Source organism: Bacillus sp. CH30_1T (genome assembly GCF_008364765.1).
Taxonomy (GTDB): Bacteria; Bacillota; Bacilli; order Bacillales; family Bacillaceae_B; genus Rossellomorea.
Genome location: NZ_VTUY01000008.1, coordinates 230,686 through 282,838, shown reverse-complemented (window position 1 = coordinate 282,838; position 52,153 = coordinate 230,686). Strand labels below are relative to the sequence as shown.

Here is a 52,153-nt window from a genome sequence, read left to right as displayed (position 1 = left end):
TCGAATTACAAAACGTGGTTCAAGTAGATTAAGGCATGCCTTATATATGGCTGTTCGTTCTGGTATTCGTGACTGTCGCAAACAAAAAACAACAGATGAAATCATCCCTAGAAACAAGAGATTGAGAGCGTTTTACGATAAGAAGCGTGAGGAAGGCAAACTTTATAAAGTCGCCGTCATTGCTTGCGTAAATAAGCTCTTACATTGGATCTATGCCATATTAAAAAACAGAACCACTTTCCAAGATATAGCCTAATTAAGATTTCCAGCTAAATAAGAAAAAACCTTCCAAACTTATGACAGTGGAAGGTTATTTGGCATGCGTATATTCAGTATAACACGAGTTAATTTAAGTTTTTATTGAAAGATGTTGACAAACTATTAGCTGGTTTAATGGAAGAAGGGGATTGTTGGACATTCTTAGCTTGCAGTCAGCTAGAATGTCCTCTGTTTTGTCGTTAATGGGAATTTTATGGGTAACAGAATACTAATTAAAAACGCCAATACCCTTTCTATAACAAGGATTCCTGGCGTTCTTCATTTAATTAGTTAGTTGCGTTTATTACTATTTCACGCAAACATATCATTCTCCGAAAATCCTACTATTTATCTTTCGATTATCCTCTTCTGTCTTATTTTTACTTTTCCCTATTCCAAATTTAAATATGTACAATTGTTGTTAGTCTTTTGCAGCAGAATATTAAGTAAAGGAGTTAGATGAGCAATCTTGTTTACGAATCAGTTATTTCTGATGATGGAGAGCTGCAAGACCACATCAACATGTTTCTTCATAACAGGAATGCTGCCCAATAATTGAAGCGGGTCAATAGCCGGATCAATTAGCAGATCTTCAGTTATTGCACCCGTTGAATTAAAAATTTCATTGCTAATAATGAATATATTAAGAAGTGCTTTTGAGTACGGGTTCTTCTGCAAAATACTCGGATTTACTTGGCAGAAGAACCAACCTTATTTGCCAAATACTTATTACAAGCATTAATGTAGAGGCAGCTATAATACTGTACCTAACTGGAATAATATCACCTGTAAAACCAATCAATAATATGAAGATTACCTGAAGAAAACTTTGAAAAATACCATATATGCTAGAAATCCTTCCCATCATTTTAATTGGAACATTATTCTGGTAAAAAGTCATAAACCCGATGCCAGAGAATGAGTTGAAAAAACCTAAAACCATAAAGCCTATGGCTACTGACCAAAATGAAAATGAAAAAGCATAGACCAGGTAGCCCACTGAAACCATAAAATAACCAGAAGATATTAGGGCTCTTATTGACAACTTTTTAGCTATCATCGAAACAATAGTTGCTCCTAAGATAGAACCCACCCCTGTTAAACTTATAAGAAGTCCATATTCTGTCTCAGATAAATTTAATACCTTTTGAGTAAATACGACCTCTTGAGCATCCATTCCAAGTGCAACTATCATAAAAAATTGAGCTAAGAAGTACACTTTTACTATGAAAAGATTACTTTGACTAAATTTAAATACTTCTTTCCAATCACTTTTCAATATTTCCAAACTAATCTTGCGTACTGTTACATCCACTTCAGTATTCACATTTGGTAATAAATACACCATTATAGCTGAAACAATAAAAGAAAAGGCATTAATCCATATTGATATATTTACAGTGGTAATGAGTAGGAGTGCCCCAGAAATAGCTGGACCGATTAAAAAGGCACTAGAAGTAATTAAACTCCTGAAAGAGTTAAACTGTTTTCGTCCTTTCTCTGGAACAACATTCGTAATATAAGTAAGTGCTGCTGGTTCAAAGAAAGCTTTTGAAACAGATAAAAAGAATAGACATACATATATAAGCCAAATAGAGCCGAAGAAAGGAATGGTTGCTACTAAGATTGCACGAATGATGTCTGTTCCAATCATTATTCGTCGAATATTCAAACGGTCAATAATACTCCCAGACCAAAATTTCGTTAACATCGAAGCGATAGGTCCTATGATCCATAACCCAGCTACTGCGGCAGCAGAGCCCGTTAGTTTTAATACTAAAACATTGATAGCAACAAGATAAATAAAATCACCTAAGGTTGATATGCCTAATCCAAATAGTAATAAATATGAATTCTTTTTTTGTGAGAAGCCTGGTTGATTAATATTAACACCCCATCAAATGAATTCTAATATATACTTTTTCTATAAAAATTGGGAATTACCTGTAAATATTAATACTTGTCACAAACCATTCATAACTAAAAAAGAACCCTAAGCTAAAGGGTTTCCTTGTTCAATTGACCTGCCATGTTGAATAAATGATAGGGAATATATTTTCCCATCTAAATTTACTATACCTAGAAATGAAGGTGGAAAAATATCTATGAGTAATTCATTGTGAATTGTTGTTATATAAAGAGAAAAAACAAATCATTAAAATTGTAGACTTCCTAAAGCTGGATCATATCTGCAATTTGGTAACCAAGGTTTGTAATCTCAAATATTTCACCCTTATGTCCTCTTTCAGTAATTAGTTCCTCGGTGGCTAATTCTTCTAATGCTTCTTCCCATTTTGCAACCTCTCGTCTATCCTGAGAAGATATCAAATTCTTGCCGTTTGTTTGTAGATCTGTACCTCCCATATGCCTTATAAATAGTATATTTCCATGTTCGTCTAGACTTGTTTCTTTGAGAAGTACCCTGGCAGTATCAGATAAAGTTGGTATCGACGTTTTTGATTCTAATACTTCGCTTTCAAATGTATTAGCATCTTGGAATAAAGGATGTTCATTCAGTTTTAATTGTAAATGGTGATAAAACTTTTGCTTGAAGTCTGAGTGACTATCATATTCCTCATATAAACCTCTACTTTGACAAGACTCCTTAAATTGTTTTAATTTTGCAATCTGATCTAAGTCAACTGTATCTATCGCAACCGGTTGACTTGAAAAATACAACATAGCTGGCTTTTCAAATTCTAAATGTTTTTCAATCTCTTCAACTGTACCACTTGAGTATTTATTTGTCGGTGTTCCTAAGCGGGTCCAAAACACACCAATTAATAAATCGCATTTGTTTGCAACTTGATAATTAATAATTTCTTGTGGACTCGTTCCCATTTCTGGAGAAGAATGTGTTTCCCAGCCAACAGGAAGTAAAACAATATTACGCGAATAGGAGTGAATTGCATTCCATTCATAAATTACATCCCGTACAATTGATCGTTCAGATGCTACATCACCTGGAGAGGCTATCATCACATTGAAAACTTTAGCATTATAACTCACCTATCTGTCCCCTTCCTTGCACTTATACTCAAAATTTTTCTAATATACACATTTTAGCATATACTTCCATATTTGTTTCTCCTTATTATTTCTTGATATGGATGCCAATGTTCCATTAAATGGCCCAATAATTGAAGAAGGGCAATACCGGATCAATAAGCTGATCTTCAGTTTTTTCCAGGTTAACTTAATAACTTCTGAACATTATTCGAAATATAATTCTTTAACATTAGTAGTTCTTCACTCTCAAATTTATAAGCATCACTTTGACTTGTATAACAAACGATCACTTTATTAACAGTGATAGTCAACTCTTTTGGTAATGTTAATAAACCCCAGATACCTGCTTCTTGCTTTGAAGAAATTACTCCTTCTTTTAGATACCAAAACACTCTAATCAAATTTAGTGTACAATAAACTGGGTCCTCTTCAATGCGATCTAAACAATCCTTAAAGTCACCGACTATTGACGATATATAATCTGACCTTGGAACTAAAGGGAAAACCTCAGCAATAGGTTTGCCACCCACACAAATCCCCCTATTTTTTAATATAGTTATATGTGCTGCTAAATCCGGATCAGCGTTAACATTTCCATTTAAGAATTCGTATGTACCCCTAAAAAAATCATTTTCATACCGTTCTCTCCAGTACTCACTATAATGGAAATCAAATGGACAAGGGTGTTGCCAGTCTTTTAATTGTTCCTTATTCATAAAACTAATTTCGACTGGGTATGGGGAATTGGAACAATTCAAAAAGAACTTTGCTAATTTCCTTTTAGTTTCAACTGCAATAGACTTATTGGTGGCGGCCAATAAATCAATATCGCTAATGTTCGGGTTAAATCCCCCCATTGCTATAGAACCGTGAATATAGAATCCAACCAGGTCATCATTTAAAATTTTTGTAATTTCTTTTTGAATACTTAAAATAAAATTTATAACTTCAGTTGGGCACGTTTGCCAATTAAAGCTCATTTAATATTCTCCTTTTTCTTTCTACCGTTAACCTTACCCATTATTTGAAGGTGGTCAATAGCCAGTTATCAATCAGCTGGTCTTCAGTTATTGCCCCTTATATGGAATAAGAGTTACATAATTTCTTATTAATTGAAAATTGGTTTTAAATAGTCTGCTTGACCTCTTATTAGTTCAACTTCTTCATCAGATGATATCCAAAAAAATTGAAAGTTAAGTCCTTTTTCTTCTCCTCCACCTGTTGGATTGTGTTCCCATTCATCAGCAAATTCATTACAAATTATCTTATAAAAATACCTATTATGTATTGCACCATCATCATTTTCCCAATAGTCTTCTGATATCAAATTATTCACTTCAAAGCTTTGGATTCCAGTTTCCTCTTTAATTTCTCTAATTACTGCGTTATACGTGTCTTCATCCTCTTTAACTGTACCTTTAGGAATTTGGATACCTGCCTCAGAGATATCTTTGTGCCGAAATACCAATACTTGTGTTTTTTCATCTCTTACTCTTGTGACATATCCATAAGCTTTTTTTTATTGGTTTCATAAATACACTCTCCAATGTTAATTTCCTTCTCCATTTTAATAAATAGATATAAATTACTTAACACGTTAACCTCCCTCTATAAAGAAAGAGATAACTCTTGATTTCTCGCTTATTCTCAGTATTTCTATGAGATTAAAATATCTAAGACATTTGAAGTATGGATGGATGTTGAAAGTAAGGGTAATTTTGGGCATAAAGAGAAAAAGAAAGCTAGCCTACCTAGCCACCTCAATCAAAGTGGTTAGCTAGCAAAAGTATGGTACCACTGGTGGATCTCCACATTTCTCATGGAGGTCAACCTTCCTAATTCTCACAGAGTCTATGCTCCAAAATTCCTTCGTCCAGCCTTTCCATGAGGTGGATGTCAGTCATGCTGCCGGCAAACTAATCTTACATTAGCGCCCCGGATAATGGCGGATTAACACATTTGTTTAAACCATCCAGTTTCTTTTGGGAAGTCTTTTCTTGTTAGTTTTATCCCACCAATAAATTGCCTGTATGATGTGATAGTTCCATCGTTTGATACCACATATATCCGTTCAATACTTTGGCTTCTGCACCATTCAAGAAAACTTTCTGCAAATACATAAACTCTTGTTCAGGTATAGTATTTATTCCAGAGGACCAAAGCTCTTCTGGCAATCCTTCATCAATAGTGAATGTCGGATAATCTTCTTTAATCACTTTCTTGTTTAAAATCCTATCACAAGTAAGTGTTTTCCATTCTAGATTCTGTGGAAACATTCTAGGTGAAACTAGAGGGCTGACTATTTTTTTGCACTTTATGTCTTTGCTTCAAATACAAGCAGTCTGTAAAGTCCTTTAAATAGGACTTATAACCACTATATAACTTTCAGATAATGGAAATTGAGTTCGTAGTGATTTTGCTTGATAAACACCATCATTAGTCAAGGCAGGGTCTGTAAGTTGTAAATTTGCTGGTACATCTAAGGTGTGTTCGCCTTGCCCGTGTCTAATGAATATTAGCTCCACAGCGTCTCCCCCCTTTACTTCTTACTCCAGAATAACTGTCCAACTCTTGAATAAAGAAAAAGCTGAAGAATGTTGATCTTCAGCTCTCGCGCCCGTTTATTGAAGATATCACTTTTTCATCTTGACAGGAAAAGCCCACTAAATTGGTCTACTTCATTTATTAATAAGTGCCAAAGCCTACTCTTCCCTTAACTTCACCTGACTCTCTACTGATGATGTCCCCGAGATATGTTCCTCCCACCATATTATAAAACATCACACTTCCTGGGCCATCAATATTTTTAAACGACGTGCAATTTCCTGTTGCGGCACTACATAAACGTACGGAAACTTTGCCCACGTAGTTATGTTGGTAGTTTTGTATTTCAAATCGTACGTTTCCTCCACTGCGAACCCATACTTTTCCATCCCACTTTCCGTCCCCCGTGGCAAATTTATAATATCCGTAAAAATCTGCAGATGCTTCATTTTCAAATGCTGTAAACCCGAAAAGAAAAACGACGGAAAAGATCATAACAAACATGAATTTCTTCATCATTCGTTCCATCCCCTTTCATTATCTGAATATTAACATAATAAAAGGAATATGGTAAAGGGGGGAGTGAGTCGATTACAGGATCTATACATCATTGATATTTCAACATCTAAAAAAGCCAAAGGTCTAACAAAAAATGTAGTGTTTTGTTCAAAACCTCTTATACGATTAAATGACCCTATTCATGAAAATGTCCAATATATGTATTACATTTCGAAAAACTTATCTCTCTCCACTTTACAAACTCTAAGGGCAATTTTTTTATACCATTCAGTTTTGCCTCTGCATTGGGCAACTTGATGTGCTGAATTTCTCTTCCATTTCTTTATCGCATCTAGAGATTCCCAGTATGACACTGTAATTCCCAACCACTCATCACGAGCACTTTCGACACCTAAGAAACCTTCCTGTTGAGCAGCTAACTCTGCCATTTTGTCTGCCATTTTCCCATTAACCTCCGTCACCTTCAGTTCGTTGTAAAGCAAATATCACTGCATAATACGGAGGTTTAGGTGTTTCAACTCCACTCATATTTTAGTTCCCCCAAAAATTTTTAATAGAGTATAATTCTAACTTCTTTATCCTTCTCAACAGTTCCTGCTGATGTTCAACAATATGAACCTTTCCATGCAGAAAGACACAATTCCTTATTCCAGAATTGCGCCCTTTAGATTAAAATGCTCACTTACAGTATTTAATATTGTTTGTCAAAATACTTGGTCCTAATTTTTCACTTTTTGAATTAGAAAGCCTAATTTGAACTTCAACATTTTTCATTTTTGACGTGATTAAATCAAATCTTCCAGCCCAAGTTGGACTATACTCTTCGGGAGTAGGATACAGCCTAAAACGCCAACTTATTTCATCTGGAATAAACGCAAAACCTTCATAACTATCGAAATTGCCATAAGAAGATGGTTCTGGCAGATGGACAGCAAGAATACTTACATTCGTTCGAGCGAAACTAGGTGGATTAAGTTGTACTTTATATATCAGCGCTGATCCCTTAGCATTTTTTAGATTTTTATCGACTGGCTCTAAGACCATACTACAAGGCATATTAATTGCATTTGTCTGATCAGGGTACATAACAAAAATTGAGATAAGGAATATAACCAAAACAAATCGTCTCATGATTCACCTCATACAATAATTTTTAGTTAGTATCCCCAACAATTTGCCCGGTAATATTTATTATTTTGTTTAATTAACCTACTTCTTCATTTCATTTAAAAAGCCATTCTCCTTCTTGAAGAATAGCGCCCGAAAACGGAAGATCGTTCTATAATATCTGTGCCAGATAAACAGAAAAGCACCCAGCTCAATAAGAACCAATTAAGAATCACTTGGTTGCTTATTTCTTTTTTAATGATATTACTACTTTTTTATTCTTGGAAATCTTGACGATCTAACCTCATGAAAAAAACAGGTCCTGGTTCTTCTGGGATATCTGGGACCATTTTAATAATCTGAAACCCAACTTTTTCATAGGCTCGTATAGCTATACTATTGTTAACCTCTGGATTAATAATACATCTGTCTACACTTTCATTGGAAAAAACAAACTGACTTAGAAAACGCGACAGAATTTTAGTACCAAGTCCTTTATTTCTATACTCCTCTTCTCCTATAAATAAGTCTAAACTGGCTGAATTAGTAAGATCAACGTACTTTTCAAATTCTGGATAATCACTCCAATTGAATGTTTGTATATAACCAATAGGAGTATCATTATAAAGAATTAGATAAGGATCAGTTGGCTCAACCCTATTGATATAATCAGAAAACTCTTTGGTTAACTTTTCATAAGGTTCTTTTTTGTTGTAAGCCCAAAAACGGTTAACAAAACGGTCATTTCTAATCCAGTCATACATAAGTGGTAAATCTTGTAATATAAGCCTTCGAAACTTAATCATGTTTGGATCCAATTTCATATTTCCCCCTTTGAACAGATTAATGTGACGATTAGTAATAACTCTAATAACCTTTCAATATATGTCTATTTTATATAAAACCTTGTTAAACGTTCTTGCTTTTAGCCTAATAATATTATTTCAAATTTCAATTTTATTTCAGGTTCTTATTCCATAATCTGGCCCGCTTATGGAATAAAGACCTTCTCTAAACAGTAATATGGTTTCACCTCAAAAACTAATTCTTTAAACTTTGAAAAACCTAATTTAGACCAATGCCTTATACCTTTTTCCTTCTATTTATGAACTGACTTACCTTCTCATTTAATTGAATGTTCTAAATAACCATACAGAATATTTACCACTCTCAGAAAAAAGTTTCAAAAACAGGTTGGGAAAACTCAGGGCTTTCCTCCTATTTAAAATTGAGTTTAAGCACTCCATTGGAGGAAAATTTTCCTCATTCGTCTTTAATTTACGAATTCTTTTCTATAATTTACATTTACCTTTCTGTTACCCAGAATATTCACCCTATTCTGTAAATAATGAAATTTTGTTACAATTTTATTTGGTAAGAATTTCTACATAGTTTTTCAACTATATGACTCTTGTCAATTGAACTCTGACTAAGGAGGGGAGTTTTCTACAGGGAGATATAGAAGTATTTCTGGCGGTTGGTAGACAAAATGGGAGAGGATGTTGTAAATGAAAGTAGGAAAGATTCTAGGAACTGTAGTGATGAGTGCTCTTTTGGTCAGCCCGACTTACAACAGTACGGTTGATGCCACTGAAAAAGCAGAAAAAGTCCGTGTTCTAATTTCATCCACCAATGACAAAGCAGCAAACAGCGCTAAGCAAAATTACGGTGTTCGCTGGAACTTTGACGAGAACGGCTTTTCTACCGAAGTAACGAAAGGGCAATACAAAGCTCTGCAAAAGAATAAAAACGTCTCTGTCAAACTTGTTGATGAAGTATCTTTGAATGCTAAACCTGGTTCAAATGCAACAGCTACACCAAGTGATCAGACACCATGGGGAATTGAAGCTATGTATGAAGACGCCAATGTAAACGTCACAACTGGTGGAAGCGGAGTGAGAGTGGCAGTCCTTGATACCGGAGCCAATACCAATCACTCTGATCTTGCTAATAACGTTGAGCAATGTAATGATTTCTCCCAGCGGAAAGCAAGCCTCGTTACAAACTTCTGTGAAGATAAGAACGGCCATGGCACACATGTAGCAGGAACAGTCCTTGCTGATGGTGGTGCGGGAGATGGAATCTATGGTGTAGCACCGGATGCCAAACTATGGGCCTACAAAGTATTGAATGACCGTGGATCCGGCTACTCTGATGACATTGCAGCCGCTATCCGTTACGCTGCTGATGAAGCTGATCGCTTAAATGTCAATACGGTCATTTCCATGTCACTAGGATCCAGTTCAGAAAGCTCCCTGATTACAGACGCTGTAAACTATGCCTATAATAAAGGTGTACTTGTCGTGGCAGCAGCAGGTAATTCCGGCCCAAGTGCGAATACGATAGGATATCCTGGAGCAGTGGAAAATGCGGTTGCAGTGGCAGCACTTGAAGATGTACAGGAAAATGGAACATACCGCGTAGCTGACTTTTCTTCCCGCGGAAACCCCGACACTGATGGCGACTATGTAATCGGTGTGCGTGATGTTGAAGTGTCTGCACCAGGACGTGCAATTGAATCAACCTGGTACGATGGTACGTACCACACCATCAGTGGTACATCGATGGCAACTCCGCACGTATCTGGACTGGCTGCAAAAATTTGGGCGGATAACCCTGCTCTGTCTGCAGCCCAACTTCGTACAGAAATTCAAAACCGTGCTACAAATAATGATATCCTTGGCGGCTCTGGTGCAGCAGCGGGAGATGACTATGCTTCCGGTTTCGGATTCCCGACTGTAAACCCTTAAAGGCCCCTATCTAGTATACGTATCAAGACCTAAATAAAAAGGATAAATGGATATAAGGCCATAACACATTTCAAATATGTTATGGCCTTTTTTCTTGTTGTCTTGTACCGAAAATACGGATTTACGAGGAAGATGATTTATACAAGGATATTAAACTGTATTTTTCATTCGTAAACACCCTTTTATTATGGGTAAATATTCTATTATTGCCCCCGACAATGTAACAAGATAAAACTTATTTCTCTTTCTTCCTTATTAACATAAGTATCTGGAAACGAGCTGGTTATTCTTCTTCTTCAAAATAGTTATTTTCCTGTTTAATTTGATCTATTCTTTTTTTTCCCCATTCATACATCATCTCAACGATTGGTAATAACGTCATCCCTAGTTCAGTCATGGAATATTCGACTTTCGGAGGAACTTCTGGAAACACTTCTCTATGAACAATTCCATCTTCTGTCAGTTCACGTAATTGGTTTGTTAATATCTTATGAGATATTTTTGGAAAAAGTCTTTGAAGTTCGCTGAAGCGATGTGGACCTTCTATACCTAGGTGCCACAAAATAACAACTTTCCATTTCCCACTAATAATTGATAAGGTAAGTTCTTTTTCACAATGATAATCATTATTTAATATTCTCTCTCTAATCTCTTCTCTTAATATATCTGACATGGGGTCAGCTCCTTTTCTTATTTAGGTAACCTTTTGGTAACCTCCGCACAAAAAAGTGCATTCTTCACAATGTAGAAAACCATCGGTAGAATGAAGATAGTTCTTAACTACAAATCTTTTTCTATTTTAGGAGGCAAAACATTAATGAGTAAAAAAGCTTTATTAATTATACCACCAGAACGATTTAACGAAGATGAATTATTTCAACCTAAAGAAGCATTAGAAAATGCGGGGATCGAAGTAACCATTGCAAGCACCAAAACAGGCGAAATTACAGGTGACTATCAAGGTAAGACAAGCGCTGAAGTAATCTTCTCTGAGGTAACAACCACTGATTATGCTGCTATTGCTGTCATTGGAGGATCTGGTACGATCGATCATTTATGGGGAAATCGAGAATTACTAAGCTACTTGAAACAAGCTCATGAACAAAATGTTCTTGTAACAGGAATTTGTGCCGGAGCTGTAACTGTAGTTAAAACAGGTTTACTTACGGGCCGAAAAGCTACATGCTACCCCCTTGACGTACAAAAGAACGAATTAAAAGCTCATAACGTAGAATACGTTGAACAACATGTCGTATCGCATGATGATATTATTACAGGCGATGGACCAGATGGTGCGAAAGAATTTGGAAAGAGCCTGGTTGTAGCAATAAGTTAGTTCTTAAATTTAAATGTAAAAAAACTTGTTTAAATATGAAGCCCTTCGGAACTGATTCCGGATGGCTTCTATTCAAAATCTGATATATCAACGATTTTCTTTTAGAGTACCATGGTTGCTTTATAAAAGAAGTGGTATAGAACCTCTTACTCAATTAAATGTCCCGTTAACGGAACAAAGAAAAAGCTGGAGATCAGCTGCCCTTCAGCTTTAGCCCCGATTAGCGCACGATTGCGGAAGACAAAAAAACCTTATCTAATGAATTGTTATTTCACAAATCTAATATGTTTCTTTAGTTCATTCAGAAATCACTTTAAACATTCCTGTCATATTAGGTGAGTAATTTTTGAAATCATATTTTTCGTAAAACTCACCGTTTCCTTTTGAAGCAAACAAACCTACAAATGCCTTATCTGGTGCATTTTCATCAAGATATCTCATTTAAGCCTTCATAATTTCTTTACCAATACCTTTTCCTTGATAATCGGGGTGAACTACTATGTCTTGAATATAGAAATAAATAGCACCGTCCCCTACAATTCTTCCCATTCCTATGATGCTATGATTATCTTTAACAATAACAGAAAATACAGAATTCCATATTGAAGTTACTGCAGCATCAAACGTTACTCCATAAAACTGCTCCTTTAACTTAATACCAATTATTTCAAATTAAAGCAGCTTACTCAAGAAAAACTTTAAATACAAAAGAAGCACAGCCTGCTCAGGACAAGCCGCGGTCCTTTGAAAAAGAAAAGTAATTGCACTTTATTCTTGGTACTGCTTAGCAAATAAATCTGTTATTTTCTCATCTTACTTATTCAACAATTGCGCTTGGTTTGCTGAATAGTGGAAAATAAGATAGAGCTTAAAAGAACTTGACCATTCAGTATATAGATCCTTATGTAATGCTGTCGTTTTTAATATAATTTGGCGTAGTTAGCAAGTGTTATGTCGCCATTCGCTAGTTACAAAGCACCGTTGGAGAGTTACTATTAAACTGTACTATTATCAAAGAAGGACACGCTTAAACTACTAATGAAAATAGATAAAGGAGGCCCATATGTATGACGTTCTATACCTCTGATCGTATAAAAATCCCTGCAGGATTTTGGACAGGATTACGTCAATTGGGAATAGTCGCCAACGAGGTAGTTCGAAAAGCACAATTGCCAATCTCCATTGTTTCTGATCCATTTGTCACCACAGCCCAATATTTTGCGATCTGGCAGGCTTTTTCCGAACTCATTGATGACACCTCCAAAGGAATCATCAAGCTCGCGACATCCTTTGAAACAGATCATTTCCCTCCGACTGTCTTAGCAACTTACCACGCTCGTGACTACCGTGATGCTTTAAAGCGAATGGCCAAGTACAAACAACTTTGCCCACCTGAAAGCTTACATATCACCGAGGAAGGTGAACACTGTACAATTGAAATAAAAACATTTCATAGTGAACAACCCGGTCTGTCCATATTATTTGGCATTACTTTGGCATTTCTTCTCGAACTGGGGCGCCGGGGCACAGGTCAACCTTTGACAGCAAAGTTAGTAGAATTTTCTACCCATTCAATTGGCGACATGCAGATACTTGAAGATTACTTCGGCTGCCAAATTCAGATCGGTACAAATTGTAACAGGTTGACTATACATCGAGCAGATCTGGATCGTCCCTTTGTCTCGTATAATGGAGAATTGCTAGAGATACTGACTCCGGTACTGGAACAGTCGTTGAATGAGCAGCCACGCAGCCCTTCAATTAGCGAGACGGTCAAGTGGATCATGAAACGTAGCTTATCAGGAGGTCGCCCTGACATTCAGACTATTGCGAGCGAGTTAGGGATAAGTGATCGAACCTTGCAACGGCGGCTTACTGAAGAAGGCACAAGCTTCAAGCATTTGTTAGTAAAAGTTCGACATGAGGAGGCAAGAGAATACCTGGCAGACCCGTCGTTGGATATTAAAGAGGTTGCCTTTTTGATTGGATATGAAGACCAAAACTCATTCTACCGCGCCTTTCACATATGGGAAGGTGCTACCCCTTTACAATGGCGTACTGAACATCTCGGTGCAAACTTGATAAATTGACTAGTTTACTTTTCGACACTGTATTATCAGCAGGATAACTTAATAAGAACTACAAAAGAAAAGGAATATCTTTCAATCTAAAAGGAGCAATGTATTATGGATATGGACTTAAAAAATAAAACAGCTTTAGTCACTGGTTCAACAAGAGGGATCGGTAAAGCAATTGCCATTGAACTTGCAAAAGAAGGTGTTAATGTACTAATTAATGGACGAAATTACGAAGAGGTAGAACGAACTGTAAATGAAATTAAGCTAGAGTTCCCTGATATCTTCCCTCAAAATGCTACTGCCGATATTGTAGATAATCAACAAAGGGAAGCATTATTTAAAAAACATCCCCAAATTGATATTTTAGTTAACAATATGGGGATTTATGAAATTATGAAGTATGAGGACGTTGACGATGAAGTATGGGAAAAGTATATCCGTACTAATGTTCTTGCAGCAAATGGACTATCCAAATTTTACTTACCTAAAATGATAAAAAATAATTTTGGCCGAATTATCTTTATTGCGAGTGAAGAAGCAGTTATGCCATCGGGACAAATGCCTCAATATTGTATAACAAAATCAATGCTATTATCATTGTCAAAAAGCCTATCTAAATTAACAATAGGTAAAGAAGTTACAATCAATACCATCTTGCCAGGACCAACGCTTTCTGAAAATGTGCATCATATAATCGAGGGGATGTATCCAAATGAAGATATGACTTTTTCAGCAAAAGAGAAAGAATTTATGACTAAAAATCTACCTCAGTCTGAGATTCAACGATTTATCAAGCCAGCTGAAATAGGTAGATTAACTACCTTTATATGTAGCCCTTATGCTTCCGCTTTTAAAGGTTCTCCGATTCGTATGGATGGAGGCATGGTACCGACTATTTTCTAGCATTTTTTCCCTTACTCACCTCTCAAGGTGAGTAAGAATTCTTTCAAAAAACAAATCCTCGTTAAACAATCAACAATCTGGTCTGATTGTTGAAAACTTATTTCCGAGATAAATAAAATCTCTATTAAGGTGCATTATTTGTTGTTACATAGTAAGATTCTACTCTGTAATAAAGAGTTGTTACATTAAATGGCCCGTTTGTTGAATAAAATGAGTGCTTAGCTTTTGAACAGCTAATGTCATTATTTTGTCGTTAATTGAAATTTCCAGGTGCCATTTGTAAGAACAAAAAAAGCCAAGGATTCATTTATAACATGGATCCTTGGAGCTTTTCATTAATTTAGTTACGTATTAGAACCTTAATAATTCATTGCTGCCAGCTACAAGAATATTAAGTATAGGCGTACACGAGTAAGACCGTCACCTGAGTAATAAGCAAACAATTTCCTCATCCACCAATTCTTTGATGACACTGCTAATATGATGCTTTGGAATAAATTAAGTCATCTGGAAGTCCCCCTTAAAGGCGAACGAGGTTTGTACCGCCATCCAGGATTATGAAGATTGGAAACCGAAAACGATCCGCACGCTGCTTGACCAGCTAACCCATAAACAAGTCATCGCTGCCAACAAAGATAAGTGTATTTACACGTTCACACCACTCTACTCTGAGCACGAGTGCCAATGCGCTGAAACCAGATCCTTAATCGACCGTATATACTGAGGTATCACTAAATCCCTTCTCGTCCAATTTATCGAAGACGAAACCCTGACCAAAGAAGAACTCACAGAACTCACAGAACTCAAAAAAATGCTCGACAAAAAAATCGATTAGAAGCAAGGTGCCGGTTCTTGTGCTTCCATGGGGAGCATAGGAACTGGCCCCTTTTCCTCATAAAGGCGCCACCTTCAAGTAAAGTGTAGCTAGTTACAGAACTTATTTATTGCATAGGACTACACACCATTTGGGAATATAATCCATATACTACAACGTAAATATAATTATTTTTTATCTGCATTTCTACCCACCTTAGGTGAAAAATTGATAAAATAAAAAAACCTTTGGAGGAAATCAGCTAGGGCCTCCCAGAGCCGTAACTTATTGAAAGGAAGGATCTCCAAAGGTCTAGTATAATTATATTTTGTGTTTTCGAAAAAATACTACTTATGTCACTATCCCTTTATTTATTTTAGTTATATATTACTATATTACGGAATTGTTTTATGAAGGGGTATTTGAACTATACATTATCCCCTTATCGCGCCTTTTAACGGAATACCGGATTAGCTGCGGTTATTAACTTCCAAGGATTCTCTTGCCATCTGTTCATACTGTTCCAAGCCTGAGATGATTGCAAACTCAGCAATAGCAACAGGTTATGCCGCACTAAGCTCTATGATGTGCTTTTTCATGGCAGGCCAATAAAGCCCTCCTGCCTGGCGATAATATCTACTCAGTTTTTCTAAAGCTGCTTCCCCAAAAGCACTGACTGGAGAACAAAGTCATTTGATACATATGTTACTTTGGCTTAGGTCCAGTCAATAAAACCGGTTACGTTCGCCTCTTTGATTGATCTGATCTTCAGCTCTTGCCCTCGTTGAAGAGTGCCGAGGTTGAGTTATTCATATTCTTTATATTTTCCCCATTCTCATTAACCACAGAAAATTCTACCTTAATCTGATCTATTCCTATCAGGATATAGGAATTTTTTTCGTCCGTCTCCGTACTTTCTTCTTCAACAGTTATCGATATGCTGTTATTGGAAACATCTGCTTCTTTAAATTCCAGAGTCTGGTCACTTGTACCTATTGAAACAACCACCATTTCCTTACCTTCTGATATAATAAAGACTCTGAACCCTCGAAAATCTGTGTATTCATTTTGTAGTTCCTCTACATAGTTCTTTACACTTCCCACTTCATCTAATCTATCTTTCTCCAACACCCACGTATTACTACTACCGCTAGTTTAAGTGATAAAATTCACAACTTAACAAAATTAAATCACCCATCGTAGGGACAAATAAGACGCTTCTTATTCATAGAAAAGCGCCCGATTTTGGTAAATGTTAATAGATATTATTTTGTTTTTTTGACTTAATAATAATAAAAGATGGTCTACGCTTTTCATTTATTAATTCCGGCATTTTCTCTATTCCTGTCAAAGTTGATTCTGGTTCGATCATCTTATCCAGCGAAAACCCGTGTTCAATCAAAGTATTTACTAAGGTAGAAATGGTTCTATGATAAATAACCACACTATATTCACCAAACCAGTCGTGTTCTCTGAATCCTTCTTCTTGATAATTATCTAATGCCCAGTGTAATTTATGACCATCTTCAGTTTTTATCCAGTGATCGCTTCCCTTTCGAGCTGTTGCTATCGGATGTACCGTTGAAAAGATAAATTCCCCGCTGTTATTTAACAGACTATTAATTTTTTGAATCAATGCCGGGTAATCTTCAATGTAATGTATAGAGAGAGAACTTATGATTAGATCGAATTTTTGATTGGTTAGTCCCAAATCCTCCATAGGTAGACACATAAATTCTATGTTATCATCTTGGTATAACTTTTTAGCCCGTTCAATCATATTCTTTGAGATGTCTACACCTATTACGTTTTTCGCACCGTTTTCTTTACAATACTTTGAAAAATGACCATCACCGCAACCCAAGTCTAATACTGATTTTCCTTTCAAACACGGAATTAATGATTTGATTGCTGGCTGTTCTATGAAGTCATTAGCGGTGATTTCACTTTCACGTAAGGTTGTGTAGATTTTGAAAAAATTTGGATTGTCGTAAATATTTTGTTTCACTTATCTCCCTCCTTGGTTAATGATGCCATAGTTGTATTTTTCAACAATATGGCCCACTTGTGGAACAAGTTAAAAATTTTTCTTATTCAACTAACCTGCCCTTTCGTATTATAAGCTCAACCAGATTTATTGTTTTTCTGGTTGACCTATAGTTGAAAAAAAACTCCGAAGACCAGGTGCTCGATCTTCAGCAAACGCCACCGTTACTTGAATAAGAAGATTGCATTACCATTATTCCAGTAATGTATTTCTTAACTCAACAATTCCTAGTAGTAATCCACCTTTTATGTATCATTCTTTTTATCTTTTAAGTTCTTCCTTGTAACATTTATGTAAGCAAGGAAGAAAATAAGAATACCTATACCTATAATAATTCCTACTGTAAATAAAAATTCCAAGTTATTTCACCCCTTATAACGCCAAGTTAACCCATAAATTCTATATCAAAACTTTAATATCTTGTTTAATCTTATTTCGTTATCCTGCCCTTCAACTTAATACCAATTATTTCAAAAACATTTAATCTTACAATGATTTTATTCCGCAAAAAAAGCGCGATGTTAAATAATCGCGCCCTTTACTTGAATAACTCCTACACTTAGTTTGAGGGGCATAAGAAGTTCCCTTTTTATGTTTAGAAGTTAGCGATTTACAAGTTGTCAATGCTTGCCACCAACGTGTAGTACCCACCTTCTGCTCCTTCAATTAAATGTTTAATTTTGTTTAGGTGTTCCGAGAAGTCAGTTTTTTCTAACCAACTTTTATGAAATTCAATACTCTCAAAGGTAGTTATCATAATTGCTTTGTTACTATCTACAGAACGATGCCAACGACTACTAATCCAACCAGGAACACCATTATCCTTAAAGTTAAGTAATTCTTCAGCTTGGATATTGACCAATTCATCTAGTTTGCCTAGTTTCGCAGTAAATACATTAATCCACACTATTGAATTATTAGATTTCATTTAAATAACCTCCTTGAATTAAATTGTTTTTAAAAAGTCTCAATTTATTAATTTGATATCCTCAGTTTATTAATTAAATGTACTTGTTACTTCGGGCAAACGCTGTAACTTTTTTCATTCTAAAGAATGAAATATGCATTGTTCTACAATACATAAGCTTGATAATCATTATTCAATTATTGTGGCCCTTTAACTGAATAACCATCAAAAAAACATCGCCTCATTTCATTCTGAAAGGGGCGATATCTCCTACTGTTCCTCTGAACAGCATATTGCTAACTTCAATACATCATATAACCGGCTCATCATAGGGAGCTTTCGGCATCCGGTGGAAATCGTAGGCTGCCAACTCTTCCACTTTTGTGAAATATGCGTGTAAGCAATTAGCCATCATTAAAATCATGAGGGCATTTTTTTAGCTGACTGAGGATGGTCCCCATTTTACTTTTCGGATAGAGAGGAAACCGCTCATGCTTTACTGCCAAAGAAAAAAGGAGATGCAAATCCACTACAAACAGATTTACTCCCCTTATTCTCCTTACTCATTTTCAACTTAGCAAACTCCCTCTCATCCAAGCCCGATCCCGAAAAGGTCCGATCGGTATTTGAATCAAGGTTGTTTGGCCCTCTGAATCTAGTTCGTAAATTCCATCCGTCAACACCGTATCAAACCCAAGCAGCGGGTGTCCGCCAAACCCGTCGGCAGACGAAGCCAAAAGCAAGCGCTGTACAAGCATTCCGGCTTCCATTTGCATGATCCTGTAGCCTCTGTATCCCAAGGTGTCTTGATAGTAATCTTTGTTGCCAATAATATGAAGGCACAACGGTACTTGAAGCAAATTGACATTATCCAGGGACAGACCTGATTGAAGCTGAAGACGATAATCTCCTGTGCTGATTTCCCGTAATGAATGGCGGCAACTGTCATATGCGTATGCACCATTCGGTACGCCTTCCACATTATAGAAACAGCCAAAAATCGAAACACCGGATTCATTGGCGTAAGGAACTTCGTCGATGTCACTTCGAAAAGAGTAGGACTGAGTGGCTTTTTTCAATATAGTCGAAAGCCTCTGCTGACTGACCTTCCCCATGACAAAATCCATTTCGGGGGAATAACGGTTATTGCAAATCTCAACAAAATCATAGGTAAAGGGCTCCATCTCCGGCAAATGGATTTCGTTTCCTCCGGTTCTAAAAGCCGGTTGTTTTCCGAGTTTCTGAAAATCGCCTGTTGAATCAATTTTAGAAGCTTCATTCGCTGCCAGTAACATAGGAAACTCTCTAATTCTTTCAGACTTTTCGTAGAGTTCCACAGAAATAGCAGGTATCTCCCGGCATATTTCGTCAGCGGTGAAAGTCCGTTCCTTTCCCCTTCCGTTTCCAACCCAATTGGTTACAGCAACCGAAAGTGGGATGACGGTATAGACGCTTTCCTCTTCCTCGGTCAGTCCAAGTAAACGATTGATCACTGAGTCCAGAAATTGAACATACACCCCTGACTCGAATCCAAACCGTTTGGACGTCTCCAACAGCTGCCCCATCAGAACCCCGGCATCCAACCCCTGCAGCCGATAGGAAAAGTTATTGTATTTAAAGAAGTTTTTCCAAAATCTTGTGGAAACAAAGGCTGTGCCAAAACACTTTGAGATCTCGCAACGATTGCCGAGTGCCCGTTCTAAGTACGAATCGACATTTCCTTCCCGGAGTAAGACGAGGCGATGGTGGGCGACATCATAATGGTAGATTCCATCGGGCAAATCATCCAACTTTAAATAGATATATAGTTCATTCGGATAAAGCGCCCCTCCTGATGGAGCAAACCGCCGATAGGAGTGGATGGGGTAAGACTCCTGATACTGAGAGTCATCAGGATCCACTGACTGGCTTACCCCGGTGATGCCATAGACATACCAGAGAAAATGCCCGATTCTTTCTAAATTGGGTTCTGACGGCGGCTGGCTCTCGGTAAGTGACACCGGCACTTCTAGAGACAATGGCACAACCCGCAGCCCCCGGTAAAGCTTATAGGGAAGAGGGGCATCCTCCCAGTCCACTTCCCAGTTTGGCTGATTGGCCCGATTGATATTAAATTGCAGATTGTGTAAAAATTCTTCCAGACTCATCCTCCTTACCTCCTAGTACCTTAAGGAAACGGATGCGGTTTTTGATTGAGCTGCTCATATGTCAATGGACGGTCGGCATATCCCAGTTCCGCCGGGACGTTAAGGACTCTTTCCAATCCTGTCAGACGGGTGAGATGATGCCCGAATGTCATGGGAAGCATGCCGGGAATCAAGACTTTCACGCAGTATAGTCCGTTCTGTTCCAGTTCAGGGGCGGTTTGATCAACGACAATGACATCTAGGTTCCGGTTTCGGAAACTTTCAAGAATATCCTTCAGGTCATCCGTAAGATCACTGTGATCAGACCTCCAGTTGAATTCCTCCTGGAAACTTCGGAAAGGCCGGCTGTCATCCTGTAAAAACGTGAAACGTTCCTCGGCCTGGGGCAGTCCATACAGCATTCCGTGATCATCCATCTGCCCTACGAGAGAATCATCGTCAAGCATTTTTTCATAATTCTCCTTGTTCTTCTCCAATTTTTCATCCAGATTCAGCATCATCCCGGCGAGCTCCTGTATCGCGCTTTTTGCCGCTCTTACAGGATCCAGATGGGCACCTGCCGCGAGGATCAGATTCAATCCTTTATCCTTCCTGTTCTTGGCCATCGCAAAGACGCTTGGAATTCCGTGCTCCATGGTAGAGTTATATAAATATAGATCATACCCAGCGACCGCCCGCATCCGTTCTATCATTAACTGCAGCTCCTCGTCCTCTGATGTAAGAGGATCAAGACGCGGCAGGTTGAGCTCGGCATACCAGGTCAAAAGGAACGAATCCCGTTCGACTACCTCCATGATTCCGTAAAAAATCGCTTCCTCCCTGCTTCCTCCAAGTGCACAGCCATTGGACGTTTCATAAACAAAACCGGCTGAGCTGCAGCCCAGACTGTAATAGGCAAGGAGCTCAGGGACGAGAATCGGCCGCTCATCGATGAGTGAATAACCCCAAACCCAGTCCATTGCCCGGTCAGGGTCAAACTTTTCAAATGGAAAACCTGGCATGGCGTACTGCTCGTCAGTGTGCACGCCGACCTTTAGGGGATTAAGAGCATGTTCCGCCAACTGTCGGTAGCTATCATGGACGACTGTCCGTTTGCCGCGGGGCTCTAAACCGCAGTGGCGCTCCAATCCTTCAAGAATAGCTGTCAGCTCGCTATCTGAGTAGACTTGAGTCCGTCCAGCCGTCCCTTCATCTCCAGAGAACATCGGCATATTGACACTCGCATCTGCAAATGGCGTCACCAGGTCATACATTTTGCTGTTGAAGAGTCCGGTCCGATTATCCAGATAGTCTTTTATCAGGACGTTTTTCAGTTCATCCAGGGGAGTACAGCGGAAACTGCCGGCATGGATCTTCGGGCTGGGCTTGAGGGACACATGGGCTAACTCTGGCGAATCGTCCGGAACCCGGCTGCAATTCTGGCATAGTGAGTCGGGAACGAAGGAGTGCCAGGAGCTGTTCAATGTTTTTAAGTCGGTTAAACATACCCGTCCTTGGGAGTGTGGCTTTGCACCTTCAAGGACCCGGCCAACTTCTGCTGCGATGATGTGGGTCATGTGCACTAAACCGGTATTCGAAGCCCATGGGTCTTTCGTGATTCCACCGTCTTCAGCGAGTTTTTCCTGTACCTCCCGCATCTCATTCCGTTCCTTTCCTCCGAGGAGACGTCTCAAATCAGCACATTGTGAGCATCCTGGTGTGTTCGGACGAACCAATGGGCCGATGATTCCCTCCCCAAACGAAACGAAGCCTCTCAGCCATGGGATAGACGACTGCCTCATCACTTCTTCTGCCATTTGATGTACAGCCGGATTCCATGTATCATCCAAGGTCAGCACCAAATCTGTCTGCGCCGGGAACTTTTTTTCAACGTTTTTTTGCCGGAAAACGGGGTAGCGGACTGAAATTTGCGCACAAACAAGGTCCGCTAGCAGCCCATCCCCCACAATCACCACGAAAGAATTCATTAGGTTTCCTCCTCTCGTAGCACCACTCCAAACACGCCTGCAAGCTCCTGTTTAAAAACGGGCTCCATATTCAGTTCATACACGACTACCTGCTTATGATTCCTTTTCAAGGTTTCGATTGCTTCTTTCAGGGGCTGGGTCGTGTCTTCATTAGCTGGAATGGTGATTCTCTCTGCCTTTTCTTGCTCTAACGCAACGACAACAGGATTTGCGTTGAAAGCCTCCGTATCGTTCTGAGCTTGAAAGAGCGCATGCTGCAGAGAGTTCCTCAGTGCCATGGTGATCGTTAAATCGGTATTTCCATACCAGCCATTCCTTCCACGAACATAGACGACAGGAAATCCAGCCAAATCCTCCCCTATTCCAATTTCCGGAAATCCTTGCATGGTGGTCAGTGCCTGTAAATAAAATCGGCATGTTTCATCCTCAACCCTATCCAACTCAAGACGGTAAATCGTGCTACTTTGAACAGATTCTCTTTCCCTCAGTTCATCAGTCAAACAATCACGAAGACCGCGGCCGACGCATTCTGCAAACGTCGCTCCTGCGCAGGTGGCCATATATTCACCAGTCTCATGAGGAACGATCAAACTGGCCAACCTTGAAGCGTATCTCTCTATTCCTCTTATCCCGGCTTCCCGGCGTGCTTCTTCATGGGTCAAGCCGCTGCAGATCACCTCATCCATCAGTTCTGCAGTGCCCTCGGACAGGACATCGACCGGCTGGACACGGCATTGAGCCAAGGGCAGCTGCCTCGTATCGCCTTCCTCCCACACATGAAAAACCCCCGTCTCTTTTGACGTCAGCAGAGTAAAGAGATACAACACTTTTTCAGGGTCAGATCTTTCTGAAACCTGTTCTATCCGTGTTTCCACATTCTGAACCGCTTCAGCTGCTAAATGTCCAGTCTCCAATGGATGGGGTAAAAAGGAATGCCAGCTTCCTTCAAGCGTTTCTGTATCCAGCAGAAAGATTCGATTTCTCTGATTAGATTTTGACACTCCCGTTATCTCTTTGAATACTTCAAAGACGACCATGTTCGCAAGCATCGCTCCAGGAATCGCCGATTCGATCGAAACCTGATTTTCGTTTCGTAAGGCAGTAGTGTGGATGCGCCTCCATGCAGATTCCCATCCAGCCTCGGAATCAGGATGGATGATGGGTCCTGCGATTCCTTTCTGCCCGTGACAAATCGCCGGAATAAACAGCTTCTTATCTGTCTTGCAAATGGCATGGAGGAGATCCAATTCCTCAGTGTTTCCCTTTTGACTTACGTATAAAATGGAATCGAAAGGCTTCAGGGTCTCCCGCCATCCGTCTTCACTGAATCCGACTTCCAGGAGTTCTACTTCCGGATCTGTTTTACGTGCATGTTCCACAAGTTCCAACAGCCGGCCTCTATTCGTCGGTACCTCATCGGTCAAGAGCACCTGCAGCTTAGCCATTCCAGATTCAACCAACGATGAAACGAGTGAAGTCAGAAAATGTCCAGACCCCACTGCCAGGACATTGGCCCCGCGGTAGGTTTCAAACCTTGAAGCTCCCGAACCTGCCAAACTGTCGACAAATTCGATCTGTGATGCGAATTTTTTCAATGCATGTTGGGGAAGCTGGTGTGGCAGATCCCTGCTCACGTCCCGAACAAACCCGTTTTTATGCAAAACCTCTGCCATTTCCATGACCCTGTTTTTATAAGGGACTGGCAGTCCGTTCGTCAAATACTCAAGGGAGTACTCCCCATTGAACATCGGAAGCAGCTTCTCAACCCATTGATCAATTCCACTTCCCTCCATGCGGAAAGAGCATTGGTTATTCCTAAAGAAAACACCGCTGTTTGGTTCAGGGAGATAAAACGTATCCCTCTTTACTTTTAAACGCATAGAAGGGTCCAATTTTGCCATAGCGCTCCTCCTTACACCCGCTAATATGACTATCATTATCATCGTATGAGTCTCACTTTGTCCCTTATGTATAAAAAAAGACCCCTGCACTGACTCATACAGGGATCAAGTTGAAAACGATATTCTAAAACCTGATTAACGGCCGCAGCGTCCACACCGTCCGCACCCGCCACATCTTCCGCATCTGCCGCATCTTCCGCAACGGAAGCATCCACCACAACCAAAGCAACTAAAGAAGCATGCGAATCCAAAGCCGAAACAGCCTCCAAATCCAAGGAAAATTCGTTCGTCATTAGGATCATACATGTTTTGATCCCATGAAACAGGCTGTGTTGCCTGGAAATCACCTACATTCAGACTCTGAAGTTCATTGTGAAAATTATTCATCAATTTCATTACCTCCCAAAAAGTTTACCCAATGTCTCTCACAATTAAGGAACAAAAACAATTGAGCTTTCCAAGAAAAATTTCTGTAATTTAGGTAAATTCACTATAAATATGAACACTCCCAAACAATTTATGTCATCTTGCTGGGTATTGTGACTGATACAAAAGCCTATTTTATAGGGGGATGACGTAAAGAAAAAAGAACACAAAAATACTCCCGTCAATGGACCGGAGTTTGAACTTTTTTATAATATTGGCAGGATTTACGAACCACTCAGACCCCTATTAAATTTGAAAGGGGCGATTCTTATGTGCCTGTCAGAACATTAAATAGAGGAGCCGGCAGATACCAGCTCCTCTTAAGTCTTATCTATGATTCCTGCACACTTCTCTTAAATCCTTCATTACTTCTTCTTTCTCTTCCCATGAATAAATCGAAGCCCCTGCAGCCAATGGATGTCCTCCGCCGTTGTATTTTTTGGCGATGGTGTTGATGACTGGTCCTTTTGAACGCAGACGGACCCTGATTTGATCACTTTCTTCAATGAAGAAGACCCACGCTTTGATGCCTTTTACGTTACCCAATGTACTGACCAGTAAAGAAGCTTCTGAAGGAATGACCTGATGCTGCTCCAGTATTTCTTTCGTCATGATCATGCTTGCACAGCCATCCTGATCCATTTCGAAGTTTTGAAGGACAAATCCGTGAAGCTTGATGACATTGGCATCGATCTCGTACATTTTATTGAATAGTTCATTACGGTCAAAATCAAAGCGGATCAATTCGCCTGCGATATCAAACGTATTCTGAGTTGTGCTCGGATAAAGGAATCTTCCCGTGTCTCCCACAATCCCGGCAAATAAAAGTCTTGCGCCCTCATCAGATAACGTCAGTCCTTTATCCTTACCGAACAAGTAGAATTCATAAATCATTTCGCTTACTGAGCTTGCGGATGTATCGATCCATAAATAATCTCCGTATGCATCTTCATTGGGGTGATGATCGATTTTCACGAGCTTATCCCCTAACTTATAACGACGGTCACAGATACGTTCTTCATTCGCCGTATCGCAAACGATGATTAAAGCTCCTTCGAAAACGTGGTCTTCAATGACATCCAAGCGTTTTAAATAATGAAGACTTTCATCTTCTTTCCCGACGGCAAAAATCTTTTTATCCGGGAAGGACGTTTTCAGCATTTCCACCAGTCCTCCCTGGGAACCATAGGCGTCAGGATCCGGGCGAACATGTCTATGTACGATGATGGTTTCATATTGTTTGATGAGGTCCAGTATTTGTTCTTTCATGGGAATCTCCTTTGGAGTGGATTTTTTATTTGGCAATCTGTCCTGATATCTGTAAAATAGTAGCGAGAGAAGTCAACGATGGAGGACAAAACTATGTATTTTCTCGCACTACTGATTGTCGTAACATTCACGTTTTATGTCTTTTATAAAATCAGACAGGTTCGAACGAATCGACCAATGGAAAAGAAATGGTTATCGGCGAAGGCAAGCATTGCCCTAGGGCTATTTGTTGCCCTGTTTGGGATCAATCAGCTGTTTTTATTCCCTGGAACGCTGACGTATTTTATCGGCGGTCTTTTCATCCTGATTGGACTTGGAAGCTGCTGGGCAGGGTATAAGCTGTACAAGCACGTGCTTCCTTATGCTCAAAGAGAAGCGAAAGAACTGGATAACCAATAAATGCGACAATAGACTGGATGCTTATCCGGTCTTTTTTTTCTGATTTCTTAGTCGGTGGATTGATTTAATTATTTTTTCAGGTAAAATAGCATCGTTTTGTTCAATTATCAGGTGAAAGATGACCTTTTAAGTAGCCTATGGATGAAAAAGCGGTCATTCTTCAACTTTCCTGAACCGGTTTTGGCTACTTATGACCCTCTTTCGGGATTTATGAACCGGGTTTCGTTACTTATGATCCTCTTTCCAGATTTATGATCCAGTTTCGGCAACTTATGATCCGGAAATTCATTTTTATGAACCTTTTGTCGAAAATTCTACAAGTGATCCCACTTATTCAGAAAAAACCCTAATGACGATCAATCAGCTGGCAAATCATCAGGGATTTCCCCACCAATACACCTTCACTATATACTTCTACATCCACTTTACCAAATTTTCTTCCGACGTCGAGCACTTTCGGGTGAATTTCAAGCATGCTCTCCATTTGAACAGGTTTGATGAAATAGATGGTCATGTTTTCGATGACAATATCGCCTTTTTTGTAGGGCTTCAATGCTCGATTGGCCGCTTCTGTCATTAATGTAGTGAATACGCCATACGAGATCGTACCAATTCCAGTGGTCATCTGAGGAGTCACCGCAAAAAGGTAGACTTCTTTATCGCCTTTTTTCTCAGCTGCTGCTTCTACTCCATTACTAATCAGATCATCAATCGTTTCCCCAACCTGTGGCTGCCTTTGAATCATTTGCAGGGCCTTTAATACGTCCTGACGGCTGATGATTCCCTGGAGCCTGTTTTGTTCATTGACCACGGGAAGTAATTCGATCCCTTCCCAGATCATGATATGGGCGGCTGAAGCAACGCTTGTATTCGGGCTGACGGTGATCGGTTGTTTGGTCATGATCTTATCGATTCCCGTATACTTTTCCTGCCCCATGACGTCTTTCGAGGTGACCATACCATGCACTTTCAGATTGTTATCGACCACCGGGAAACGGCTGTGGAATGTATATTGATTTTTTTCGAACCATTCCTCCAACGTATCGTTTATATGCAAGTATGCCGTGTCATCCGCTTTTGTTAAAATATCTTCTACCAATACGATTTCCTTTTTGATGAGCTGATCATAAATTGCCCGGTTGATCATGGTCGCCACTGTAAACGTGTCGTAGGAAGTAGAAATGATCGGGAGTTCGAGCTCATCTGCAAGCTTCTTGACATGATCTTCTGTATCGAATCCACCGGTGATCAGTACGGCAGCCCCGGCTCGTAGTGCGTGCTCGTGGGCCTGGGTCCGGTTCCCGATGATCAACAGGTTCCCCGCTTCCGTGTATCTCATCATGGCTTCAAGCTTCATCGCTCCAATGACGAACTTATTGAGCATTTTATGTAATCCCGTTCTTCCACCCAATACTTGTCCATCAATGATATTGACCACTTCTGCATAGGTGAGCTTTTCGATGTTGTCTTTCTTCTTTTGTTCGATCCGGATGGTACCGACGCGTTCGATGGTGCTGACATATCCTTTAGTTTCCGCATCTTTAATCGCCCTGTACGCGGTTCCTTCGCTCACGTTCAGTGCTTTTGCAATTTGGCGAACAGAGATTTTTTCACCGACTGGCAAAGTATCTATGTAGTCTATTATTTGTTCGTGTTTAGTAGCCAAGCTTTTCACCCTTCTTTATAACGTCCTGCTTCATATGTTTATTATAATGTGAAAAGCGTGGTGTTTCAATTTAATCGGGGCTTACATTGGTGTAAGCCCCCTGATTTGGAGAACTTTGATGCTTTTGTACGGAGAGAGTGCTGGTTGATTTCCGCTCCAGGTGCTCGCTTTCCGCGGGGCTGGCGGTGAGCCTCCTCAGCTGCGCTTCCGGGGTCTCACCTGTCCAGCTATTCCCGCAGGAGTCGAGCACCTTCCGCTCCAATCAACTTTAAGGGTTTGCTTATACTCAATCGATAACTATTAAAAACACTTATCCAAATGATCTCGATCTCACTTTCCGCACCGGTTTCGATTTCAACTTCTTGCCCTTACTTATTCCTTTAGGTGTGTAAAGAAGGGCTGCGAGGTTTCCGGCTACCACAAAGGTTGCAAGTACAAGCCAGCCGATGGCGAAGGTGCCTTGAAGACCTTCTGCAAAAATGGATATGCGGGGAGCTCCATAATATATTAGGGCCCCTGTGAATAGTAAACAGAGAATGTATCGTTGTTTCACACGTTCTTCCTCCTCTCTAGGCTTGTATCATGTATATGCGAGTGCGTGAAGGATGTTGTATAAACGTGAGAAAAAGGACAATGAATTTGCACCTAAGTAGTTAAGTTTTTGTGGAGAATCATTGTATATGGCATATGAATTAGCATACCTATTAGCTCATTAAATCAAATGGGTGTTTTTGTTGATGTATCAAGGGCTTTTAAGATTATGTAATAAAATAAACTTAAGGATTATTTAAGGATAATTTTTATATTATTTGATTATTAATATGGTAATATATAATCCTTCCGGAAGAAAATACTATTTTTTGTAAAAGGGTGTAATGTAAAATGAAAAAGGCACTTATTTTAGGAGCAACAACAATATTAACTTTAGGATTCTCAAGTGGATTTTTATCGAATATCGCTCATGCAAATGAAAATATATCAAACGAGATTACAGGATTACCGGTAGCTTCATTAGCTGAAGATGCTTCAGAAGTTATTTTTGAAGTAGCGCCTTATGTTCATAAAAATGATCAAGGCTTTTTGTATGTTGATAGTAGTATCCCTCAAGATGTATATATAAAAAATGAATTAGCGGTTTTAGAAAAATCTTTTGAAGAAATTAACAGACAAGTAAAAAATGGACAAGTAGTGGTTAATGAAGATTTATCAATTACTAATTTATCAGTTACTAATAAATATAAATTTATGGCTGCTGCTAGGAAAGGTTATACTTCTAAAACTTATTGGTGGGGAGTAAGGGCAACATATACTGATTCACAAGCTAAAAAAGCAATTAAACAGTTGGAAGATGCATCAGATACTGAACAGGATTATGCAACTATACTATTTTGGTTACCACCTGTAGCTGGTATTGCAGGTATCACAGGGGTATATTGTAAAAAACTTGGGAAGGCAATGAAGTCGCATAATAAAGGAAAAGGTGTTATTCTTGATATGACTTGGGCTTTGACATATAAAGTAAAGTCTAGATAAAATAAATTTGGTGGTGAGCATATGTTGGATAATATATTACTTTTAATTTTCATAGTTTTAACAATTATATATATATATTTATTTTATTCTAATAAAATAAAATTTAGAATGGTATATGCTCTATTATATCTAATTGTAATTGTAGTGTTTTTTCGATTATATTTGAATTGACATAAAAGGAAAATTAATGAAATCTAAATAATAATAAGCAGTGCTTCAATATCCTCACCCTAACACTGATAATGTCTCTCCTATAGAGTAAATTAAAGCAACCCATCCTTCATGATCAATTGGATGGGTTGCTTTTCATGTAGATCCTGGTTGTGTCTTGTTTGTTATGTTCTAACTCTTCTGAAATGAGGTGGTTTGCCCATGTTTTTTCTGAAGGGCGATGTACCTTTGAATGAATATGATAAAAAGTAATAAAGACACCAAAAAAGTGCCGAATACCGGCACTTTTTTGTCATTAAGCTGAAAATACGTTATTTGCAAAACGGAACGTACAATATTTTGGCTGTGGTCTTAAGTTTTCTCCACATTATCTAAACTACTTAATTTGCAATGCTCTCACTAATTAATATTCGATGACGTCTCCAGCCTTCATAACCTGTCCTTCACAATCATCAAGCAAGTCGATGAATTTCTGCGGATCCTGTTTGATCGGCGGGAATGTATCATAGTGGATCGGCACGACTTTCTTCGCCTTTAAGAAGCTAGCTGCTGTAGCCGCATCTTCAGGTCCCATTGTGAAATTATCTCCGATCGGAAGGAAAGCAAGATCAATCGGATGACGCTCCCCGATCAGCTTCATATCGGAGAATAATCCGGTATCCCCCGCATGGAAGATGGTTTTCCCTTCAATCATCAAGAGCACGCCAGCAGGCATACCCATATAAATGATCTCATTGCTCTCTGTAATCAGACCTGAGCCGTGGAACGCCTGTGTCAATTTCACTTTCCCGAAGTCAAATTCATACGCTCCCCCAACATGCATCGGATGAGTCTTCACTGATTGCCAGCTTAAGTACGTTGCCAATTCATGATTCGCGATTACCAATGAATCATTCTCCTTCGCAAGCTCGACGGTGTCACCTACGTGATCGTTGTGACCGTGTGTAAGAATGATCACATCGGGTTTCTCGTCATCCACTTTAAGATCTGTCAGTTCATTTCCATTGATGAATGGGTCGATTAAAATCGTTTTACCGTTCGTTTCGATCTTCACTACTGAATGTCCATGATATGAAATCTTCATTTTGCATCTCCTCCATATAAACTTATCTATTATTATCTTCTTACTCTCTTATGCTACTTATATGTTATACCCCAATTTTATAAGAATAAGCGAGAAGTGGCAATTAAGTTGTTGTCTCTACTCATATAAAACAGTAATAAAAAAAACCAAGGTCAACCCTTGGTAAATGAGATTTTCTATTTTGCAGCTGATTGATCATCCGTTTCCTTTTCCAATACATTCTCGACATAATCTTTGCCCCACTCATACATAGCCTCTAAAATCGGTAACAGTCTTTCACCATGCTCGGTAAGTGAGTATTCAACTTTTGGTGGAACTACAGGATACACTTCTCGGTGTACGATTAAATGATCTTCAAGTTCGCGCAATTGGTTTACAAGCATTCTTTGGGTAATTCCCGGCATAAGGGACTTTAATTCACCAAATCGTTTCGTTCCTTCCTTGCCTAGATGCCATAAAATTAACATTTTCCATTTACCACCGATTACTGCGAGCGTTAATTCTTTCTCACAATTAAAATTTTTCTCTCCTAAATTTGGCATTTACGTCAACTCCCCTTTATTTCATCCAATAGTATACTTTTTATCACTATATGCGATGAAAGTGCGTACTTCAAATTTATTTACATACTGAGTATACTAAACAGCATGCTAGTGAGTAAATACATTCTCATGACAACACTTAGCATAACCAATTTAAATTTATTATAAGGAGCGAATATAAATGAAATTACAATTAGCATTAGATCTTGTGGATATTCCAGGAGCAATTGCATTAGTAAAAGAGGTAGAAGAGTATATTGATGTTGTAGAAATTGGTACACCTGTGGTGATCAATGAAGGCCTAAAAGCAGTGAAAGAAGTAAAAGCAGCATTCCCTGACTTAACCGTATTAGCGGACTTAAAAATTATGGATGCAGCTGGATATGAAGTAAGTCAAGCCTCTGCTGCGGGTGCTGACATCATTACGATTCTTGGAACGGCAGAAGACGAGTCAATCAAAGGCGCAGTAGAAGAAGCCCGAAAACAAGGGAAACAAATCCTTGTTGATATGATTGCGGTGAAAGACGTTGCAGCCCGTGCGAAAGAATTGGACGAACTTGGTGCCGATTATATCTGTGTACACACGGGTTATGATCTGCAAGCTGTAGGAAAAAATTCCTTTGAAGATCTACACACGATCAAAAGCGTTGTGAAAAATGCCAAAACGGCAATTGCCGGTGGAATCAAATTAGAAACACTACCGGAAGTTATTAAAGAACAGCCTGACCTCATCATTGTAGGTGGCGGGATTACAAGCAAAGAAGATAAACGAGCGACTGCACGTGAAATGCAGGAATTAATTCACCAAGGGTAATGAATCGATGAATTCTACTCAATATTTAGCCAAAGTCGTTGAAGAATTAAGACAAACGGTACACTTAATCTCTGATGAAGAGGCAGAGAAATTAGTAAACCAGATTTTAGAATCCAAGAAAATCTTTGTGGCTGGTGCTGGCAGATCTGGATTGATGGGGAAATCTTTTGTGATGCGAATGATGCACATGGGGATTGATGCCTATGTCGTTGGGGAAACAGTAACAGCTAACTTAGAAAAGGATGATCTATTAATCATTGGATCAGGCTCAGGAGAAACCAAAACGTTAGTGGCCATTGCTGAAAAAGCAAAAAGCTTGGGAGGTACCGTCGCAGCAATAACCATTTCTCCTGAATCAACCATTGGAGAATTAGCTGATTTGACCGTTACATTACCAGGAGTAACGAAAGACCAGTCCGAAGGTGATTACAAAACGATCCAACCAATGGGCTCTCTATTTGAGCAAACGATGTTGTTATTTTATGATGCCATCATTCTGCGCTTTATGGAGAAAAAGGGATTGGATTCTACTAAAATGTATGGTAAACATGCAAATCTCGAATAGAGTAAAAAATACAGAAAAAGCCACATTTCAGGATGTGGCTTTTTCTGTATACTCCCATTTTGTTATGTAAAGAATTGCACTCCAATCAACTTAAGGACATAACACCGAGGGCTTCATAATCTCTCCTATATTTACATAAAAAAAGCCGACTGAACATTCCCATGCAGTCGGCTTCGTGGTGTTATTGTTGCTCTAATTGTGTTCTTGTGTCTGAGTAGTCTACAGCGTGTGCTTCTGCTACAGCTTGGTATGTCACATATCCGTTCAACGTGTTAATACCTTTTAATAGCGCTTCGTTGTCCAGGCATGCTTTTTTGTAGCCTTTGTTTGCGATTTGAACCGCGTAAGGTACTGTTACATTTGTAAGTGCGATCGTAGACGTACGTGGTACGGCACCAGGCATGTTGGCAACGGCATAATGTACAACTCCGTGCTTCACGTAAGTTGGATCGTCATGAGTCGTGATGCGGTCCGTTGTTTCGAAGATTCCACCTTGGTCGATGGCGATATCGACTACAACCGATCCCGGCGTCATCGCTTTGATCATGTCTTCTGTTACCAATTTAGGTGCTTTCGCTCCTGGAATCAGAACAGCTCCGATTACAAGATCTGCTTCTCTAACAGCTTGTTCGATATTAAGTGGGTTGGACATAAGCGTCGTTACGTCACTACCGAAGATATCATCAAGCTGACGAAGGCGATCCGGGTTAAGGTCAAGGATTGTTACATTGGCACCAAGTCCAACAGCCATTTTCGCTGCATTCGTACCTGCAACTCCTCCACCGATGATCGTTACTTTACTACGGCGAACCCCTGGTACACCTGAAAGTAACACACCTTTACCACCGTGGATCTTCTCTAAGAACTGAGCACCGATTTGAGTCGCCATACGTCCAGCCACTTCACTCATCGGAGTCAATAATGGAAGGGCACGATTCAGTTCAACCGTTTCGTACGCAATCCCGATCACTTTATTATCGATTAACGCTTTCGTTAATTCCGGTTCTGGAGCAAGATGTAAATATGTAAATAAGATAAGTCCCTCACGGAAATAAGAGTACTCACTTGGAAGTGGCTCTTTTACCTTCATGACCATGTCCATGGACCATGCTTCCGCTGCAGAATCAACGATGTGTCCACCTGCTGCTACGTAATCTTCGTCTGTGAATCCTGAGCCTAATCCAGCTCCTGATTCAATGTAAACCTCATGTCCAAAAAGAACCAGATTCACAACACCTGCGGGAGTCATAGCCACCCGATTTTCATTATTTTTAATTTCCGTTGGTACACCAATACGCATACTAAGCCAACCTCCTAAATGCACTATTGCTCCTTGGAGCATTTACTTCCTAAATATAACACTATTTATATATAATAGCGAAGGGCAATTACTCACCCTGTAAGCACTTACATTCTAACAAATAAATAAGGAAATATCTCTATTTTTCTTTAAAAAATTAAATGATTATTTCTTCGCTTTTTTCCAAAAATTCTTTAAAATAGAAACGATCCACCTTAGTATACCCAAAGGAGATTATTCCATGAAACAACCCATGATCGAAAGACTCGGACTTGAAAAGGTTCCAAGTGAATTGAAATCAACCACATGGATCGAATACTTCATCATACAGCTCGCCTTCTCCGTGAACGCAGGAAACTTCCTCATCCCCGCACTCGCCGTCCTTGAAGGTGGACTATCCTTTCAGGCAGCGTTCACAGCCACTGCACTCGGAGCAAGCGTCGCCTTCCTATTCGTATCATTCTTATCTCTACCGGGATCCCGCTACGGCCTGCCCGCTCAATACGTCCTACGGTCCATCATCGGAACCCGGCTGTCGATGCTCATCGCATCCCCCATCCGGTCCCTGACGTCCCTCTACTGGTTCAGCGTCCAAACCATCGGAGGAACCTTCGTCATCATCTCCATGGTGGAAAAAGTAACACCGTACACCATACCATTCATACCCGTCACCATCGGACTCGCCATCCTCATGACCCTTCTAGCCCTCATCGGCTTCGAAGCCGTCAAGAAAGCGACCAAACTATTCATCCCGATCCTCGTGATCGGCCAGGGAATCATCCTGTACCTGTTCCTGACAAAAGGAGCCGATTCCCTCATGACACTGAACCAGGGTCAGGAACCATTCTCGATCGGAACGTTCTTTTTCTATTCAAGCCTCGTCTTCGTTCAATACATTTCCGGAGTGAGCGCATCATCGGACATCACCCGATACAGCAAAAGCGACCGCCACGGATTCTGGGGTCTCTACGGAGGAAACGTCGTCGGATTCATGATGACCGCACTATTGGGAGGATTGAGTGCCAGCTTGTTCAAAGATCTGAATCCATTCGTGGCAGCGAGTCAACTGACCGACTCCAGCCTGCTTCTATTGGTGATCACGGCTTGTGCAATGGTGTCCATGATTTCTATTAATCTTAGTAATGCGTATACAGGGGGATACAGTTTGCTTAATGCACTACCGTCCCTATCGCGGATTCAAAGTGCATTGTTGTTCAGTGTCGCCGGAATTATTTTAAGTTCGTTTCCGCAGCTGGTTTATAATGCGCAGGAGTATATTTCTTATCTGGGGATCCTAATCATTCCGATATCGGCGATTGTGGTGGCTGATTATTTAGTTATTAGGAAAGGTAGGATTTCAGAGAATGCGCTTGTGCGGCTTGCGAATGGGGAGTCGAATTTTAATCGTGAGGCGTTGATTGTGTTGGGGGTTGGGATGGTGTTTTATTTGGTTATTCCGGATGGTTATTCGCCGGGATTTTCTTGTTTTATTATCACTTTAATTCTTTATAAAGAGAGTAAAAAATGGGAAAAGAAAGATGGACAGAAAACCATCCAATAAATTTTTTAAACAAAGAGAGTGAATCCGATGACAAGATTCACTCTTTGCTTGGTAAATAAACCCCTGTCTCTTTTATCAATTATAACTCAGAGATTATAAACCAAAATTGTTTCCGCACTCCACGTGTTTCAGTTGGGATGACAGATAGACGCATATGCAGTGTTTACCTACAATTATATAATAATCTATCTCCAATTCTTTCTTACTTTAAAAATCATTACTGGATACCATTATTTTTGTCATAACCGTTTTTTCTTGGTTTGGTTCGATAACTTGAAGTCCTGTAGTCGAATAATCTAAATCAAGATTAGGGGCATTCGTCACCCACGTATATGGCTCTGGACATACAAACTGATGATTTCCATCATGATTATATACAACCCAAAACTTAAAGTTATTATCTGCTTCGTAGGTAATTTTAATTCCAGTTGGTTCATTTACAACAATTGCTTGATTGATGCCGGACTAGCTGAGCTGGGGACTCGAAGTAATTCCTTATTGTTCTTCTTCTCAACAAGTGAAATTAGGTTAGATCCCCAAGCTGGTACTATAATAAATTCAAAATGATCATTCCCTGCTTTAATGGCTGCCTTATCTAAAAAACTTATATTTTCTACATATTCATTCATATTGAACAATCCTTTCATTAGTAGAGCTGCTCATATTAGTAAATCCCTCATACATGCTTAACACCCACTCTTAGGTAAATCATTTGGAAAGGTTCAAACAGCATTTATTTTTTCATCATAAAGATTGCCTCATAGCTTTCATATGCTTTTGGTATATGTAACTCCCCTGAGCCATCTTGGACTTTGCTTCCACTGCCAGCAATAGCACAAAGCCCCCTAAACCCTTCGATTTCGAATTGCATCTTCGACTGAATTATAGTACGCTAACTTTAACTTAATTAATTTAATTAATTAAGTTAAGTGAAATCAGAACCTGACAGCCTCACCAAGAGTATAGGAGGTATTTATGAATAAGGCAACTACTTTAATAACTGAGTTTCAATCTATCTTTCATACACTCAATGCCCCCAGGATCTTCTTCGCCCCAGGAAGAATCAATTTAATCGGAGAGCATACGGACTATAATGGCGGACATGTATTTCCAGCCTCTATTTCCTATGGAACCACTGCATTGGGAAGAAAGCGGGACGACCAAAGGATACGGTTTTACTCCATGAATTTTCCTGAAGCAGGAATCATAGAATGTGACTTATCTGACCTTTCTTTTAAAGAATCTGACCAATGGGCAAATTACCCTAAAGGGATGTTTCTTTATTTAAAGGAGGCTGGCTATAAGATTCACCAAGGAGCAGATATTTTATTTTATGGAAATATTCCCAACGGGGCGGGTCTTTCATCTTCTGCGTCCATAGAAATGGCAACGGGCGTTTTATTGAATGGACTTTTCGATTTGAAATTGAAACCCATTCCAATGATTCAATGTGGTCAAATGGTTGAAAATAAGTATATTGGTGTCAACAGCGGGATTATGGATCAATTTGCTATCGGTATGGGAAAACAAGATCATGCCATCCTTTTAAATTGTCAAACTCTTGAATATCAATATGCCCCTCTTGAATTGGGTAAATATGTCATAATGATTATCAATACAAATAAACAACGTGTGTTAGCAGGCTCTAAATATAACGAACGTCGTACGCAATGTGAGCTAGCATTAAGAGACTTGCAGCGGAAACTAACGATTCATAGTTTAGGAGAATTAACACCTGAGGAATTTGAACTGAATAAGAAACTAATCACAGATGAGGTGAGTCGAAAACGGGCTAAACACGCTGTATATGAAAATGCACGCACATTAGAAGCACTAAAAAGTCTGCAGCAGGGAGATCTTATACGTTTTGGTCAATTAATGAATGAATCTCATCACTCACTGAGAGACGATTATGAGGTTACTGGTCACGAGCTGGATACCCTCGTCCACGCTGCATGGTCACAAGATGGGGTACTTGGCGCGCGTATGACTGGTGCCGGGTTTGGCGGTTGTGCAATTGCGGTTGTGGCGAAAGATAAAGTAAATGATTTCAAGAAAAACATTACTGCCATCTACAGAGAAAAAATCGGTTATGATGCAACATTTTACATAGCGGGGATCGGCAGCGGTGCTAAAGAAATTTCTGAGGAGGCTATCCTATGAGTATATTAGTTTTAGGTGGTGCAGGCTATATAGGTTCACATGCTGTTTATCAATTGATTGATCAAGGTGAACAGGTTGTTGTGGTCGATAACCTTGAAACTGGACACAGACAAGCAATACATTCAAAGGCCGTATTCTATGAGGGAGATCTGCGTAATATTGAGTTTTTACGCTCTGTATTTGAAGAAGAACCGATTACTGCTGTGATGCATTTTGCAGCCCATTCACTTGTCGGAGAGTCTATGCAGAACCCTCTCAAGTATTATGATAATAATGTTTACGGGACACAGGTATTACTTAAGGTCATGGTTGAATATAAAGTAAAACATATTGTATTTTCTTCTACTGCAGCAGCCTATGGTGAGCCTGATACGGCACTCATTACAGAATCGGCACCGACGAACCCAACAAACACATATGGTGAGACGAAACTTACCATGGAAAAAATGATAAAATGGACGGAACATGCTTACGGGATAAAATATGTATCACTACGCTATTTTAATGTAGCTGGCGCAAGAGAAACTTCAGAAATCGGGGAGCACCATCAACCCGAAACCCATCTTATTCCCATCATCTTACAGACTGCTTTAGGACAACGACCTCATATCACCATCTTTGGAGATGATTATGACACGCCTGATGGATCTTGTATTCGGGATTATATACACGTTGAAGATTTAATTACTGCTCATCTTTTAGCCTTAAACTATTTACAAGCTTGTGGCAAAAGTGATGTTTTTAATTTGGGAAGCAGTCAGGGATTCTCTGTGAAAGAAATGATTGAGGCAGCAAGAAACGTTACAGGCAAGGACATTCGAGCAGAAATTGGTCCGCGCCGAACTGGTGACCCGGGGATTTTAGTAGCAAGTTCGGAAAAAGCGAAACAAGTACTAGGTTGGAATCCAACTAGAACATCCATTTCGAAAATGATTGAGGACGCATGGAAATGGCACTCTTCCCAGCCAGAAGGGTACAAGAAGGATGTGCTAACATGATCTATCAACATATTGCCGGGCTGATTCAGAAGGCGTTGGATGTTCAATTAATTGAACCTGCAGATAAGATTTATATGCGGAATCAAGTGATGAGCTTACTTGGATTAGAGACCTATCCTGAAGATGTGCAAGAAAGTGATGATACTCTTTCGAATCTTGTAGAGAAAATCATTGCATATGCAGTAGAAGAAAAAGTGATCGATAACCTTTATGATGACAAGGAAGTCTTAGCAGCTAATATAATGAATTGCTTCGTTCCAAGACCATCTGTTGTCAATACTGTATTCAACCAAAGTTACCAAGAGTCACCCGCTGCAGCTACGAATTACTTTTATAACTTAAGTATCAACAATAACTATATCCAACAGAACCGGATCGCGAAAAACATCTCTTATAAATCTGATACAGCATATGGTCAGCTTGACATTACCATCAATTTATCAAAGCCGGAAAAGGATCCGGAGCAGATTAAGCGGGAGCGGGAATTGAAACAAACGATTAACTACCCTAAATGTCTGCTGTGCATAGAAAACGAGGGATATGCAGGAAGATTAGGTCATCCCGCACGTGCCAATCATCGTATTATCAATATTCCCCTTTTAAATGAAAATTGGTATTTACAGTACTCTCCTTATGTTTACTATAACGAGCACTGCATATTACTTTCTGAAGAGCATCGGCCGATGAAAATAAATAGAGAATCATTTGAACGGTTACTTAGCTTTACAGAGAAGTTTCCGCATTACTTCATCGGTTCAAATGCTGATTTACCAATTGTCGGCGGCTCCATTTTAAGCCATGATCACTATCAGGGAGGAAGATATGAATTTGCTATGACCCGTGCTGAAAATGCTTTCAACTTCAAATTAGAAGGCTTTCCTGAAATACAAGCTTCAGTGCTGAACTGGCCGATGTCTGTGATTCGTATACGGTCAAAACATATGGTATCTCTTGTCAATGCAGCAGATAAGATTTTGCTTACTTGGAGAAATTATACTAATGAAAATGCAGATGTATTAGCTTTCACAGATGATACACCTCATAACACGATTACCCCAATTGCAAGAAATCGAAATGGGATCTTAGAGCTTGACCTCGTATTAAGAAATAACCGAACGACGGATGAGCATCCACTGGGGATTTTTCATCCACATGAAGACGTTCACCATATAAAAAAAGAAAACATCGGATTAATCGAAGTGATGGGATTGGCTGTACTGCCACCTAGGTTAAAAGATGAGCTGGTCGATATAAAAGAGTTTTTACTTGGTAACTCAGGTAAAGTGGCTTCATATCATCAAAGATGGGCAGAACAATTGAAACTTGAATACGGTAAATTACTTACTAATGAGCAGGCAGAATCCATTTTACGAGAAGAGCTTGGGAAAAAGTTTGTGAAATGTCTTCAAGATGCCGGCGTTTTTAAAAATAGAGGCGGCTTTGAGAGGTTCATAACTTCTTTGAATAGTATGGAATCGGAGTATGCAACGAAACGCTGACGCTGGAATTTCGGTGACCCGAGGTTTTTACAGCCTCGGCTTTTTTGCTGTATAGCTTCATTCTGCTTTGTTATAACTTCATTTGATACCGAAAGAATAGGTTTTCAAAAAAACAGACTGAGCCTTTAACCTATTAAAATTGGATCAAATAGTTCAACAAGGAGTAAGGAAACAGCTCCTAATAATGTCGCATCATGACCTAATCGTGTCACAACAATCTCCGTTTGTCCCGCTTCCTTTATCAGTACTTTTTGCTGAATCATTTCAAGCAGACCAGGCATGATGAATTTTTCACTGTTCATCACTCCCCCGCCGAGGACAATCTTACTTGGATTGATTAAATGTATTAAGTTTGTTAAACCAATACCAATTATGTTTCCTGTTTCATTAAGCAGGTTTATACAGAACTTATCCCCATTTTGAGCTAAATCAAATATATCCTTACCTGATAAAGAGTTAGAACTTACACCTTCCCCGGAATTTTTTCTTGCCCTTTTAGCAATGGCATCACCACTCACTAAAGTTTGAAGACAACCCCGATTACCACATGCACATACTTCACCATTTATATCTATTGTCATATGTCCAATTTCACCAGCAATCCCTTTTGCACCATGATACAATTTACCATTAATCACTAAACCGGACCCTACACCCCGTCCAATATTTACGGCAACCATGCTATCGACATCACCATGCCCTCCAAACCAAGATTCACCCAGCGCCATCGCTCTCGCATCATTTTCAACCTTCACCGTCATGTTAAACTCTTTCTCTAGAATTGCTCTGATCGGAATATTTCCTAACTTCAATATCGGTGCCACAAGTGATGTACCCGTTTCAACATCTACCACACCGTGCATGGCTACCCCAATACCAATAATTTTACTTTGTTCCACATTAGAAAATCTTATGATCTTATAAATAGTTTCTTGTAAAATGAATAGAAGTTGCTTATTTGTTAAATGTTGTGGAAGCAAACCAGATGTCCTGTAAATAATCTCTCCTGCTAAATCTGTCAGGATACATTCCACTCTTTCAGGTCCCGCATCCACTCCAATGACATAATATGCATCGTTATTAATATGAAGCATTGTGGGTTTACGTCCTCCGCTTGAGCTGCCCAGCATACTTTCTCTTACTAATCCTTGCTCAATGAGTTCTTTTACAATACTGCTGACAGTCGGAGGAGTAAGACTTGTTTCTTTCGCAATCTGTGCCCGGGATATAGATTCTGAAGTCCGAATCTTATTTAGAATGATTGATTTATTTACAGATTTCATTAATTGAAAAGTACCACGCTGCATCGAAAAGCCTCCAAATTACATTATATTGAATTATTGTACCATATTTGAATTAGTTAATTTAATTAAGTATTTTGTGCAACTACCTCGAAATTCTTCCAGCCGCCAATCTATACTTTCTTAATGAATAAATAAAAAACGGTGGGTGCTCTCCGCTCCCGCCGTTTATAGATTTCTACTTATTTATGTTAGATTTTCTACTGCTGCTCTTTCAATCGCAAGGCCCTTTTTATAGCGTTCCATAAACTTCTCGAAGCCCTCTGCATCTTTAGGATCAGGTGAGATTGTCATACCTGCTTGTTCTGCAAATACGTTCTGCCTTAGGAATTCTTCCAACGTTTCATTATCTTTTTTATTTACCATATATGATGCTAGTAAAGCAATCCCCCATGCTCCGCCTTCACCTGCCGTTTCCATAATAGAAACAGGAGTATCGAGGGCAGCTGCCATGAGGCTTTGTCCAACTCCTTTTGTCTTAAAAAAGCCTCCGTGGCCCAGGATTTCATCTAGCTTCACTTCTTCTTCTTTGAGAAGAATATCCATCCCAAGCTTCATTGCACTTAAAGCTGTAAATAAATGTACGCGCATAAAATTAGCCAAATTGAAATTACTGTCTGACGATCGAACAAACAATGGCCGACCTTCTTCAAAGTGAGTAATGTGTTCACCGGAAAGATAACCGTAGGCTAATAGCCCCCCGCCATCCGGATCCCCCTTGAGTGCCAAATTATAAAGAGTTCCGTACAAATTATTCACGTCAACTTCCATACCTATTGCTTTTGAAAATTCATCAAACAAACCAACCCATGCATTGATGTCTGAAGAACAGTTGTTGGAATGCGCCATAGCTACCAGATTACCAGTAGGTGTGGTCACAAGATCGATCTCCGCATATACTCTGGATAGTTCCTTTTCCAGCACCACCATTGCAAATACAGATGTACCAGCAGAAACATTACCGGTACGCTTCGCTACACTGTTTGTTGCAACCATGCCAGTCCCTGCATCACCTTCCGGCGGACATAGCGGAATACCTACCTTCAGCTCCCCGGTTACATCCAAAAGCTTTGCCCCTTCCTCTGTAAGTACACCTGCGTTTTCACCCGCTACCAAAACTTCAGGCAGAATATCATCGAGTTTCCATTGCAATTTCTTTGGTGCAACCAACTCATTAAATTGATTGATCATTGACTGATTATAATGGTTCGTATTTAAATCAATCGGAAATACGCCTGAGGCATCACCAACTCCTAAAACCTTCTCTCCTGTCAATTTCCAATGGATGTAACCAGCTAGAGTTGTCTGGAAGTTGATGTCTGAAATATGTTCTTCCTTATTCAATATAGCTTGATACAAATGGGCAATACTCCATCTTTGCGGAATTTGATGGTTAAACAATTCTGTCAATACTTCTGAAGCTTGTTCAGTCATATTATTACGCCAGGTACGAAAAGGGACCAGCAGCTCTCCATCTTTGTCGAAGGCCATATAACCGTGCATCATCGCACTAAACCCGATCGATCCAACTGTTTGTAATGTTATTCCATATTTATGTTTCACATCAACAGCCATCTTTTGATAGCTGTCTTGTACACCCTTCCAAATTTCATCCTCACTATATGTCCAGATATTGTTGATATGGCTATTTTCCCAGTCATGACTGCCAGAGGCGATCGGAATATTGTCTTTTCCAATCAGAACTGCTTTAATACGAGTGGATCCAAGTTCTATACCAAGCGTTGTTTCGCCGCTATAAATGATATTTTCCACATCAAGACACATGTAATTCCCCCCCCAGGGTGTTATTAGAAAAAATCCCCCTTCCAGTAATCTGTCTACCTAAAGGGGAACATATTTTTGCTGAGTTATTTTGAACATCTATTGCCTGCTATTTTCATCCTATAATACGATTAACTATTGATAGAGCTTCCAGGCCAGATCAGCAATACGCAACTCATTTCTGAACACATATGGTTTTGTGTCACCCTCAATAATCGCACATTCAATTCCTGCCATCTCTGCCCAATCTTGTAGTTGTTCAGATGTAATGTCATATGAGAAAACAGTATGATGGGCACCACCGCCAAAAATCCATGCTTCTGCAGAGTCTCTTAGTGATGGCTTCGGCTTCCATAATACTCTTGCTACAGGTAGATTTGGCATCTCTTTTTCCACTCTTACGGCCTCTACTTCATTTACAAGTAATCTAAAGCGATGCCCTAAATCGATAACAGAGAAGTTCACAGCTTTTCCAGGACGGCTGTTAAATACCATTCGTGCCGGATCATCTTTTCCACCGATACCCAGCGGGTGTACTTCAATCACAGGTTTTGTTTCTGCAATCGTTGGGCAAATCTCTAACATATGAGAGCCCAGTACCATTTCATTTCCAGGCTCCATATGATAAGTGTAATCCTCCATAAATGATGTCCCTTGATTATTAGACATGATTTTCATCATACGTAAAAGGGCTGCTGTCTTCCAGTCCCCTTCGCCGGCAAAACCATAACCATCTTCCATAAGGCGCTGAACTGCAAGTCCCGGCAATTGTTTCATGCCGTGTAAGTCTTCAAACGTTGTTGTAAACGCAGAATAGCCTCCTTCTTCCAAGAATGCTCTCATCCCAAGCTCAATACGTGCTTGGTAACGAATTGATTCACGAACCGGTCCAGCTTCTTTACCCTCCGCCGCAAAATCATACTTGTCCTCATATTCTGCTATTAAACGATCAACATCCCCTTCAGAGAACTCATTCATCTTAGCAACAAGTTCACCGATACCATAACCATTAACAGTCCATCCAAATTTTATTTGTGCTTCAACCTTATCTCCTTCAGTCACTGCAACTCGGCGCATGTTGTCACCAAATCGAGCTACTTTTAGATTTTTGCTTTCATTAAATGCAACAGCCGTTCTCATCCAAGTTGCAATTCGGCCCTGTGTTTCTTGATCCTGCCAATGACCAACAACAACCTTCCGTGCAATTCCCATTCTTGCCCCAATAAAACCATACTCACGATCACCATGTGCTGCTTGGTTTAGGTTCATGAAGTCCATATCAATTTCATTCCATGGAATGTCACGATTGTATTGTGTATGTAAATGCAGTAAAGGCTTCTTTAACTCAGAAAGTCCGGCAATCCACATTTTTGCAGGTGAAAATGTATGCATCCATGTAATGATTCCGCCACAATGATCATCCGCATTTGCCTCAATCATGATTTTACGAATTTCTTCTGCCGTTTTCACAACAGGTTTATAGACTATTTTTGAAAGAACACCCTTACCTTGATTCAGCCCATTTGCCATTTCCTGAGAGTGTTTTGCTACTTCCTCTAACGTCTCAGGTCCATATAAATGCTGACTTCCCGTCACAAACCAAAATTCAACAGGCTTTACTTTTAACATACTTTTATCCTCCCTATCATTGAGCTTGTCATATGACCAATCCTCTTTTAATTTTTATCCTGACCATAATATGCAGCTGCCCCATGCTTTCTTAGGAAATGCTTATCCAGCAAGTTTTGATCCATCATTCTCGTTTCGGGATTTATTTGATGTGTCCATAATGCCATTTTAGCCACTTCCTCTAAAACCACTGCGTTATGAACAGCGTCATGGGCATCCTTTCCCCATGCAAAAGGAGCATGATTGTAAACAAGAACCCCTGGAATTAGTGCAGGATCCAGTTTTTCTTTTTCAAATGTTTCTACAATGACAACCCCAGTCTCATGCTCATATCTTCCTTTAATCTCTTCTTTAGTCATGGGCCGGGTACATGGAATTTCTCCATAAAAGTAATCAGCATGAGTTGTGCCAAGTGCAGGTATCCCTTTTCCTGCTTGCGCAAAGCTTGTTGCTTGCGGGGAATGAGTATGCACAATTCCTCCGATGTCTGGAAATGATTTATATAAATGTACATGTGTTGGTGTATCAGATGATGCTTTCAAATGACCTTCAACCATATTACCTTCTAAGTCGACCACAACGATGTCTTCTAGTTTCAATTCTTCATAATCCACTCCACTTGGTTTAATCACTACTAAATTTGTTTCACGATCAATAGCACTGACATTCCCCCAAGTAAATGTGACTAAGTTATGTTTAGGTAAAGCTTGATTCGCTTCGAGTACTTGCTGCTTTAAACCCTCCAGCATGTTCGCGCATCCCCTTTCAAAAACACCATGGGAATCGTAGCCCTCATTGTGTTTTCGCATTATTTTCCAGCTCTATTTTTATTAAACACATCAAAACCTACTGCCAGTAAGAGTACCAAACCTTTAATCGCTTGCTGCCAATCAATGCCGATCCCGATTAATGACATACCATTGTTCATGACACCCATTACCAGACCACCGACAATCGCACCAATTACCGTACCAACACCACCGGCCATTGAAGCACCACCGATAAATACAGCCGCGATTGCGTCTAACTCAAGCATGTTACCTGCCGCCGGTGTTGCTGAATTCAAGCGGGCAGCAAACATCAACCCAGCTAATGCTGCAATGATACCGTTGTTTACAAACACCCAGAATACAACTCGCTTCGTTTTTATACCTGATAAATCTGCGGCTTTCTTGTTACCGCCGGTTGCATAAACGTAGCGCCCCATTACTGTATTTTTCATAATAAAAGTGTAAATAACGATAAGGGCGAATACGATCACCAATACAATCGGAATCCCTTTGTTTAGTGCAAGCTGATAAGTAAACCAGTTAATAACAAAGACTAATAGTGCTAACTTTGTTACCGTAATCCAGAGCGGCAATACTTCCAAGTTGTTTTGCAATTGATTTTTACGCTTACTATACTCTAAATAAATTAATACAAGGGATAGCAGCACAGACAATACGATCGATAGAAGATGGAAGTCTCCTGATCCAATGTTCGGCAGGAAACCGCTGCTTAACTGTCCAAAAGAATCAGGGAATGGCGCTAATGACTTACCATCCAATAAATACAAAGTCAATCCACGGAAGATTAACATCCCTGCTAAAGTTACGATAAAGGATGGTATTCCTACATAGGCAATCCAAAATCCTTGCCAAACACCAATCAGTGCACCAACAAAAATGGATAAAATAATTGCTAACCAAACCGGTACATTGTTATTGATCATCAATACCCCGGCGATAGCACCGACAAATGCAACGACAGAACCAACGGATAGGTCAATGTTTCCGGTAATAATGACTAGAACCATCCCAACGGCTAATACTAAAATAAATCCATTTTGCAGGATTAAATTGGTTAAGTTCAAAGGTTTAAAGGTAATCCCATCTGTTAATATCAAAAACAGTCCGGTAATGAATACAAGTGCAATAATCATTCCATATTCACGTATATTGTTTCTAAATAAGTTCATTACTGTTTGCACGATTAGCCCCTCCAGATCCGGTCATATAACGCATAACATTTTCTTGATTCGCTTCAGAGCGATTAAGTTCACCTGTTATACGTCCTTCATTCATTACATATATACGGTCTGAGAGTCCAAGTACCTCTGGAAGCTCTGATGATATAACTAATACAGCCAATCCCTCAGCCGCCAAATCATTAATTTGAGAATATATTTCATATTTGGCTCCCACATCTATACCTCGTGTCGGTTCATCCAAAATTAATAAGTCAGGCTCAGTAAATATCCATTTACTCAACACTATTTTTTGCTGGTTTCCCCCACTCAGGTTTCCAGCAAGCTGTTCAAGCGATGGCGTTTTAATGTTTAGTTTTTCACGTAATATTTTCGCTTCGGCAATCTCTTTATTTTCATTAATGACAGAGTTTTTCGAAATGCGTTTAAGATTCGATAACGTGATATTCCGTTTAATGTCATCGATTAAATTTAATCCATATGTTTTCCGGTCCTCTGATACATAAGCAATTCCGTCCTTAATGGCCTCACTTACTGTATTTGCTTGAATTTCTTTTCCATTTTTGTATAAAGAACCAGTTATTTTCTTTCCGTAAGTTTTTCCAAAAATACTCATCGCCAGTTCGGTTCTGCCCGCACCCATGAGGCCGGCTATCCCAACAATTTCCCCGCGACGAATATGAAAATTCACATTATCAATAACTTTTCGTTCACGCTGTTGAGGGTGATAAACATTCCAATTTTTCACTTCAAAAACAGTTTCTCCAATAGTTGGGACGCGTTCAGGATAGCGACTTGTCAATTCCCGTCCAACCATCCCTTTGATAATTCGATCCTCTAATGCTTCTTCTTCCTTAGCCGAGAATGTTTCAATTGTTTGCCCATCTCGTAAAATAGTAATTGAATCAGAAATAGCCGATACTTCATTTAATTTATGAGATATAAGAATAGAAGTTATTCCTTGTTTTTTAAGTTCAAGTAGTAATTTTAATAGATTTTCGCTATCTGTTTCATTTAATGCTGCTGTTGGTTCATCCAGAATTAATAGTTTTACATTTTTCGATAGTGCCTTCGCGATTTCAACCAGCTGTTGCTTCCCAACGCCTATATCCATTACAGCAGTTTCAGGTGACTCTTTTAACCCAACTCGATCTAATAATGTTTTGGCTTCCTTAAAGGTATCTTGCCACTTTATTATGTTGCGGGATTGTCTTTCATTTCCTAAGAATATGTTTTCAGCTATTGATAGAAATGGACTTAAAGCAAGTTCTTGGTGAATAATAACAATACCAACACCTTCACTTTGCTTAATATCTTTAAAATGACACTCTTGACCTTCAAGATAAATACCACCATCAAACGAACCACTGGGATAGACACCACTTAATACTTTCATCAATGTGGACTTACCAGCACCATTCTCACCAACGAGAGAGTGAATTTCGCCTTTTTCAACTTTTAAGTTCACATTATCCAACGCTTTAACACCAGGGAACGTTTTCGTTATGTTACGCATTTCTAAAATATAATCTGACATAGCCCTGACCACCTTCTTATAAATAACGTAATAATGATTTCAGTGGTGACACAGTCACCACTGAAATCCGTTTGGCTATTTTAATTCGTCTTCAGAATAATATTCACTATCTATTAATTTCTCTTTGTAATTGTTGATATCTACAGATACGGGTTCTACTAGATAAGAAGGAACAACTTTCTTGCCATTGTCATATGTTTCTGTATCATTAACTTCCGCATCTTCACCCTTTTGAATCGATTGAATCATGTTTACTACTACGGCAGCTAAATCACGAGTATCTTTAAATACTGTTTGTGTCTGTTCGCCTGCAATCATAGATTTAACAGAAGCTGATTCTGCATCTTGACCTGTAACAACAGGAAGCGGCAGATCCCCAGAGCCATAACCTACCCCTTTTAATGCTTGAATAGCTCCACGGCTGATTCCATCGTAAGGTGACAATACTGCATCAACAGTTTCACCATTTGAATACGATTTACTTAAAATGTTTTCCATACGTGATTTTGCTAAGTTTCCATCCCAGCGCATTGTTGCACCTTGCTCAAAACTCGTTTGTCCACTCTGTACGATTAATTTTCCGCTATCGATATGTGGCTGTAATACAGACATTGCACCATCCCAGAAGAAATTAGCGTTATTATCATCTGGAGATCCAGCAAATAGTTCGATGTTAAATGGTCCTGCTTCTTCTGAAAGCTTTAATGCCTCTTCAATATAATTTGCTTGTAATACACCTACTTGGAAGTTATCAAAGGTTGCATAATAAGAAACGTTATCAGTTTCCATGATCAAGCGGTCATAAGCAATTACTTGAATATCTTGATCAGCAGCTTTTTCTAAAACATTTGTTAATGCTGTACCATCGATTGATGCAACAACTAGAACTTCTGCACCTTTTACAATCATGTTCTCGATTTGTTCGATTTGCTTATCAACATCATCTTCTGCATATTGTAAATCTGTTTTGTATCCTAGTTCTTTTAATTGCTCCACCATGTTATTTCCATCATCTACCCATCTTTGTGATGATTTAGTTGGCATCGCAACACCGATTAAGCCTTTTTCGTCAGAGCCTCCTGATGTTTTGTTTCCTCCACAGGCAGCTAAAAGCAACATAAAACAAATGAGTAGTGCAAATAAACCTGATTTCCTCTTCATCCTTTGTAACCCCTTTCAATTTTTGTAATCGCTTTCTCTTTCTTGAATTTAGAATATCAACATTTCCAATGTAAGGCTTTACATAAATTTAAACTGTTTTTATAAATAATTAATCTAAATGTAAAAATAGTTATGAATTTTGCGATAATTAGCCCTTAGATGTTTATAAAAGTAACCAAAAAGAAAAACTCCCCATATATATGGAGAGCTTTCCTTTTAGTTATTGTTTAAATCGCTTCGGAGATACACCAACCAGTTTCTTGAAAATTGTGCTAAAGTAATGCTGTGATTCATAACCAACTGTATCTGCTATCTCCCGAATTGACATGTCAGTTGTTTTCAATAAATTAACCGCTTTGTCTATACGCATCCGTGTTAAGAGACCACTATAAGAAATACCTAACTCCTGTTTCATCATACGGCTTAAGTAGACGGTTGTTACGTGTAATTCTACAGCAACTCTCTCTAATGAAAGGGATGAGTCTTGGTAATGCTTTTGAACAAAGATCTGAGCCTGTTTAACAATGGGAGAAATTCGTGTTTTCTTATCCAATGACTCTTTACATCGGGCATAAACTTGATATAAATCGGATAAATCTTCGTTTACATCTTCCAGATGCCAGAAGATGTTAAAATTCAAGTCTTTCTTAATCATCGCTTCAACCGCTGCAATTTGTTCATTAGTCACAAGTTCCCACAGGCAAACATTCAGTAAATTCGATCTATCCCGAAAAACTGCAGCTTTTATTTTCTCTAAAGACTTCGTTACTATACTTTCAAATGCAAACAAGTCACTTTGCCGGTCATTTTCCTGTAAATACGTTCGATTGTTATGATAATCAGGCAATCTAATGACAAGGTACTGTACTGGTTTCTCTACTGAAAATTCTAAAAATTGTAATTGCTCTTTAATTTCAGTACTTGTTAATTGACCTGCTATCCATTCTTGAAAAAAACGTTCCTTCAGTTGTAAATGATTCTTCTTAATTTGGTTTTCAGCTTGTTTCAAAAAGGACTTCTGCTGTACCTCAACGTCTAATTGCTGCTTTAGCTCGATCAGAATTTTTTTAAGCTTTTCCGGATTAACAGGTTTTAATAGATAGTCTTCTACTTGCAATCGTATTGCCTCTTGAGCATAGTGAAATTCATCATAACCCGAGATAACTACCATCTTACAATGGGGCAGTTCGTCCCTTAAGTGCTTCATTGCAGCTAAACCATTCATTATGGGCATATTTAAATCGATCAATAATATATCAATCTTATGCTTTAAGGCTAATTCAACTGCTTCTTCTCCATCTTCCGCTTCCCCGATAACTTCCATACCAAATTCTTCCCAGTCGACGGAAGAACGTATACCCTCACGAATAATATATTCATCATCTGCAATTAATACTTTCCATTTATTCATTATGTTGCATCCCCTTTTACCAGCCCTGTATCGTCTTTCAGCATCGGTAATATGATTTCGACTGTTGTACCCGCTTTCTCCTCACTATGAATATGCATCCCATAGCCTTCACCAAACGCTAACTGGATCCGGGCTTGCACATTTAGAGTGCCATAGCCTTTTTTATCTCTGGTTTCCCCTTTGTTCTCTGTTCTAGCAATCGCTTCACTTAGTGCTTGCCGCATCTCTTGAAGCTGCAATTCAGTCATACCAGCTCCGTCATCTTCAATAGTGATCGATAAGTTACTCTCTTTTTCTTGCGCTGTTACAATGATGTGGCCAGGGCCCCTTCGTTCCTTAATCCCATGATAAATAGCATTTTCTATAATTGGCTGTAGAATAAACTTTATAACATATAAATCACCCATACTCTCTTCCACATGAATTTGATAGTTTAACTTATCACGATACCTCGTCTTCTGTATTTGCAAATAATTCTTTATATGGTCAAGTTCTTCATCCAAAGAAATGATGTCTCTGCCTTTACTTAGCCCGATACGGAATAATTTCGCCAGTGACTCTACAACTTCCGCTATGTCATTTCTCTTTTGCTTTCTTGCCATCCACTGGATAGTATCCAGCGTATTATATAGAAAATGCGGATTAATGTTTGCTTGCAAGCTTCTAAACTCCGCATCTCTTTTTTCCTTTTCTTGGAGTTTTGTTAAAGACATCAAGTGATTAATTTGTCTTAGCATATTATTAAAACTACGTCCCAGCATACCAATTTCATCATTTCGCTTTTCACTGTAGCGAACATCAAATTCTCCAGACTCTGCTTTTCGCATAAATTTCATTAACTGAGCAATAGGATTTGATATTGAATTAGATAGAAAATAAGATATTTGAATTCCAAAAATCATGATCAGAAAAATAAAACTGACTAAATAAAACCTTATCTCCCGTATTTCAAAAATTGTTTCTTCCGCAGGAAACACACCTATCGTCGTCCAATTAGTAAACGGGGATTTTTGGTGGATAAATTGAAGTCGTTGTGCATTCACTTCTTTTGAGAAAGTTCCTGAATTTTGTCCTGCTATCCATTTA

The 52,153-nt window shown here is 39.2% G+C and carries 43 protein-coding genes and 6 pseudogenes (1 of these 49 cut by a window edge); 14 read left to right on the top strand and 35 right to left on the bottom strand.

The window, feature by feature from the left end; translation table 11 throughout:
• Nucleotides 1-256 (top strand): annotated as a pseudogene (locus tag F0342_RS18095) (IS110 family transposase); the annotation flags it as partial.
• A 645-nt stretch (nucleotides 257-901) separates the two neighbouring features.
• Here F0342_RS18095 and F0342_RS18090 read toward each other — a convergent pair.
• The 9 genes and pseudogenes from F0342_RS18090 to F0342_RS18050 form a co-directional block, all read right to left on the bottom strand.
• Nucleotides 902-2,143, bottom strand: coding sequence for an MFS transporter (locus F0342_RS18090; RefSeq protein WP_149157233.1), 1,242 nt, complete (start codon nucleotides 2,141-2,143; stop codon nucleotides 902-904).
• A gap of 287 nt (nucleotides 2,144-2,430) precedes the next feature.
• Nucleotides 2,431-3,267, bottom strand: coding sequence for a DUF4062 domain-containing protein (locus tag F0342_RS18085; protein ID WP_149157232.1), 837 nt, complete (start codon nucleotides 3,265-3,267; stop codon nucleotides 2,431-2,433).
• 182 nt (nucleotides 3,268-3,449) lie between these two features.
• Entirely contained in the window at nucleotides 3,450-4,247 is a 798-nt protein-coding gene (locus F0342_RS18080) for an aminoglycoside adenylyltransferase domain-containing protein (RefSeq protein WP_149157231.1), read from the bottom strand.
• Between the two features lie 128 nt (nucleotides 4,248-4,375).
• Nucleotides 4,376-4,747, bottom strand: a pseudogene (locus tag F0342_RS18075) (NUDIX hydrolase); the annotation flags it as partial.
• A 526-nt stretch (nucleotides 4,748-5,273) separates the two neighbouring features.
• The gene (locus tag F0342_RS25520; RefSeq protein WP_262481792.1) at nucleotides 5,274-5,483 is read right to left on the bottom strand and encodes a hypothetical protein; all 210 of its coding nucleotides are present in this window, start codon (nucleotides 5,481-5,483) and stop codon (nucleotides 5,274-5,276) included.
• Between the two features lie 469 nt (nucleotides 5,484-5,952).
• Entirely contained in the window at nucleotides 5,953-6,330 is a 378-nt protein-coding gene (locus tag F0342_RS18065) for a hypothetical protein (RefSeq protein ID WP_149157229.1), read from the bottom strand.
• A 203-nt stretch (nucleotides 6,331-6,533) separates the two neighbouring features.
• Nucleotides 6,534-6,858: pseudogene (locus F0342_RS18060) on the bottom strand (antibiotic biosynthesis monooxygenase family protein).
• A 150-nt stretch (nucleotides 6,859-7,008) separates the two neighbouring features.
• Nucleotides 7,009-7,461: a YoqH family protein gene (locus F0342_RS18055; RefSeq protein WP_149157228.1), complete on the bottom strand. Its 453-nt coding sequence runs from the start codon at nucleotides 7,459-7,461 to the stop codon at nucleotides 7,009-7,011.
• 251 nt (nucleotides 7,462-7,712) lie between these two features.
• Nucleotides 7,713-8,255 (bottom strand): GNAT family N-acetyltransferase, encoded by a 543-nt coding sequence (locus F0342_RS18050; RefSeq protein WP_188048596.1) that lies wholly within the window; start codon nucleotides 8,253-8,255, stop codon nucleotides 7,713-7,715.
• A gap of 690 nt (nucleotides 8,256-8,945) precedes the next feature.
• On the opposite strand from F0342_RS18050, the gene F0342_RS18045 reads away from it, so the two are divergent.
• Nucleotides 8,946-10,187, top strand: coding sequence for a S8 family peptidase (locus F0342_RS18045; protein ID WP_149157226.1), 1,242 nt, complete (start codon nucleotides 8,946-8,948; stop codon nucleotides 10,185-10,187).
• A 283-nt stretch (nucleotides 10,188-10,470) separates the two neighbouring features.
• On the opposite strand, the gene F0342_RS18040 is transcribed toward F0342_RS18045, so the two are convergent.
• Nucleotides 10,471-10,860, bottom strand: coding sequence for a winged helix-turn-helix transcriptional regulator (locus F0342_RS18040; protein WP_149157225.1), 390 nt, complete (start codon nucleotides 10,858-10,860; stop codon nucleotides 10,471-10,473).
• A gap of 144 nt (nucleotides 10,861-11,004) precedes the next feature.
• On the opposite strand from F0342_RS18040, the gene F0342_RS18035 reads away from it, so the two are divergent.
• Nucleotides 11,005-11,523, top strand: coding sequence for a DJ-1/PfpI family protein (locus tag F0342_RS18035; protein WP_149157224.1), 519 nt, complete (start codon nucleotides 11,005-11,007; stop codon nucleotides 11,521-11,523).
• Nucleotides 11,524-11,820: 297 nt separating this feature from the next.
• Here F0342_RS18035 and F0342_RS18030 read toward each other — a convergent pair.
• Nucleotides 11,821-12,153: pseudogene (locus F0342_RS18030) on the bottom strand (GNAT family N-acetyltransferase); the annotation flags it as partial.
• A gap of 437 nt (nucleotides 12,154-12,590) precedes the next feature.
• On the opposite strand from F0342_RS18030, the gene F0342_RS18025 reads away from it, so the two are divergent.
• The 3 genes and pseudogenes from F0342_RS18025 to F0342_RS18015 all read left to right on the top strand — a co-directional run bounded on the left by F0342_RS18025 (nucleotide 12,591) and on the right by F0342_RS18015 (nucleotide 15,339).
• Entirely contained in the window at nucleotides 12,591-13,613 is a 1,023-nt protein-coding gene (locus tag F0342_RS18025; protein ID WP_149157223.1) for an AraC family transcriptional regulator, read from the top strand.
• Nucleotides 13,614-13,709: 96 nt separating this feature from the next.
• Nucleotides 13,710-14,504, top strand: coding sequence for an SDR family NAD(P)-dependent oxidoreductase (locus F0342_RS18020; RefSeq protein ID WP_149157222.1), 795 nt, complete (start codon nucleotides 13,710-13,712; stop codon nucleotides 14,502-14,504).
• 505 nt (nucleotides 14,505-15,009) lie between these two features.
• A pseudogene (locus F0342_RS18015) lies at nucleotides 15,010-15,339 on the top strand (BlaI/MecI/CopY family transcriptional regulator).
• 449 nt (nucleotides 15,340-15,788) lie between these two features.
• On the opposite strand, the pseudogene F0342_RS25515 reads toward F0342_RS18015, so the two are convergent.
• The 9 genes and pseudogenes from F0342_RS25515 to F0342_RS17970 all read right to left on the bottom strand — a co-directional run.
• Nucleotides 15,789-16,072: pseudogene (locus tag F0342_RS25515) on the bottom strand (macrolide 2'-phosphotransferase); the annotation flags it as partial.
• 14 nt (nucleotides 16,073-16,086) lie between these two features.
• Entirely contained in the window at nucleotides 16,087-16,449 is a 363-nt protein-coding gene (locus tag F0342_RS18005) for a hypothetical protein (protein WP_149157221.1), read from the bottom strand.
• Nucleotides 16,450-16,573: 124 nt separating this feature from the next.
• A complete protein-coding gene (locus F0342_RS18000) occupies nucleotides 16,574-17,326 on the bottom strand; it encodes a class I SAM-dependent methyltransferase (RefSeq protein ID WP_149157220.1) in 753 nt (250 codons plus the stop codon).
• A 649-nt stretch (nucleotides 17,327-17,975) separates the two neighbouring features.
• Nucleotides 17,976-18,293 carry an antibiotic biosynthesis monooxygenase family protein gene (locus tag F0342_RS17995; protein ID WP_149157219.1) on the bottom strand — a complete coding sequence of 106 codons (318 nt, stop codon included), beginning with the start codon at nucleotides 18,291-18,293 and terminating at the stop codon, nucleotides 17,976-17,978.
• Between the two features lie 548 nt (nucleotides 18,294-18,841).
• The gene (locus tag F0342_RS17990) at nucleotides 18,842-20,419 is read right to left on the bottom strand and encodes a SagB family peptide dehydrogenase (protein WP_149157218.1); all 1,578 of its coding nucleotides are present in this window, start codon (nucleotides 20,417-20,419) and stop codon (nucleotides 18,842-18,844) included.
• Between the two features lie 20 nt (nucleotides 20,420-20,439).
• A complete protein-coding gene (locus F0342_RS17985; RefSeq protein WP_149157217.1) occupies nucleotides 20,440-22,386 on the bottom strand; it encodes a TOMM precursor leader peptide-binding protein in 1,947 nt (648 codons plus the stop codon).
• Nucleotides 22,386-24,287 (bottom strand): putative thiazole-containing bacteriocin maturation protein, encoded by a 1,902-nt coding sequence (locus F0342_RS17980; protein WP_149157216.1) that lies wholly within the window; start codon nucleotides 24,285-24,287, stop codon nucleotides 22,386-22,388. The genes F0342_RS17985 and F0342_RS17980 overlap by 1 nt, the downstream gene beginning before the upstream one ends.
• A 135-nt stretch (nucleotides 24,288-24,422) precedes the next feature.
• Nucleotides 24,423-24,674 (bottom strand): heterocycloanthracin/sonorensin family bacteriocin, encoded by a 252-nt coding sequence (locus F0342_RS17975; protein ID WP_149157215.1) that lies wholly within the window; start codon nucleotides 24,672-24,674, stop codon nucleotides 24,423-24,425.
• A gap of 366 nt (nucleotides 24,675-25,040) precedes the next feature.
• On the bottom strand, nucleotides 25,041-25,982 hold the full coding sequence (locus F0342_RS17970) for a DHH family phosphoesterase (RefSeq protein ID WP_149157214.1): 942 nt from the start codon (nucleotides 25,980-25,982) through the stop codon (nucleotides 25,041-25,043).
• Nucleotides 25,983-26,075: 93 nt separating this feature from the next.
• Between F0342_RS17970 and F0342_RS17965 the strand changes: the two genes are divergently transcribed.
• Nucleotides 26,076-26,381, top strand: coding sequence for a YtpI family protein (locus tag F0342_RS17965; RefSeq protein ID WP_148970857.1), 306 nt, complete (start codon nucleotides 26,076-26,078; stop codon nucleotides 26,379-26,381).
• Nucleotides 26,382-26,727: 346 nt separating this feature from the next.
• Here F0342_RS17965 and F0342_RS17960 read toward each other — a convergent pair whose 3' ends face one another.
• Both F0342_RS17960 and F0342_RS17950 read right to left on the bottom strand, forming a co-directional pair.
• Entirely contained in the window at nucleotides 26,728-28,047 is a 1,320-nt protein-coding gene (locus tag F0342_RS17960; protein ID WP_149157213.1) for a DRTGG domain-containing protein, read from the bottom strand.
• Between the two features lie 310 nt (nucleotides 28,048-28,357).
• On the bottom strand, nucleotides 28,358-28,600 hold the full coding sequence (locus F0342_RS17950) for a hypothetical protein (protein WP_149157211.1): 243 nt from the start codon (nucleotides 28,598-28,600) through the stop codon (nucleotides 28,358-28,360).
• Nucleotides 28,601-28,929: 329 nt separating this feature from the next.
• Here F0342_RS17950 and F0342_RS17945 point away from each other — a divergent pair, with 329 nt between their 5' ends.
• On the top strand, nucleotides 28,930-29,580 hold the full coding sequence (locus F0342_RS17945) for a hypothetical protein (protein WP_149157210.1): 651 nt from the start codon (nucleotides 28,930-28,932) through the stop codon (nucleotides 29,578-29,580).
• A gap of 574 nt (nucleotides 29,581-30,154) precedes the next feature.
• Here the strand turns inward: F0342_RS17945 and F0342_RS17940 are convergent.
• The gene (locus F0342_RS17940) at nucleotides 30,155-30,835 is read right to left on the bottom strand and encodes a metal-dependent hydrolase (protein WP_149157209.1); all 681 of its coding nucleotides are present in this window, start codon (nucleotides 30,833-30,835) and stop codon (nucleotides 30,155-30,157) included.
• Between the two features lie 176 nt (nucleotides 30,836-31,011).
• Nucleotides 31,012-31,377, bottom strand: a complete 366-nt coding sequence (locus F0342_RS17935) for a winged helix-turn-helix transcriptional regulator (RefSeq protein WP_149157208.1) — start codon at nucleotides 31,375-31,377, stop codon at nucleotides 31,012-31,014.
• 181 nt (nucleotides 31,378-31,558) lie between these two features.
• Between F0342_RS17935 and hxlA the strand changes: the two genes are divergently transcribed.
• Entirely contained in the window at nucleotides 31,559-32,191 is a 633-nt protein-coding gene (hxlA, locus tag F0342_RS17930) for a 3-hexulose-6-phosphate synthase (RefSeq protein ID WP_044339358.1), read from the top strand.
• Between the two features lie 7 nt (nucleotides 32,192-32,198).
• On the top strand, nucleotides 32,199-32,756 hold the full coding sequence (hxlB, locus tag F0342_RS17925) for a 6-phospho-3-hexuloisomerase (RefSeq protein ID WP_149157207.1): 558 nt from the start codon (nucleotides 32,199-32,201) through the stop codon (nucleotides 32,754-32,756).
• Between the two features lie 181 nt (nucleotides 32,757-32,937).
• On the opposite strand, the gene ald is transcribed toward hxlB, so the two are convergent.
• On the bottom strand, nucleotides 32,938-34,056 hold the full coding sequence (gene ald / locus F0342_RS17920; RefSeq protein ID WP_148970863.1) for an alanine dehydrogenase: 1,119 nt from the start codon (nucleotides 34,054-34,056) through the stop codon (nucleotides 32,938-32,940).
• Between the two features lie 241 nt (nucleotides 34,057-34,297).
• Between ald and F0342_RS17915 the strand changes: the two genes are divergently transcribed.
• A complete protein-coding gene (locus tag F0342_RS17915) occupies nucleotides 34,298-35,617 on the top strand; it encodes a purine-cytosine permease family protein (RefSeq protein ID WP_149157206.1) in 1,320 nt (439 codons plus the stop codon).
• Between the two features lie 437 nt (nucleotides 35,618-36,054).
• Here the strand turns inward: F0342_RS17915 and F0342_RS25510 are convergent, their stop codons facing one another.
• Entirely contained in the window at nucleotides 36,055-36,246 is a 192-nt protein-coding gene (locus F0342_RS25510) for a hypothetical protein (RefSeq protein ID WP_262481791.1), read from the bottom strand.
• A 346-nt stretch (nucleotides 36,247-36,592) separates the two neighbouring features.
• Here F0342_RS25510 and F0342_RS17905 point away from each other — a divergent pair, with 346 nt between their 5' ends.
• From F0342_RS17905 to galT, 3 genes are read left to right on the top strand one after another with little or no spacing between them, the layout of a single operon-like run.
• Nucleotides 36,593-37,780, top strand: a complete 1,188-nt coding sequence (locus F0342_RS17905; protein ID WP_149157205.1) for a galactokinase — start codon at nucleotides 36,593-36,595, stop codon at nucleotides 37,778-37,780.
• A complete protein-coding gene (gene galE, locus F0342_RS17900; protein ID WP_149157204.1) occupies nucleotides 37,777-38,778 on the top strand; it encodes a UDP-glucose 4-epimerase GalE in 1,002 nt (333 codons plus the stop codon). The genes F0342_RS17905 and galE overlap by 4 nt, the downstream gene beginning before the upstream one ends.
• Nucleotides 38,775-40,277: a UDP-glucose--hexose-1-phosphate uridylyltransferase gene (gene galT, locus F0342_RS17895; RefSeq protein ID WP_149157203.1), complete on the top strand. Its 1,503-nt coding sequence runs from the start codon at nucleotides 38,775-38,777 to the stop codon at nucleotides 40,275-40,277. Before galE ends, galT begins: the two co-directional genes overlap by 4 nt.
• 125 nt (nucleotides 40,278-40,402) lie before the next feature.
• Here the strand turns inward: galT and F0342_RS17890 are convergent, their stop codons facing one another.
• The 9 genes from F0342_RS17890 to F0342_RS17850 form a co-directional block, all read right to left on the bottom strand.
• Entirely contained in the window at nucleotides 40,403-41,584 is a 1,182-nt protein-coding gene (locus tag F0342_RS17890; protein ID WP_149157202.1) for an ROK family transcriptional regulator, read from the bottom strand.
• Nucleotides 41,585-41,764: 180 nt separating this feature from the next.
• Entirely contained in the window at nucleotides 41,765-43,363 is a 1,599-nt protein-coding gene (locus F0342_RS17885) for a xylulokinase (protein ID WP_149157201.1), read from the bottom strand.
• A gap of 132 nt (nucleotides 43,364-43,495) precedes the next feature.
• Entirely contained in the window at nucleotides 43,496-44,989 is a 1,494-nt protein-coding gene (araA, locus tag F0342_RS17880) for an L-arabinose isomerase (protein ID WP_149157200.1), read from the bottom strand.
• A 47-nt stretch (nucleotides 44,990-45,036) separates the two neighbouring features.
• Complete coding sequence (gene araD, locus F0342_RS17875) at nucleotides 45,037-45,738, bottom strand: L-ribulose-5-phosphate 4-epimerase (RefSeq protein WP_149157199.1); 702 nt, start codon at nucleotides 45,736-45,738, stop codon at nucleotides 45,037-45,039.
• Between the two features lie 59 nt (nucleotides 45,739-45,797).
• Nucleotides 45,798-46,961 (bottom strand): multiple monosaccharide ABC transporter permease, encoded by a 1,164-nt coding sequence (gene mmsB / locus F0342_RS17870; protein ID WP_149157198.1) that lies wholly within the window; start codon nucleotides 46,959-46,961, stop codon nucleotides 45,798-45,800.
• Nucleotides 46,936-48,495, bottom strand: a complete 1,560-nt coding sequence (gene mmsA / locus F0342_RS17865) for a multiple monosaccharide ABC transporter ATP-binding protein (RefSeq protein ID WP_149157197.1) — start codon at nucleotides 48,493-48,495, stop codon at nucleotides 46,936-46,938. The genes mmsB and mmsA overlap by 26 nt, the downstream gene beginning before the upstream one ends.
• Before the next feature lie 75 nt (nucleotides 48,496-48,570).
• The gene (gene chvE / locus F0342_RS17860) at nucleotides 48,571-49,656 is read right to left on the bottom strand and encodes a multiple monosaccharide ABC transporter substrate-binding protein (protein ID WP_149157196.1); all 1,086 of its coding nucleotides are present in this window, start codon (nucleotides 49,654-49,656) and stop codon (nucleotides 48,571-48,573) included.
• Between the two features lie 220 nt (nucleotides 49,657-49,876).
• Entirely contained in the window at nucleotides 49,877-51,067 is a 1,191-nt protein-coding gene (locus F0342_RS17855) for a response regulator transcription factor (RefSeq protein ID WP_149157195.1), read from the bottom strand.
• Nucleotides 51,067-52,153: the 3' portion of a cache domain-containing sensor histidine kinase gene (locus tag F0342_RS17850; RefSeq protein WP_316252626.1), read on the bottom strand. Its footprint extends 734 nt past the window's final position; only the last 1,087 of its 1,821 coding nucleotides appear in the window; its start codon lies off the right edge, out of view; it ends in the stop codon at nucleotides 51,067-51,069. The genes F0342_RS17855 and F0342_RS17850 overlap by 1 nt, the downstream gene beginning before the upstream one ends.

Bases quoted from the DNA above. Each gene is read 5' to 3' on its own strand.
- ald (WP_148970863.1), bottom strand. From the start codon at position 34,056: ATGCGTATTGGTGTACCAACGGAAATTAAAAATAATGAAAATCGGGTG.
- F0342_RS18055 (WP_149157228.1), bottom strand. From the start codon at position 7,461: ATGAGACGATTTGTTTTGGTTATATTCCTTATCTCAATTTTTGTTATG.
- F0342_RS18020 (WP_149157222.1), top strand. From the start codon at position 13,710: ATGGATATGGACTTAAAAAATAAAACAGCTTTAGTCACTGGTTCAACA.
- chvE (WP_149157196.1), bottom strand. From the start codon at position 49,656: ATGAAGAGGAAATCAGGTTTATTTGCACTACTCATTTGTTTTATGTTG.
- F0342_RS18065 (WP_149157229.1), bottom strand. From the start codon at position 6,330: ATGATGAAGAAATTCATGTTTGTTATGATCTTTTCCGTCGTTTTTCTT.
- F0342_RS17970 (WP_149157214.1), bottom strand. From the start codon at position 25,982: ATGAAAGAACAAATACTGGACCTCATCAAACAATATGAAACCATCATC.
- F0342_RS17975 (WP_149157215.1), bottom strand. From the start codon at position 24,674: ATGAATAATTTTCACAATGAACTTCAGAGTCTGAATGTAGGTGATTTC.
- F0342_RS17995 (WP_149157219.1), bottom strand. From the start codon at position 18,293: ATGAAATCTAATAATTCAATAGTGTGGATTAATGTATTTACTGCGAAA.
- F0342_RS17890 (WP_149157202.1), bottom strand. From the start codon at position 41,584: ATGCAGCGTGGTACTTTTCAATTAATGAAATCTGTAAATAAATCAATC.
- F0342_RS17905 (WP_149157205.1), top strand. From the start codon at position 36,593: ATGAATAAGGCAACTACTTTAATAACTGAGTTTCAATCTATCTTTCAT.
- F0342_RS18040 (WP_149157225.1), bottom strand. From the start codon at position 10,860: ATGTCAGATATATTAAGAGAAGAGATTAGAGAGAGAATATTAAATAAT.
- F0342_RS18045 (WP_149157226.1), top strand. From the start codon at position 8,946: ATGAAAGTAGGAAAGATTCTAGGAACTGTAGTGATGAGTGCTCTTTTG.
- F0342_RS17945 (WP_149157210.1), top strand. From the start codon at position 28,930: ATGAAAAAGGCACTTATTTTAGGAGCAACAACAATATTAACTTTAGGA.
- F0342_RS17980 (WP_149157216.1), bottom strand. From the start codon at position 24,287: ATGGCAAAATTGGACCCTTCTATGCGTTTAAAAGTAAAGAGGGATACG.
- F0342_RS18025 (WP_149157223.1), top strand. From the start codon at position 12,591: ATGACGTTCTATACCTCTGATCGTATAAAAATCCCTGCAGGATTTTGG.
- F0342_RS25510 (WP_262481791.1), bottom strand. From the start codon at position 36,246: ATGAATGAATATGTAGAAAATATAAGTTTTTTAGATAAGGCAGCCATT.
- araD (WP_149157199.1), bottom strand. From the start codon at position 45,738: ATGCTGGAGGGTTTAAAGCAGCAAGTACTCGAAGCGAATCAAGCTTTA.
- F0342_RS18035 (WP_149157224.1), top strand. From the start codon at position 11,005: ATGAGTAAAAAAGCTTTATTAATTATACCACCAGAACGATTTAACGAA.
- mmsA (WP_149157197.1), bottom strand. From the start codon at position 48,495: ATGTCAGATTATATTTTAGAAATGCGTAACATAACGAAAACGTTCCCT.
- F0342_RS17990 (WP_149157218.1), bottom strand. From the start codon at position 20,419: ATGAGTCTGGAAGAATTTTTACACAATCTGCAATTTAATATCAATCGG.
- F0342_RS17935 (WP_149157208.1), bottom strand. From the start codon at position 31,377: ATGCCAAATTTAGGAGAGAAAAATTTTAATTGTGAGAAAGAATTAACG.
- galE (WP_149157204.1), top strand. From the start codon at position 37,777: ATGAGTATATTAGTTTTAGGTGGTGCAGGCTATATAGGTTCACATGCT.
- hxlA (WP_044339358.1), top strand. From the start codon at position 31,559: ATGAAATTACAATTAGCATTAGATCTTGTGGATATTCCAGGAGCAATT.
- F0342_RS17855 (WP_149157195.1), bottom strand. From the start codon at position 51,067: ATGAATAAATGGAAAGTATTAATTGCAGATGATGAATATATTATTCGT.
- F0342_RS17985 (WP_149157217.1), bottom strand. From the start codon at position 22,386: ATGAATTCTTTCGTGGTGATTGTGGGGGATGGGCTGCTAGCGGACCTT.
- F0342_RS18080 (WP_149157231.1), bottom strand. From the start codon at position 4,247: ATGAGCTTTAATTGGCAAACGTGCCCAACTGAAGTTATAAATTTTATT.
- galT (WP_149157203.1), top strand. From the start codon at position 38,775: ATGATCTATCAACATATTGCCGGGCTGATTCAGAAGGCGTTGGATGTT.
- hxlB (WP_149157207.1), top strand. From the start codon at position 32,199: ATGAATTCTACTCAATATTTAGCCAAAGTCGTTGAAGAATTAAGACAA.
- F0342_RS17965 (WP_148970857.1), top strand. From the start codon at position 26,076: ATGTATTTTCTCGCACTACTGATTGTCGTAACATTCACGTTTTATGTC.
- F0342_RS17915 (WP_149157206.1), top strand. From the start codon at position 34,298: ATGAAACAACCCATGATCGAAAGACTCGGACTTGAAAAGGTTCCAAGT.
- araA (WP_149157200.1), bottom strand. From the start codon at position 44,989: ATGTTAAAAGTAAAGCCTGTTGAATTTTGGTTTGTGACGGGAAGTCAG.
- F0342_RS17885 (WP_149157201.1), bottom strand. From the start codon at position 43,363: ATGTGTCTTGATGTGGAAAATATCATTTATAGCGGCGAAACAACGCTT.
- F0342_RS17940 (WP_149157209.1), bottom strand. From the start codon at position 30,835: ATGAAGATTTCATATCATGGACATTCAGTAGTGAAGATCGAAACGAAC.